The organism is Bacteroidales bacterium (genome assembly GCA_031275285.1).
Lineage (GTDB): Bacteria > Bacteroidota > Bacteroidia > Bacteroidales > UBA4181 > JAIRLS01.
In genome coordinates this window covers 1-57,671 of the sequence record JAISOY010000173.1, presented here as the reverse complement: position 1 = coordinate 57,671, position 57,671 = coordinate 1, and the positions used below count along the sequence as shown (strand labels likewise).

At 39.6% G+C, this 57,671-nt stretch carries 49 protein-coding genes (1 of these 49 running past the window's edge); 18 read left to right on the top strand and 31 right to left on the bottom strand.

The window, feature by feature from the left end; translation table 11 throughout:
* Together LBQ60_17425 and LBQ60_17420 are read right to left on the bottom strand one after the other, a co-directional pair.
* Positions 1 to 1,137 carry the 5' portion of a glycosyltransferase gene (locus LBQ60_17425; GenBank protein ID MDR2039704.1) on the bottom strand. The gene continues 150 nt to the left of window position 1, outside the view, so the window shows 1,137 of its 1,287 coding nt (coding positions 1-1,137); its start codon is at positions 1,135 to 1,137; the stop codon falls past the left edge of the window.
* Positions 1,137 to 1,832 (bottom strand): carboxypeptidase-like regulatory domain-containing protein, encoded by a 696-nt coding sequence (locus tag LBQ60_17420; GenBank protein MDR2039703.1) that lies wholly within the window; start codon positions 1,830 to 1,832, stop codon positions 1,137 to 1,139. The genes LBQ60_17425 and LBQ60_17420 overlap by 1 nt, the downstream gene beginning before the upstream one ends.
* A gap of 182 nt (positions 1,833 to 2,014) precedes the next feature.
* Here LBQ60_17420 and LBQ60_17415 point away from each other — a divergent pair, with 182 nt between their 5' ends.
* From LBQ60_17415 to LBQ60_17395, 5 genes are all read left to right on the top strand, one after another.
* Entirely contained in the window at positions 2,015 to 2,887 is an 873-nt protein-coding gene (locus LBQ60_17415) for a YicC family protein (GenBank protein MDR2039702.1), read from the top strand.
* A gap of 16 nt (positions 2,888 to 2,903) precedes the next feature.
* On the top strand, positions 2,904 to 3,497 hold the full coding sequence (gmk, locus tag LBQ60_17410; GenBank protein MDR2039701.1) for a guanylate kinase: 594 nt from the start codon (positions 2,904 to 2,906) through the stop codon (positions 3,495 to 3,497).
* Between the two features lie 194 nt (positions 3,498 to 3,691).
* Entirely contained in the window at positions 3,692 to 4,252 is a 561-nt protein-coding gene (locus LBQ60_17405) for a transposase (GenBank protein MDR2039700.1), read from the top strand.
* Between the two features lie 332 nt (positions 4,253 to 4,584).
* Positions 4,585 to 5,352: a hypothetical protein gene (locus tag LBQ60_17400; protein MDR2039699.1), complete on the top strand. Its 768-nt coding sequence runs from the start codon at positions 4,585 to 4,587 to the stop codon at positions 5,350 to 5,352.
* The gene (locus LBQ60_17395; protein ID MDR2039698.1) at positions 5,345 to 6,298 is read left to right on the top strand and encodes a nucleotidyl transferase AbiEii/AbiGii toxin family protein; all 954 of its coding nucleotides are present in this window, start codon (positions 5,345 to 5,347) and stop codon (positions 6,296 to 6,298) included. Before LBQ60_17400 ends, LBQ60_17395 begins: the two co-directional genes overlap by 8 nt.
* Before the next feature lie 273 nt (positions 6,299 to 6,571).
* On the opposite strand, the gene LBQ60_17390 is transcribed toward LBQ60_17395, so the two are convergent.
* The 8 genes from LBQ60_17390 to LBQ60_17355 form a co-directional block, all read right to left on the bottom strand.
* On the bottom strand, positions 6,572 to 8,209 hold the full coding sequence (locus tag LBQ60_17390) for a hypothetical protein (GenBank protein MDR2039697.1): 1,638 nt from the start codon (positions 8,207 to 8,209) through the stop codon (positions 6,572 to 6,574).
* 37 nt (positions 8,210 to 8,246) lie between these two features.
* Positions 8,247 to 9,482 carry a hypothetical protein gene (locus LBQ60_17385; GenBank protein MDR2039696.1) on the bottom strand — a complete coding sequence of 412 codons (1,236 nt, stop codon included), beginning with the start codon at positions 9,480 to 9,482 and terminating at the stop codon, positions 8,247 to 8,249.
* A gap of 1 nt (position 9,483) precedes the next feature.
* Entirely contained in the window at positions 9,484 to 11,706 is a 2,223-nt protein-coding gene (locus LBQ60_17380; protein MDR2039695.1) for an ATP-binding protein, read from the bottom strand.
* Between the two features lies 1 nt (position 11,707).
* Positions 11,708 to 12,979, bottom strand: coding sequence for a site-specific DNA-methyltransferase (locus LBQ60_17375; GenBank protein MDR2039694.1), 1,272 nt, complete (start codon positions 12,977 to 12,979; stop codon positions 11,708 to 11,710).
* Positions 12,980 to 12,985: 6 nt separating this feature from the next.
* Complete coding sequence (locus LBQ60_17370; GenBank protein MDR2039693.1) at positions 12,986 to 13,177, bottom strand: helix-turn-helix domain-containing protein; 192 nt, start codon at positions 13,175 to 13,177, stop codon at positions 12,986 to 12,988.
* 133 nt (positions 13,178 to 13,310) lie between these two features.
* A complete protein-coding gene (locus tag LBQ60_17365; GenBank protein ID MDR2039692.1) occupies positions 13,311 to 13,994 on the bottom strand; it encodes a hypothetical protein in 684 nt (227 codons plus the stop codon).
* A 7-nt stretch (positions 13,995 to 14,001) separates the two neighbouring features.
* The gene (locus tag LBQ60_17360; protein ID MDR2039691.1) at positions 14,002 to 14,787 is read right to left on the bottom strand and encodes a ParA family protein; all 786 of its coding nucleotides are present in this window, start codon (positions 14,785 to 14,787) and stop codon (positions 14,002 to 14,004) included.
* Positions 14,788 to 14,794: 7 nt separating this feature from the next.
* Positions 14,795 to 15,238: a DUF3408 domain-containing protein gene (locus LBQ60_17355; GenBank protein ID MDR2039690.1), complete on the bottom strand. Its 444-nt coding sequence runs from the start codon at positions 15,236 to 15,238 to the stop codon at positions 14,795 to 14,797.
* A gap of 303 nt (positions 15,239 to 15,541) precedes the next feature.
* Between LBQ60_17355 and LBQ60_17350 the strand changes: the two genes are divergently transcribed.
* A complete protein-coding gene (locus LBQ60_17350; GenBank protein ID MDR2039689.1) occupies positions 15,542 to 16,171 on the top strand; it encodes a hypothetical protein in 630 nt (209 codons plus the stop codon).
* On the top strand, positions 16,156 to 17,436 hold the full coding sequence (locus LBQ60_17345; GenBank protein ID MDR2039688.1) for a relaxase/mobilization nuclease domain-containing protein: 1,281 nt from the start codon (positions 16,156 to 16,158) through the stop codon (positions 17,434 to 17,436). Before LBQ60_17350 ends, LBQ60_17345 begins: the two co-directional genes overlap by 16 nt.
* A 21-nt stretch (positions 17,437 to 17,457) precedes the next feature.
* On the opposite strand, the gene LBQ60_17340 is transcribed toward LBQ60_17345, so the two are convergent.
* The 17 genes from LBQ60_17340 to LBQ60_17260 form a co-directional block, all read right to left on the bottom strand.
* A complete protein-coding gene (locus LBQ60_17340; protein MDR2039687.1) occupies positions 17,458 to 18,330 on the bottom strand; it encodes an aminoglycoside phosphotransferase family protein in 873 nt (290 codons plus the stop codon).
* A 404-nt stretch (positions 18,331 to 18,734) separates the two neighbouring features.
* Positions 18,735 to 19,049, bottom strand: coding sequence for a helix-turn-helix domain-containing protein (locus LBQ60_17335; protein MDR2039686.1), 315 nt, complete (start codon positions 19,047 to 19,049; stop codon positions 18,735 to 18,737).
* 150 nt (positions 19,050 to 19,199) lie between these two features.
* Positions 19,200 to 19,454 carry a hypothetical protein gene (locus LBQ60_17330; protein MDR2039685.1) on the bottom strand — a complete coding sequence of 85 codons (255 nt, stop codon included), beginning with the start codon at positions 19,452 to 19,454 and terminating at the stop codon, positions 19,200 to 19,202.
* A 546-nt stretch (positions 19,455 to 20,000) separates the two neighbouring features.
* Complete coding sequence (locus LBQ60_17325) at positions 20,001 to 20,870, bottom strand: lysophospholipid acyltransferase family protein (GenBank protein MDR2039684.1); 870 nt, start codon at positions 20,868 to 20,870, stop codon at positions 20,001 to 20,003.
* A 2-nt stretch (positions 20,871 to 20,872) separates the two neighbouring features.
* Positions 20,873 to 23,977 carry an efflux RND transporter permease subunit gene (locus LBQ60_17320; protein ID MDR2039683.1) on the bottom strand — a complete coding sequence of 1,035 codons (3,105 nt, stop codon included), beginning with the start codon at positions 23,975 to 23,977 and terminating at the stop codon, positions 20,873 to 20,875.
* A gap of 3 nt (positions 23,978 to 23,980) precedes the next feature.
* The gene (locus tag LBQ60_17315; protein ID MDR2039682.1) at positions 23,981 to 25,039 is read right to left on the bottom strand and encodes an efflux RND transporter periplasmic adaptor subunit; all 1,059 of its coding nucleotides are present in this window, start codon (positions 25,037 to 25,039) and stop codon (positions 23,981 to 23,983) included.
* Positions 25,040 to 25,041: 2 nt separating this feature from the next.
* Positions 25,042 to 26,379: a TolC family protein gene (locus LBQ60_17310; GenBank protein ID MDR2039681.1), complete on the bottom strand. Its 1,338-nt coding sequence runs from the start codon at positions 26,377 to 26,379 to the stop codon at positions 25,042 to 25,044.
* On the bottom strand, positions 26,376 to 27,302 hold the full coding sequence (locus LBQ60_17305; GenBank protein MDR2039680.1) for a DUF6268 family outer membrane beta-barrel protein: 927 nt from the start codon (positions 27,300 to 27,302) through the stop codon (positions 26,376 to 26,378). Before LBQ60_17305 ends, LBQ60_17310 begins: the two co-directional genes overlap by 4 nt.
* 209 nt (positions 27,303 to 27,511) lie before the next feature.
* A complete protein-coding gene (locus tag LBQ60_17300) occupies positions 27,512 to 27,847 on the bottom strand; it encodes a hypothetical protein (GenBank protein MDR2039679.1) in 336 nt (111 codons plus the stop codon).
* Positions 27,848 to 27,852: 5 nt separating this feature from the next.
* Positions 27,853 to 28,035 carry a 4Fe-4S binding protein gene (locus LBQ60_17295; protein MDR2039678.1) on the bottom strand — a complete coding sequence of 61 codons (183 nt, stop codon included), beginning with the start codon at positions 28,033 to 28,035 and terminating at the stop codon, positions 27,853 to 27,855.
* Between the two features lie 129 nt (positions 28,036 to 28,164).
* Positions 28,165 to 29,007 (bottom strand): helix-turn-helix transcriptional regulator, encoded by an 843-nt coding sequence (locus tag LBQ60_17290; GenBank protein MDR2039677.1) that lies wholly within the window; start codon positions 29,005 to 29,007, stop codon positions 28,165 to 28,167.
* A 42-nt stretch (positions 29,008 to 29,049) separates the two neighbouring features.
* The gene (locus LBQ60_17285; GenBank protein ID MDR2039676.1) at positions 29,050 to 29,802 is read right to left on the bottom strand and encodes a LytTR family DNA-binding domain-containing protein; all 753 of its coding nucleotides are present in this window, start codon (positions 29,800 to 29,802) and stop codon (positions 29,050 to 29,052) included.
* Entirely contained in the window at positions 29,799 to 30,824 is a 1,026-nt protein-coding gene (locus tag LBQ60_17280) for a sensor histidine kinase (protein ID MDR2039675.1), read from the bottom strand. Before LBQ60_17280 ends, LBQ60_17285 begins: the two co-directional genes overlap by 4 nt.
* Positions 30,825 to 30,921: 97 nt before the next feature.
* Positions 30,922 to 32,145 carry a site-specific integrase gene (locus tag LBQ60_17275; protein ID MDR2039674.1) on the bottom strand — a complete coding sequence of 408 codons (1,224 nt, stop codon included), beginning with the start codon at positions 32,143 to 32,145 and terminating at the stop codon, positions 30,922 to 30,924.
* Positions 32,146 to 32,556: 411 nt separating this feature from the next.
* Complete coding sequence (locus LBQ60_17270; protein ID MDR2039673.1) at positions 32,557 to 33,000, bottom strand: VOC family protein; 444 nt, start codon at positions 32,998 to 33,000, stop codon at positions 32,557 to 32,559.
* Between the two features lie 64 nt (positions 33,001 to 33,064).
* A complete protein-coding gene (locus LBQ60_17265) occupies positions 33,065 to 35,980 on the bottom strand; it encodes a PD-(D/E)XK nuclease family protein (protein MDR2039672.1) in 2,916 nt (971 codons plus the stop codon).
* A gap of 46 nt (positions 35,981 to 36,026) precedes the next feature.
* Positions 36,027 to 37,124: a DUF4185 domain-containing protein gene (locus LBQ60_17260; protein MDR2039671.1), complete on the bottom strand. Its 1,098-nt coding sequence runs from the start codon at positions 37,122 to 37,124 to the stop codon at positions 36,027 to 36,029.
* 471 nt (positions 37,125 to 37,595) lie between these two features.
* Between LBQ60_17260 and LBQ60_17255 the strand changes: the two genes are divergently transcribed.
* Both LBQ60_17255 and LBQ60_17250 read left to right on the top strand, forming a co-directional pair.
* Positions 37,596 to 39,035 (top strand): endo-polygalacturonase, encoded by a 1,440-nt coding sequence (locus LBQ60_17255; protein MDR2039670.1) that lies wholly within the window; start codon positions 37,596 to 37,598, stop codon positions 39,033 to 39,035.
* 45 nt (positions 39,036 to 39,080) lie between these two features.
* A complete protein-coding gene (locus LBQ60_17250; GenBank protein ID MDR2039669.1) occupies positions 39,081 to 39,533 on the top strand; it encodes a GNAT family N-acetyltransferase in 453 nt (150 codons plus the stop codon).
* 34 nt (positions 39,534 to 39,567) lie between these two features.
* On the opposite strand, the gene LBQ60_17245 is transcribed toward LBQ60_17250, so the two are convergent.
* Both LBQ60_17245 and gltB read right to left on the bottom strand, forming a co-directional pair.
* Entirely contained in the window at positions 39,568 to 40,989 is a 1,422-nt protein-coding gene (locus tag LBQ60_17245) for a glutamate synthase subunit beta (GenBank protein MDR2039668.1), read from the bottom strand.
* 112 nt (positions 40,990 to 41,101) lie between these two features.
* Positions 41,102 to 45,586 carry a glutamate synthase large subunit gene (gene gltB, locus LBQ60_17240; GenBank protein ID MDR2039667.1) on the bottom strand — a complete coding sequence of 1,495 codons (4,485 nt, stop codon included), beginning with the start codon at positions 45,584 to 45,586 and terminating at the stop codon, positions 41,102 to 41,104.
* A 481-nt stretch (positions 45,587 to 46,067) separates the two neighbouring features.
* Between gltB and LBQ60_17235 the strand changes: the two genes are divergently transcribed.
* From LBQ60_17235 to LBQ60_17195, 9 genes are all read left to right on the top strand, one after another.
* Positions 46,068 to 46,808 carry a DUF1080 domain-containing protein gene (locus LBQ60_17235; protein MDR2039666.1) on the top strand — a complete coding sequence of 247 codons (741 nt, stop codon included), beginning with the start codon at positions 46,068 to 46,070 and terminating at the stop codon, positions 46,806 to 46,808.
* Positions 46,809 to 46,859: 51 nt separating this feature from the next.
* Positions 46,860 to 48,032 carry a sigma-54 dependent transcriptional regulator gene (locus LBQ60_17230; GenBank protein ID MDR2039665.1) on the top strand — a complete coding sequence of 391 codons (1,173 nt, stop codon included), beginning with the start codon at positions 46,860 to 46,862 and terminating at the stop codon, positions 48,030 to 48,032.
* Positions 48,033 to 48,243: 211 nt separating this feature from the next.
* Positions 48,244 to 49,491 carry a putative DNA modification/repair radical SAM protein gene (locus tag LBQ60_17225; GenBank protein ID MDR2039664.1) on the top strand — a complete coding sequence of 416 codons (1,248 nt, stop codon included), beginning with the start codon at positions 48,244 to 48,246 and terminating at the stop codon, positions 49,489 to 49,491.
* A gap of 17 nt (positions 49,492 to 49,508) precedes the next feature.
* Positions 49,509 to 50,273, top strand: coding sequence for a TIGR03915 family putative DNA repair protein (locus LBQ60_17220; GenBank protein ID MDR2039663.1), 765 nt, complete (start codon positions 49,509 to 49,511; stop codon positions 50,271 to 50,273).
* Between the two features lie 153 nt (positions 50,274 to 50,426).
* Complete coding sequence (locus LBQ60_17215) at positions 50,427 to 50,885, top strand: (4Fe-4S)-binding protein (GenBank protein ID MDR2039662.1); 459 nt, start codon at positions 50,427 to 50,429, stop codon at positions 50,883 to 50,885.
* Positions 50,886 to 50,890: 5 nt separating this feature from the next.
* Entirely contained in the window at positions 50,891 to 51,094 is a 204-nt protein-coding gene (locus tag LBQ60_17210; GenBank protein MDR2039661.1) for a CDGSH iron-sulfur domain-containing protein, read from the top strand.
* A 157-nt stretch (positions 51,095 to 51,251) separates the two neighbouring features.
* Positions 51,252 to 52,229: a hypothetical protein gene (locus LBQ60_17205; protein MDR2039660.1), complete on the top strand. Its 978-nt coding sequence runs from the start codon at positions 51,252 to 51,254 to the stop codon at positions 52,227 to 52,229.
* A gap of 15 nt (positions 52,230 to 52,244) precedes the next feature.
* Positions 52,245 to 55,421, top strand: coding sequence for a SpoIIE family protein phosphatase (locus tag LBQ60_17200; GenBank protein MDR2039659.1), 3,177 nt, complete (start codon positions 52,245 to 52,247; stop codon positions 55,419 to 55,421).
* Positions 55,422 to 56,177 carry a M15 family metallopeptidase gene (locus tag LBQ60_17195; GenBank protein ID MDR2039658.1) on the top strand — a complete coding sequence of 252 codons (756 nt, stop codon included), beginning with the start codon at positions 55,422 to 55,424 and terminating at the stop codon, positions 56,175 to 56,177.
* 3 nt (positions 56,178 to 56,180) lie between these two features.
* Here the strand turns inward: LBQ60_17195 and LBQ60_17190 are convergent, their stop codons facing one another.
* Positions 56,181 to 56,882, bottom strand: a complete 702-nt coding sequence (locus tag LBQ60_17190; GenBank protein ID MDR2039657.1) for an RDD family protein — start codon at positions 56,880 to 56,882, stop codon at positions 56,181 to 56,183.
* Positions 56,883 to 56,939: 57 nt separating this feature from the next.
* Positions 56,940 to 57,671, bottom strand: a 732-nt coding sequence (locus tag LBQ60_17185; GenBank protein MDR2039656.1) for a prephenate dehydrogenase/arogenate dehydrogenase family protein, incomplete at its 5' end; no start/stop codon positions are given.

Here is a 57,671-nt window from a genome sequence, read left to right as displayed (position 1 = left end):
ATCAGCCAGATAGCCCGTCACACCTTCCTTTACCGTTTCCGGGAAATGCCCTACCCGTGTTGCGACAATAGGTAATTTGAAATTATATGCAATAGATTCCACTCCTGAGGATGTAGCTGTTTCATAGAATAAAGCTATGGCGTCACTCACCTGGTAATATTTATATACTTCTTCATTGGGAATAAACTCATTAACCACTGTAACACAATCCCGGATCCCCAATTGGTCGATCATATCCAAGGGCTGGTAATTGGTCTCATCTTCTCTTTTACTAACAAATAATGCACGTAAGTGCCGGCTAAAAAAACGTCTGAGCCGTTTTTTCTTTTTTTGCTTTTGCGCCTGCCATGATGATTCGCCGACGATCAACAATGATACATCGTCCCTTGTCCTGGCCAGTTCTGCAAATGCCAGAATCGCATTGTGCAGGCCTTTATACTTGATGATGAACCCGAAAAATAAAAATACATATTTCCGTAAATGTAACTGCTTTTTTTGTGCTTCCACATCAAATGTAGGATCTGGCGTAAACATATCATAGATGGGATGATACAGTTTCAGTATCGGTTTTCCTTTATTTTCCGGCCTGTCATCCAGTCCCTCGATCAAATCAAAAGTAATATCGGGAAATAATTCTTTGACCTCAAATGCTGTCTTATAAGAGTGTACCACATATGCATCTGCATACTTGATTGCATAGGTAGCCAGTCTCTTGACCATTTTGGTATATTCTTTATGGTTCCCGAAGTGTAAATCCGCAATGATCCGTATCTGCGTATTGGATTTGAGTTCGCGGATCAGGTAAGCGATCGGGAATGCCTGTATGGTACTGGACCATTGTATCACCACAAAATCAGGATCAATATCAACAATAGCCTGGTATGTTTTCTGCCAGGTAAAGAAATTATTGTAGTTCATGGTATATTGCACAGTCACCCCACTTTTTTCCAATAATTCTGTCTGGCTTTTGTCATCAATAAAATCACGCGGAATAAAGAATGGATATTGGTGTGTCCATGATACCATGTGTGTTTCAGTATCTTCAATTCCGGCAAAAGCTTTGGCCAAAGAAATGCTGAAATTAGCGATACCACCCTTAAAACCCGGACCGGGACCAAAAACAACAATTTTTTTCATCAATCTGGGTTATTATATTCTTCAATAACAGAAGGCCTGTTTTCGTTTCTGTTGTTGTCCTTCTTCTTGAATTCTCCATCACGTATTGCTTTGAAAAATCGTGCCCACGCAAGAGGATTGGTAATCGAATAGGTAGGATACATATGTCCATATGTCATCATACGGTTATGCCTTGTTGCCATCACATCACGAAAATTTGCCGCAGGAGACGCCGAACGCGAACTAATTGCATGGTAGATCTGGTCCTGCATTATGGCAATATTATGATACGCCCGCTGTAGGTCATCTTCCGGTAATTCCAACGCCATAAATGCATCTTTGAATTCTTTGTATGTTTTCCACGGAAATATCGTTACCTCCCCAAGCATAATGGTATCCGGTTCCATAATAATGTCCTTAATATAATGCTTGGAATCTTCCAGTGAAATATCCGGAACCGGTATTCTCATAGGCTTATAGCCCATACTTGAAATCAAAAGGGTATCATTGGGATAAGTAATGATCGTAAATCTTCCCTCCGGATCACTGACTGTTCCCCTGAAATCTTTTTTCACAATAATATGGGTAAAAGGAATGGGTTGCAATAAATCATCACGAACCACCCCAGTCCATTGAATCAAAATTTCCTGAGCACGTAATTGTTGTAACCCGATCCCAACAAATACCAGAATGGTACAAATCAAATACTTTTTCAACACAAACATGACAACAAGCAAAGGGTATAAAGGTACAAAAAAATGGATACCACCACCAATTATAGGGTTATTTTATATATTTTTACGAATTCTTATATTTCATTGATTATATACGAAATAATAAGGCGTGAAGTTATATGTTTTTTGCAAAATACTTATTAGTAGACATTTAAATAAACACCATGAAGTCAATGACCGGTTTCGGTAAAGCCGAATGCTCCAATGATAAAAGAAAAGTAATCGTTGAGATTAAAACATTAAACAGCAAACAGGCTGACCTGATAGTAAAGATTCCCAACGTATATAAAGAAAAGGAACTGGAGGTTCGGAATGAATTAGCCAACAGCCTCCTGCGTGGAAAAATCGAATTGTATGTTTCAATTGAAGAGAACATTGGGGAAGAAATGGCCCAGTTCAATGAAACCATTATCAATCAATATTACCGGCAGCTAGCCAAAATATCCGAAAAAAACGGCATATCGTTACCTCCTGATATTCTGAACTCTATCATCCGTCTACCTGATGTATTAAAGACCGACAGACAAGAGCCGGATGAAAAGGAATGGACTGCATTACTCAATTGTATCCGGAAAGGGCTGGAACAGGTGAATGAGTTCCGGCAACAGGAAGGCAAAGCATTGGCTGATGATATCCAGGCCCGCATTAAAAGCATTGAAACAAGTATTGTTGAAGTGGAAAAATTTGAAATTCAGCGTATTGAAGCCATAAAAACACGTTTGCGCCAAAATCTGGTTGAATATGTAGGTGAAAATACGATAGACCAGAACCGGTTCGAACAGGAACTGATCTATTATCTGGAAAAAATAGATATCAATGAAGAAAAAGTACGCCTGAGGAACCATTGCAGTTATTTTATGGCAACCATGCAAGAAGATGGTAGTATAGGGAAAAAACTGGGATTCATCGCCCAGGAGATCGGACGCGAGATCAACACCATAGGCTCTAAAGCCAATCATGCAGACATGCAGCAGGTAGTGATCCAGATGAAGGATGAGCTCGAAAAAGTGAAGGAACAAATATCCAACATATTGTAAGTAATCCGGTCCGACAATGGGAAAATTAATCATTTTTTCAGCTCCATCAGGAGCCGGCAAAACGACACTGGTCAAACATGTTCTGGAGCATCGATTGCCGTTGGCATTTTCTATTTCTGCCTGTACCAGATCCATGCGGCCTGGTGAAGTCAACGGACGTGATTATTATTTCATGACTGTACCGGAATTCCAGAAACATATTGAGAACGACGATTTTGTAGAATGGGAAGAGGTATATGAAGGCAGTTATTATGGGACGCTGAACAGCGAAGTCAATCGTATTTGGTCTGAAGGAAAACATGTATTGTTCGATGTGGATGTGAAAGGTGGGCTGGCTTTAAAAAAGAAATTCGGGGAAAAAGCGCTGGCAATATTTGTTGAGCCTCCATCGGTTGAAGAATTGGAACGGAGGCTGGTAGCACGTTCTACAGACAGTGAGGAAAAAATACGGCAACGGGTAGCGAAAGCCGAATATGAGCTGACCTTCGCACCTCAGTTTGATTGCATCATTATCAATGATGATCTGAAAAAAGCCCAGGAAGAAGCAGTGGCAGCCATACAAAAATTCATAGAAGTATCACCCAGCTCGCGCGCCAGCAAAGGTTGTTGACGGATCCAAATTCGATATACCTGAAAACAGTATTTTGCCAATAAAGCGAGGAATCTCATAATATCATAGATTTCCCGCTTTATTGTAAATACTACCAATGTAAACCCTGTTTACTCGTATCTTTTATTTTCTTCTATTAGCTCTTCACTACCAACTAGCGCGCGTTTGTAACGCGTGCCACTAAAAACAATAACATGTCAGACAAATATAAAATAAAGGATACAGACAAAGCATATTTCATCACACTGACAGTAGTAGTAGGATGGATAGATGTGTTTACCCGGAAAAACCACAAACTATTACTTGTGGATACACTGAAATATTGCCAACTGAATAAAGGACTGGTGATATTTGGCTGGTGCCTGATGTCCAAACATCTGCACGCTATTGTAAAGACAGAAGAAATCAATACTTTATCCGGAATACTGCGTGATTTTAAAAAATATACATCCAAAGCACTGGTCAGACAGATTATGGAAGAACCTGAAAGCCGGCGTGCATGGATGCTGGAATTGTTTTATAAAGCAGGTAAGGATTTAAAACGGATTAAGGAATATAAACTCTGGCAGGATGGCAATCATGCGGAAGAAATAAACACACCGGAATTTTTACAGGTAAAACTGGATTACATCCATCGCAATCCCGTAGAAGAAATGATCGTCTCTTATCCTGAGGATTATTTATTCAGTTCGGCAAGAAACTATGCTGAAATGGATTATTTATTGGATGTTTGTCTGGTAACTGGAAAATGGTAAACAACATGATAGAAAATGGTTTTGATAATGCGGCTATTGCACGCGTTACAAACGCGCGCCAGCGAAGCAAATCTTTACTTTTATTGTTGACGGATTTTGAGTGTCCTATCTAACCCGTATGCTGTCAGTCGTTTAACTATCGAAGATTGTATTCTACTCACTCGTTACTCACTCCGTTTTTAGGGTGAAATTTAAGAGAACTTTTCCTCTTTAAGTGATGGGGCAAAGATAGGGATAAATTTATGACTTTCCAAATATTTGTTTTAGTTTACGCGCAATAGTGTGAATTTATATGTATCTTTGCGCGGAAAACAAAGCAAAGTAAGAAGAATATGAACAAATATATCGAAGAATTTCATAAACTCAAAATCTTCCACAAAAAGGACATTGTTGCATTGACCAATAACGAAAATGCAGCAAAAGAACTTTTGCGGAGGTATAAGAAACAACGATTCATATCACAAGTAAGGCGAGACCTCTATGTTGCAACGGATTTGGCTACAAAAACCAGTTCTGCTTCAAAGTACGAAATCGGTAGTCAAATCAATTCTTCTTCTTATCTATCCTATCACGCTGCGTTGGAATATCATGGTCTGGCTCATCAGATTTTTTATGAAATGCAGGTTTCATCCAAAGAGAGGTTCAATAACTTTGAGTATGATGGAATTAGTTATATCTATTCGGAATCAAAATCGGATGCCGGAGTTATTACTCCTCCTGCCGATACGTTAATCAGAGTAACCGATTTGGAACGTACTGTTTTAGATTGTATCAATCAGATAGACCGAAGCGGAGGACTGGAAGAAATAATAGAATGCTTTGCCCTTATCACTTATATCAATGAAAATAAGCTGCGCGACTATTTGACACTACTCAATAAACAGGTTCTTTATCAAAAGACAGGATTTATCCTTAACTATTTTCAAAAGGAAATGAAGCTAAGCGATGCTTTCTTTGATTTTTGTAAATCCAAGATAGGGAAAAGCATTCGTTACCTGACTGATAAACAGGAATCCAACGTTTATTTTAGCAAATGGAGACTTTATGCTCCCCAAAATATTCTTTCATTTTTAGAACAAGGAGGAAGTGTAAATGTATAATTATAGCAAAACTGACTTAGAGAGAATAGCTTCCGGTACAGATTTCATTCGGGATAATCTGGAAAAAGTGTTCCGGCTTTGTGATATTTTGAAGCACTTAAATGAAAATCCTTTATTTGCAGAACATTTGGCATTGAAAGGAGGAACCGCAATTAACCTGACCGTTTTTAATCTTCCTCGACTATCGGTTGATATCGACTTGGATTTTACGAAAGAATGTTCCCGAGATGAAATGACGATAATTCGGGATAGCATCAATCAGGATTTTCTGAGCTATATGTTTACACAAGGATATGCGTTAAGCCCTAACACAAAAAGTCCACATTCACTTGATTCATGGGTATTTTATTTCCAGAATGCAGGAGGGAATAAAGATAACCTGAAAGTAGAAATAAACTATTCTTTGCGAAATCATGTCTTGCCAATAATAGAAAAGAAAGTGAATATAGATTTTCTGCAATTTGATTCCGAAGTAAAAACCCTTTCCACCCTTGAACTGTTTGGAAGCAAAATTAAGGCTCTTATTGAGCGAACGGCTCCCCGGGACTTGTATGATATTCACAACATGTTGAAATATAACATCATTCATCCTGATGAGATGGATAAACTCCGTAAAATTATATTATTCTATCTTGCTGTAGGAGGAAATGATAAACCTTTAAACAGCTATAGTTTTGAAAGTATTAATAACCTAAAATTTGCACAAATCAGAAGTTCTTTGCTTCCTGTCCTTAAGAAAAGTGAACGATTTGACTTTGAATCAGCAAAAGTAGAAGTGAAAGCATTTCTTCTAAAATTGATGATATTTACCGAAGAAGAAAAGTCGTTTATCGAAAACTTCAACAATAATGTCTATCGACCGGAATTATTGTTTGAAGATACTGAAATTGTAGAGCGAATCAAAAATCATCCAATGGCAATTTGGAAGATAAGAAATAACAAATAAATGGATTTATATGTCCGAATTATATGTGATTTTTCGGACAAACTACGTGATATACTAAACATTCTTTTGTCTAATCCGAAAATATTGCCATTTTTCTGGATTGTAATCCATATTTATTGCTAAAATTCACATCCATTTTCTTTTCGGAACACATTTTCTGACTAGTGATCCAATATTCTGTAGCTCTTTTCCTAATAAATCATCCTTTTTGCAAGGAGCAGTCAGTCTTTTTCTAATCCTAATGCAAATAACACTTGGCAAATACTACAATATTCATTCAAATGAAAGAAAAAATTGTTCGCGAATTATTTTCCAATCAGTCACATTTACTTCTGATTCGATTTTCGAAAATTCTTTTTTTATTTCTTTATGGTTAGGATAATCATAGAAATCTATCCAAAAGTTTCTCAAACTTATATTTTGAGCTAATTTAGATATAAAAGAATCCATATCTGCAATACCGATATTAATATTGTTTTTAATTGGAATCGGTAGAGGACGATGAGTTAATAATAATCCACAAATCTCATAATTATTTATATCATCTTTTCCTAAATGACCTTTTTTTGACAGTACAATTTTATAGTTTTCTATTTGTCGAATACCTTTTTCCAGTTCATTCATTCTAAATTGCACTTCTGATGCTGTTATAGGTACAATAAAATGTTTATAGTCAACAATACATATGAATTTTTCAGTTTTATCTATAAGTATTAGGTCTGGATTTATTTGTTTATTATTGAACTTAATGGTTCTTTCTTGGTAATTATTCCATTTTTCAGTTTGAGAAAGAGCATCAAATATTTTTTTCAAGTTTACCTTTTCTATCTTATTGATCAATCGATCATATACTTTTTTCTTCTCCGGGCTTTTATTCATCGCACCTAAAATTACTCTTTGAGGATCCAGTTGGGTAAAAAGATTTGGCAATATGTAATAAATATTGGTGCTAGAGAGGATAAAAGGTTGGATAGAAATGCTGGTATGAAAACTATCAGGATTGAATGTTAAGTCTTTAATTATAGCTTGTGATACAGGATATGGGAGTCCGGTTATTTCTGATATAAATTCGTCTATTTCAGATTTCTTTATGTTTAGAGGATTTGAACCAAAGGAATTCTGGACTCCATACTTTGAATCAATCAACGACTCGACACAAGTAATATAATAAAAGTTCAGAAACATTAATGCAAAAAACCTTCTGAGTTGTGAGAGATTGTACCCTCCTAAATCAGTATCGTCAATTAATTCAGGAAAGACTATGCTTTCCATTGTAGAATATAAAAGTGGAAAAGATTTGGATATTTGTCCTCTTGACCATTTTATCTGATTTGCTATAGGTGGTTTTGAAAAATCTATTTCTTTGACCCATTCAGAAAACTCATCTTCCATTATACTATGTGGATAATTCTCAAATACTCCTTGTAATTGTTCTCCATATAAAAGCTGTTTCGTATAGATGTCAGAATAATTATAGTTATTGGAGTTGATGAACTTTATAGTCTTCTCTTTCTCATTCAATTGTGCAGATTTCAGCCCTCTTGACCATATAACAAACTCCTGTGCAATCAGATGATAACTCACGCCCCAATTCAAAAAGTCCATTATCTGATTATGAAATACTGATATGTTTAAATTATCAGGAATCTCATCGTGATTAGATTTTGCCTGTTTCTTTATCCATCTAATACAGTGACTGATTCCATGTGTCATATTAGTTAAATAGCCTTGAAAGTTAAATTCGCTAATATTATTTTTTAAAATTATATCCCTGTATCGTCCAATATCTCCATAGGATTGTAGTAAATACGGTATGACAATATCTTCTGAGTAAGAATATAATTCAAAGCTCAGATGATGTTTATCCAGAATTTCGGATTCAAATTTCCTTATTTTTAGAGAATCATACATTCAATCTGTTCTCGGTTATAAGAAATATGCTAAAGTGTTATTTCAAATTGTAAAGTCGTAAACTTTGAGGAATCGCAGGAACTCCAACTCGTCCAATATATGCAATATAACGCTGACGTAATTGATAAATATATGGAGAATTCAATTTATATTGGCTTCTTTTATCCTTAAAAAAATCAGTATCCTTGACAACAAAAGCAGATTCAAAGTCAATAAAAGCAGACATATTATATGAAGTCTCATCAAAAGGAAAGGATGGAAGAATATGGAATGCCATATTTCCATTATTGAACTGGGATGTTAAATCTTTTGATTGTTTTTGTTTATTAATCATTTGTGAATACTGATCCTTTGAGTATTGCTTCTTATCGGATAAAAAATCATTAAAATTATTTTTTCTGAAAACTAAAAATTCGAGAGCTTTATCTTGCTTAGAAGAAACATCACATTCTGGAGTAAATAATATTGCAAAATCTTCCTCAGAAAATTTAAAAATATCCCCTGTCATGAATGGAGCAGTATCAAGCAATTTTGTATAATAAATTCTATTATATAATTTAGCTAAAGATAGTTCACTAGTTGGATTTCTCACATTTGAAGATTCAGTATACTCAGACAAAACTCTTGACAGAATATCATTCTGAACAATTGATTCATTCAATAAATTGTGAAATACATTTATAACTTCAATACTAGGCTCTGCCCCATCTGTTTGCGCAGTTTGATATATTTCTCTGATCCAGTTCGGATCAGCTTTTTCCAATTCAGAGAATATAACTTGAGCTGATTGGTTTATAGCTTGACTCCACACAAAAGGAACTTCTAAGTGTGTATTTTCTTCCTGAAACTTATTAATTCCAGCGATAATTTTGTTATATTCTTTTTCTGTTTCATTCGTAGCATTTTTTTTCTCAAAGAATATTTTATTAGGATATAAAGCATTCAGCTCATCTTGTATATCTTGAGGAATTAAATCTTGAGAATATATATAGATTAATGAATATAATTTGTTTTTTCTTAAAAATTCTAATGGTGTTTCATCTTCCACTTCTATATCTTCAAAATCCTCATCATCAACAAATCTCTTAAAATTCCAATCTAGAATCAACGCTTTATAAGTAGATATGGATGAAACTGTTTTTTCAAGAATAGTTAAATTATTAATTGGTAATATAGAAAAATAGCCATTTGAATTGAACTTATGAAATAATTTGTTCTCAAGTCGATCAGAATCAAAAACATTGTCATCTGCAAATAAAATAATACCTTCCATATTATTGCTCTTGATTAAATTTAATGATAAAGTTTGCTCCATGAAGAAGCTTACGATCTTCATCTTGAATAACTGAAATTTCCCCATTAATTCTAAGAAGAATTTCTTTAACGATATAAAGTCCCAATCCACGTCCATCTGATTTTAGTGAAAAAAATTCATTATATATAAGAGGTATGGTATCTTCACGTATACCAGGCCCATTATCAGCAATGACAAGAGTGTCATTTTTAGAATTTATTTTGATCGTTATTTCTTTTGGTGATGTTTCATTTTTATTAACCCAATAAATTGCATTATCAAGCAAATTGATTAATATTTGAAGAATAAGCCCTGCGTTGGTTTTTACTGTAATATCACCATCATTTTGTATTGAAACATTAATTTTTCCGTCAATATCTCTTCTGAAATACTTTACTACCTTATTAGCTGTTTCATAAATGCTAATATTTTTTATGGCTTTACGTTGATTTTTAAATAAAGGTTGAATAACTTGCATTTCATCATAAACAAAATTTAAGCTTTCATCAAGTTCATCAAGTAATGCCAAAATATCTTTGTCCTTATAATCTTTTTTTTTCACCTTTATTTTAAAGTCTTTAACATTTACTCTCATTTTAGCCAGCAATGTTAGAGAATCGTGTGAAGATCTCTCTACAGCCATTCCAAGACCGGCTAAATCCTCAACTGTTTCCATACGTTCTTTCATGATAGTTGTATGATTATTAACAGCTTTAAGAAACTTATTTGCTTTTTCTAATACATCTTTATTATCTACATTTTGAAGACTTGACTTAAAGAGGTTAAAAGAATTTAATACTAAATTATTGGAGTCTTTATAAGTTTGGTTTTTATTTATCTCTAGTTTGTTTTCATCAATTTTCTTTTCCGTATTTAGTATTTGAGTGGTTTCTGTTAACAATCTCTTAAAATCTTCAAAAGCACCATCAACATCCATAATCCCTTGTCTATTGGTTGAGTCTTTTAACCTAGGATTATTTTCTTGACTTATATAGACAAAACCAATTAAATCATTATAACTAATATAATCACCTGCTTTAATAGTAGCCCTTAATTTATCTAGTTCTAGCCAGTCATAACCCTTTTCTCCATATGGATATACACGTACCCCATCTCTTAGTAAGTAAACAAAATTTTGTTTAATGAATTGGTCAATTTCAGCTGTAATAATAGTTTTATCTCTTTTCTTTAAATTAAAAGCATAAAACGTAAATTTAAAACTACCACAGCTAGGCACTCTTCCAAATTTAATAAACCAGTCTTCAATTGTTTTTGTTGGGTATTGAAACTGTGACAAATTATCTTTATCCAAAAGATTAATGCTTCTATGGAAATTTCTTTTGGGAGATGTCGAATTATATTCAAATTTTAACACACCATCACCAGAAACTTCACCGATCATTGAGAACTGAGCTCTTTCTACGACATCTTTAAAAGTTGTAACCTCGCTAGAAATATATAGCTTATCATTTAAGAATAATTCTATTGAAAAGTCTTGTATAAAATTAACTCCTAACTTTATAGCATTTTCATCAATCGGAGGGATAAGACGTAAAATAGACTTATATAAATCTTCAAAATCTTTTGAAGTCCATTTCTCCCTCAGATTATGAATTCTTATAAGAGTACCTTTTTCTTTCTTTATTTCTACAGGAGGATCATTCACATACCAAGTATTATGAACTTCATTTAGCAATTTATATTGGGAAGAAGGTTGATTGAATAAGTCTATATCTTCTGGATTATATTCGGTAAAATCCATCTCTAGCCTAACCTCTTCTCCTTCTAACGTTTTAGTGTATAAATCTATTCTCTCTCCCAATTTGTGTATTGCGAAACGCCCAACACCTTTCTCTCCTTGAATAATTCGCCCTTTCTTAGTATGATTTTCTTTTCTTTTTTTCTTATCTAATTTATTAGGAGTGGCAGGCCTAAGCCATACGTTTTGGATTGTTTCGAGAGTCATACCATCTCCATCATCTTCTATTTCGATATATGGTAACTCATCATCTTCTAAGTATTTTTTTCCATAATTTTCTAAATTAAAGAAACGGACTTTAACATCATCTGCATCCGCATCATAACTATTCTTTAGGATTTCTATTACAGCGACCTTTTTGTCTGTAATAAGCTGATCTCCAAGAATATTCATCAATCGTGCATATGGCTGAAATGGTTGACTATCTTTTTTTATAATTGCCATATCATATTTTCTTTACTATTAATATGTATTCTTCAGGATAAACAAGTTTACTATTTGCATTTTCTAGTTTAGAAAATTTGCCTGTAACTTCATCTCTTATTGTCGGTATTAACTTATTAGGAATACTTCTTTTTATTACTTCAACAATTTCAAATCCTAATAAGATAAGTAAATCCGCAATAACCTCGGCTGATTTTATTTTTATGTTTTTAAATGTTGTATTTCCTATTACAAGACAAGCATGACCACCTTTTCTAAGTATTCTATGCATTTCTTTTCCTACATCAGACATGTCTTTAAAATAATTCGCTACCTCTTTTGCTGTTCGAGGGTCTTTCTTTAATAGCTGGCTGACAATATCCTGAGCTAGTCTTGACTCACATTCTAAATTTTGATTTAATGAATAAAATGTACCAATAAAATTTCTTCTAAAGTCTGCTAAATTTTCTATGTATTCATACCAATATCCTGTCAGTTGATGAATATCTGCATATTCATAAGAGGTTACATATGGTGGTGATGTGACAATAGCTGCAACTGAATTAGATTTTATTGATGTTTTTCTAGCATCTTCTAACTTTATATCACATCTAACATTTAAAAAATCATTAGTTACTAGCTGTGAATAAAAATCTGAATTTTTGTTCATCATCTGTCTTGAATGTAACTGAAATGCGTCAAAAGGGTCAGAAGGTTTCTTTTTAGGATCAATTTGAGGTTTAGTGCTTGATTGTAACCATTTTGAGCAATTTTTGAGAATGTGAGAAAGCGAAACGAGGAAAAACTCTTTTTCTTTTGTATTCTTAATTGATGTAATTTCATTATATAAAAACGCTATTTTCGCTTTATGCTCAGGAAAAAACCAGTAATCAATTTTTTCATGAACAGATAGATTCATATAATCTGTTTGAGAAAACTGATCTAATCTTTTAATTATTTTATTATATCTTTTAGTTAGCTTCTCTGGATTTATTGGATTTATTTTAGCTCGTGTTATTAACTCTGCTACAGGATTAATATCAACTCCAACAGATTTTCGGCCATGTATTTTCGCTTCAACAAGAGTTGTTCCACATCCCGCAAACATATCTGCCACTAAATCATCTTCTTGAGTATATTCTTCTATTAACTTTTTCACTAAATTGGGTAAGAATTTAGCAGGATATCTATGGTATCCATGTGTCCATTGTTCTGTAGAACGCACATTCTTAAAGCACCAGTCAGGATTAACAGGTACATTATCGAAATGTATATATTGTATGTATTGTTCCATTTCAGGTTATTTTGTTGAAATTATAAGCTCTTTAACATCAATATCTAACAAATTCGCTATTTTATGCATTGTATCCATAGGAGGCTGGCTTTTATTTGAACACCATCTAGATACCGTGGATTGATCTCTTCCTAGGGTTTCTGCAAGCCATTTACCTGTACGACGCTGCTCGGCTAATACCGCTTTAAGTCTGTTCATCTCTTCTTTCTTACTAATTAGTTGGTATATTTTGCAAATATATTGATTTTTTTCGATACTACCCAAAGTACTTCAATTAGTTGATAAAAGAGGGAAGTTCTTGAATAATATCCATAAATAATTTATTTTTTACTTACTCCCTAACATACTTCCTATAATCAAACTCCTCATCTCCATTACCAGACAAAGTTCTATTATCCTCAATCCGATTCAGGATTGCCATCGCTCGTTCCTCCGCACCATGAATCTGTTTGGTGAATTGATTGTAAATATCTGTCCCGTCAATTTTGGAGATGATTTGCCCGCCTTGCGTTTCTTCTTCTTTCGTAATCGGATTGCCTTTCAGTGTCTTGACCACTAACTCAAATTCATCAAGGGTTGTTCCTGTGCTGAATTGCGACCGTTCCTTTTCCGTCAGGAGTGGAATACTTTCATCATCTATAGTGTCCAAATCAATGTTGGAAGGTTCTTTTTTCTCCAACGGGATAGACATGAAAGGCTTGTTTTCTTCTATCATCTTGGATTGTTGCAGTACCAGTTCTTTCAACTCGGCTATTTCCTTTTTCAATGGATCATCTTGTTTTACTGGCTCTTCCTGCTTGGGCTTCCTTTCATCGGATAGTTTGAACTTCGTTTTTCCAATAATATCCGGTATCGGCTCTTTGACTGGCGACCGCTCCTTACTATCCTTATCTTTTTGTCTGGATTGGTATTTTTCATCAAACCAATCCTTGAAAATATTCCAGAGGTTCAGGCACGCCATAAAGAAACATGCTGTCGCCAGTAGAATTACTTTTATCTTTTCAGCTTCCATCATATATATGTTACAGATTGGTCGCTTTGATAACTTCCTCTACCAACAAATCCAAATTACTGTCTTTCAGAAGTGGCTTATCAGGAGGAAAGATTGTAGATAAGAACAGATAGTCGTTGCCCTCTATGGATTGTTCCCTGTCGTAACGGACACTTTGCGGAATACGGCTTTCCATAATGGAAATGCCCAATCCTAAGATGGCTTCTTCGTAATAATTGAACAGTTCCCGTCTTTCACGGTTGGTTACTCTGTTCCAAAAAGGATAGATACCTTTTAACCTAACCTGCGGATTCATGGTTATCATCTCGTTAATAGAAATAATAAACGGCAAGGTGCTTTCCATATTGATACGCGAAGTAGTTATCGGAACAAACAGGTAATCCATCTGAAAAAATATCTGAACGACATTTTCGTTGTTCACCGTTCCCGGCAAGTCGAACAGGACTACATCATATTCCTCGGATTCGTTCTCCAAAAATGCTTTTGCTCTTGTCAGAGCTTGCTCCGGTTCGGTCGGAACGATGGGATAAGTCGGTTTACCCAATTTCGTGAACAGGGCTTCCGCTTTCCTCTGATAAAAAGCATTGGTTTGTAGTTGCTCCGCTTCCCGTTTCCGCATCTTCTGGATACTCCATTGCGGATAATCACAATCTATTACAGCCACATTATAGTTTTTCAAATAATGCAGGTAGCTGGCGACTAAAGTTGTAAATACGGATTTGCCCGCTCCGCCTTTTTGGGTGCAAAAAGAAAGATACACAGGTCTTGCTTGTTTTTGATTCTCTGAATTGTTCATGTTCTTATTATTTAATGGGTTTACTGAATTTCGATTCATACAGGTTGTTGATCTCGTCTTTATATAGCTCGAAGTGATGTTTTAATACATTCTCGATAAATCCGCTAACAGTCAGTCGTTCGCCGCCAATATTATGGACTATGCGCTTGATCGTTTCATTGGTTTCCTTTTCGATATAAATTCCTTGTCGCGTTTTTAATTCGTATCGGGACAGAAAAACCGCCGGATAGTCGATATTCGTTTGATACTTCTTTCGTCTGACTGATTGTTTTTCAGGTTCGTTGGGTGGTTGAACGGCTTCCGGTTCATTCGCCTGTTCGTTTTCGTCCGATACCGGTTGCACGGTTGGCGGAATGTCAGTTGTTGTGCCTGCAACCGATACTTGGCGGATGAAGGCACTCGTGTCTATTCCCGTACTTTGCTTCTTGTCTGTTTTACTATCTTCTTTCATATAATGCTATTTACTTGGTTTCTATCTTGTTTTACTGCCTACATGGTGACACACTAACAGATAGGCAGTCGATATATCATTACCGGCATAAACCCGACATATAAGTAAGGTTGTATAAATCCCTGTTTGTTTGCCGACACAAATAAAGTGATAAAAGAAAGCTGATTCTGAAATCGGGTATATGTGGCACCAACTGGCTCTTTCTGTCCGCTTATCTTATTGTGTACAAGCGGAGTTCATCACCTATCTTTGTCGGGCGGGAATGAAAGTCGGGAGTTGTTTTTGATTTTATACTCCCGATTAATGAGTAACCGCCCGCGCTTACTGCTAACGTCCGCCACGAGTGGCGGATTTTATTGTCGCCGGACAATAGCAAGAAGTGTTTTTGTCAGCGAAAAATTCCATTTTCCTTCTTCCAAAAACATTTCTTGCCCAAACCGGTGGTTTGGGGGCGATTCTCCCAAGTCGAACCTTTTAATGATGCAATTAAGTATGAAGCATGATGAGCATGAAGCTGGACGGCTCAAAAAGAAAAGAGGGCGTAAGCCCAAGGCGGATAAACAAATGCACCGCCATATGATACGCCTCAATAACAAGGATAACGAACGGTTTCTATCCTTGTATCATAAGTCGGGACACAAAAGTAAGTCCCGTTTCATGGTGAATTGTATCCTGAATAATCCGCTAAAGATTATTCCGATAGATAAACCGGCAATGGATTTTGCCATACTGTTATCCCAGTTCTTTGCTCAATTCCGAGCGATAAAGACGAATTATAATCAGGTTTTCGCCTCATTAGTGCGGCATGTGGGAGAGGGAAAAGCCCGTTCGATGTTGAAAATAATCGAGAAGCCGACATTGGATTTTATACTATTGAAAGGTCAGATAGAAGATTTATACACTCAAATCAGGGAACGATGCTCGCCAAAATAAGTTCCGGTAAATCGGTATTCGGGGTATTAGCCTATAATAAAATCAAGGTGGAAGATAATCAGGCGGAAATTTTGTACAGTCAGAGGATGTTCGATTCTCCTGACGGTAAATTCTCTATCCATGATTGTATGGATTCGTTTGCTCCCTATCTGGCGATGAACAACAGGACGGAAAAAGTCGTATTCCATGCTTCTCTTAATCCTGATCCGAAAGATAAACTATCGGATGAACGCTTGTCGGAGATTGCCCGACAATACATGGAAAAACTCGGCTACGGAAATCAGCCTTATATCGTATTCAAACATTCGGACATAGACCGGACGCACGCACATATTGTATCACTGCGGGTCGATGAAACCGGCAAGAAGATAAACGATAGCTTTGAAGTAGCCCGTTCGATGAAGATATGCAAGGAACTGGAACAGGAATTCAATCTTATCCCGTTGGAGAAAGGAAGACGGGAAAGCGAAGCCCCTACAAAAAAGATAGATTACAAAGCCGGAGACATAAAACATCAGGTCGGCAATATTACCAAGTCGGTTATGAACCATTTCTATTTCCAGTCATTCGGGGAGTACCGGACATTGCTGGAACAATTCAATGTTACGGTCGAAGAAGTGAAAGGCGAACACCGGGGAAAACCCTATCAGGGATTAATCTATTCTGTAATAAACGACAAGGGTGAGAAAGTAGGTGTTCCTCTGAAATCGTCATTGTTCGGCAAACCGGTTGGTTACGATGCCATGCAAAAGCATTTTGAGTTATCCAAATCAGCGATTGAGAAAAACAGGATAAGGGAGAATCTTCGTCCGATTGTAGCCAAAGCCATGAAAGACACAAATAACATACATGATTTCAAGCTTCTGTTGAAAGGAAAAAATATCGGAGCTATTTTCCGGCAAAACGAGCAAGGGCGGATATACGGAGTAACATTTATAGATCATCAAAATCAGGCAATACTTAACGGTTCTCGCTTAGGCAAAGAGTTTTCGGCTAATCAGTTCCAAAATCTGTTCAATGATGTTCCGGTGAAAAAAGAAAGACCGGAAACACAAGTCAGCTATACACCTCAACCGGAAAAGCCCTCTTCGCCATCGCTTAATATGTCAGGTATCACAGATGCGGCTTCAAGCCTGTTCAGTCTTTTTGACGTTGAGCCACAGGGCGAAAATTATGAAGATGTCGCCTTTGCCAGAGAAAAAGAACGGGAAGAAAAACAACGACAACTAAAAGCAAAGAAGCGGAAACGAGGACGGCAGTTATAACTTGGCTGAATTATATCAGCATTAGGAAATTACATTAACGCGCATTTTGTCTGCACATATTTTTACTTCGTCCCATTCTTTTCGGTCAATCAGAAATAACATTTCCATCAGCGGAAGCAATTGTCGTCTTACGGCGACTTTTTCCCTTAAAACGTCGTTATCGCCATACATTAATATTGCTGCATCCAAAATAGTATCGTCTTCAATTCCAATAAAATCATACGATTTATCAAGATTTCCGGCATCGCCAAAATCTATTATGCCAACCTCAAAATCATCGGTTAACAGAATATTATTATAACCTAAATCTCCATGACAAAAAACTTCTTCTATACCAAGCTTTGCCGATTTTTGTGGTAGACTTGTTACAAGCTCTTCAATGGAATTGAGTTCTTTTTCATTAAAATATTTTTCCAATGTGCGCTTTCCCTTACTGAAAGATGCTTGAAACCATTCGATTATACTGTTTTCATCATTCGGGCTTTCACCTTTGTAATCAATAGCATGAAGTTTTTTTAAGAACAAGCCTATTTGAGTGCCGATTTTTCTTTTTTGCTCTTCGTTCAGTTTACGAACGATTTCTGTTGTCATAGACTTTCCTGCCACACCACGAAAACCAATGTAAGCGGTATCTTCACCGATATGATTGATTAAAGGAATATTTACATTAAACTCGTATTCCCTTATTCGTTTCAATATGTTTATCTCATGTTCGAGTTCCTCTTTATACTCCCTGTTTTTCAGGAATTTAAATACAAACAACCCATTATCTACGATATAAACACGGCTTGTCCATCCAATGTCATTTACGGCAATGCGACTGTCATCATTTACGTTTGTAAGTTCTTTAACTATTGATAATTCTTTGCTTTTTTCCATTGTATAATCATGCATCTAAATCATCTTTTGTAGTATGATTATTTGGCAGCCGCAAAGTTATAGGTTGCAGGGATAATTCCCAAGTAATAGAGAAGGAATAGAATGAAAAAACAACGGCAACACAAAGCCAAAAGACGCAAACGAGGAAAACAGATATAGTTCATGGGAGAGCTTATTGAAAGACAGAATAACTTTTTTAACGCTACGCTAAAAGTTATTTCCATCTTTCAACAAGCCATCATCATCATTATTGAATTTACTTGAAAAAACTCATAATCTAAATTCTACTAACAACCGCTTGCAATAACGGTTACAACAACATATAAAAGAAATATTTCTCTTTTCAAAGTCCCCAAAGGGGTTGGTGAGGGGACGTTCGAAAAGAAAAATATTTGTTGGAGAGAGGCGGATACATGCGGTTACGTTTGCTTGTCCAGTTCAGACATCATACCGCTGTTGCCATGATTCCGTATAAATTCCCTGACATCGGAAGCCCGGTAATAGGTTTTGTGTCCGATCATAAAATACGGAAGCTTGCCGCTTGTCCTGTGCCGTTGGAGTGTACGATAGGAGGTTTTGAGCAGAAATGCCAAGTCCTGATTGTCCAATAGCTTTTCATCCTTATCGAATATTTCCGTTGTATTTACCAGTGACTTTAAGTCCTGACCAATCTCATTCAGTTTTTTGGATAGCTTCTCCATCCATTTGTCAAAATCATCATTATTGATATACATAATTCTACTTGTTTTGAAATTAATAACTCGATTAATTCCAATGCATTGGTACGACAAAGGTCATACGAATGAAGGTATAAAAATAGAGGTATCTGGTACAGACCCTCTATTTCGTATTTGTAAGAAATAGTATATCAACCGGTTATAAAATCATCTTTTTTCATCTTTTTCTTTTTGGGCTTTTCGTTTATTGTATTCTTTGATGAGAGCAGATTTCAACGCATCAAGCGTTTTAGTCAGATTATAAGGCTTTCGTTTGAAAAGCTCTCTTTGGCAATCATAAATATCATTGAAACTGAATCCAAAACTCTGTTCAAAAACATTGGCAAATGCTATTTTTGAAGGATTTTTACCTGCATCATCAATACCACCTAACAATTCTATAGAAGTGAGTAATTCTGTCATGCCCATTATTCCCAGATTCGGAAATTTAGGTATGAGTGATAAAGTAGATTTAAATGTCTGCTCAATTGATTGTTGGAGTGATTGCGGGGAGTGAATTTTGAGTTTTAATAACTCAATTTCAGATTCAAGGAACCATATTGCTTTTTGGATATAGAGATTTTTGAGCGCATTTTTTTTCCTGCTCGTATAAGATTTGTGTTTGTAATGTTTTAAGCTCTATACGAGAATAAGTCAATAATCGAAAGATTTTCGAGAAATCAGTTTCGAATTGACCAATAGATTCTATTTGTTCCATAAAGTGCCCATAGGCATTCTGTATTTCACGGTTTGTTACTGTTGAAGCTTCAGACAATAGACTGAATAACTTCGTGTCGAATAATTCTTTCATATACAATTGTTTTTTAAGATGTAATCAAAAGAAAGTTCATACGATATCATAAGTCAATTGCTAAGTCTATCCTTGATTTTTTAGTGGCTTTCGTTTTAATTTTTAAGAACTGTCCATAATTATATTTTTTTGAGATTATTAATTGTCAGATCATTGTTTTATCTTTTCCACCGTTTATGCGTCCATAGCCAACCGTATGGTTCTTCTTTGATATTTTCAGTCAGTAAATCAACATATTTTTGGCTTATTTCTCCTTCATTCGTAGATTCTGCTTTGGAGCATACAGGGATACACGTTACTTTATAATTTCCTTTTGATAGCTGTGTAATATGCAGGTAGATAACTGCCGACCGACTTATACGCGCCAGCTTCTCCATGCCCGAAAAGAAATAGGTTTCCTGATTCAACAACTCGAATTTATATTTATCATCTTTTATCCGGGGGCATTGGTCGGACAAAAACAGATAAACCGCAGGGGATGATTTTTGTGTCAGAATATGACGTATAACCGATTTGTCAGGTATTAACTTCATTCCGAACCGTGACCGGAGTTTAATCATTAATCTGTTCATTATACCTGACCGCAGAGGCTTATAAACGGCATACATATCGTGGTAAAGTTTATAAGGCATAAAGTTCAACATTTCCCAATTTCCGCAATGACCCAAACAAGCAATGATATTCCGTCCAGCGTTCATATGCCTGTCTATAAGTTCCAAGTTTTCAAACGTTATCTTCTTATCAAGAACCTTTGCCGGAGCGGATATACTTTTAAGTATTTCGGCAAAGTAGGCGGTAAAGCAGGTGTAGAATTTCTTTACCACACAGCGGATTTCTGCATATTTCATATCGGGAAAAGAACGTGAAATATTCTGAATCACGACCGCTTTCCTATATTCAATAACATGATAGGCAAGGAAAAAAGTAAATGAAGCCATTGCATACAAGAAGGTCATAGGTAGTAGGCTTATGGCATAAACAACACCATAAATACTTTTGTATGCAATGGTTTGTAAAATTTGTTTCATTGTTATTCTTTTATTTCAATAACTTTTTTCTTACCCAATCCCACTTTTGCCAACATTTTATCCATCACGTAATAAACCACCGGCACGACAATAAGCGTTAGAAACATTGAACTAACCAATCCCCCGATCATAACCCAAGCCAGACCGTTTTTCCATTCGGCTCCTGCTCCGGTTGCCAATGCAATAGGAAGCATACCTATTACCGTTGCAGCCGTTGTCATTAGGATTGGGCGAAAGCGTTGGCGGGTGGCTTCGATGAGAGCGGCTTTCAGTTCCATGCCTTTTTCTTTCGACTGGTTAGTGAAATCGACTAAGATGATGGCGTTTTTGGCGACAAGCCCTATGAGTGCAAGTAAGCCCAACAGGGTAAACAGGTTTAGGGTATCCATCGTCAGAGCCAAAGCGAGCAGTGCGCCGATTATAGCAAGAGGAATAGAGATTAATACGACAAAGGGATAGACGTAGTTATTGTATAATAATACCATGATGAGATAAACCAACAGAATGGAAATGATGAGCGCCACGCCCATTGTACCAAAACTTTCGTCCTGCATTTCAAGTTCGCCACCGGGAATTATCGTGATGTTTTCCGGCAAATCGAGGGAGTTTATTATTTGGCTAATGTCCTGCCCGATGTCGCCGATGGGACGAGTGCCGACCTGACAATTCAGCGTTATGCAAGCACTACGGTTACGGCGTTCCAAAATACCCGGCGCATTGCTTTCTTCTATTCGTGCAAACTGTTTCAGTTTGATGGCTTCGCCGAAGGTATTTATGAATGTAAGGTTTTCAACGTCTGCCATACTCCTGCGGTCGAAATTATCAAGGCGTATATTGATGTCGTATTCATATTCGTTTTGCCTGAATTTTGCATCGTTGTTTCCGGCAAATGCGTTACCCAACGCCATGCCTAACATTTCAAAAGGGATTCCTAAAGCCGCCATCTTTTCACGGTCGGGAATGATACTGATTTCGGGACTGCTTTCTTCGGCTGATAATTTGGGATCGATTATCCCTTTTACGGATTTTATATTATGGAGAAGACGATCGGCTGCCATCCGCACGGAATCAATATGATGTCCGATAATGTAATACTGTATCGGAGCTTCATCTATATTCCCCATCAGGTCGGTTGTTGCCACCCATATTTGCGCTCCGGGTATGTGCTGTTGTAGAAAAAGTTTAGCTTCCCGTGAGAAATCGGAAGTTGAAATATTGCGCCGGTTATGTGGAATCATCTTTACCCGCAGGTCTGCTAAACGGGCTTGTGGTTGTCCGTTTTCTTCTGCGCCTACGGTGGTAAATACGGTTTCGACTAAGGGGCTACTTCTCAAAATATTTTCAGCTTGGTAAGTGATCTGGTTGGATTGTTCGATTGTAACATCGCGGGGCAGTTCCAGCTTCATCACAAATTGTCCCTGATCGCCCATCGGCGCGAAGTTGCTTCCGATAAAACCGAATGCTATCAGGCTTACAGAGCCTGTCAGAGCCATAAGAGTAACCAGCAACGTAATCAGCTTATGCGACAAAGACCAAGCTAAAAGACTTGAAAACCATTTGGCTATCCTCTCTATTCGGTTCTCGAGAGCCTGAATGCCTCGTCCGATAAAGCCCTCACGGTTGAACTCGTTTATCTTTCCAAATCGGGAGTAAAGCAACGGTACTACGGTAAATGAAACCAACAGGCTGAACAGTACGGCGATGGCGATAGTAACGGCAAATTGGCGGAATACATTGGCAATAATGCCTTGTGTCAGAGAAATAGGGATAAATACGACCACCAGCACCAGCGTAATGGAAACGATTGTACCGCCTATCTCCCGAAGCCCGTCGTATGCCGCCTGCATTCTGTTTTTCCCCATTTCCATGTGGCGGTGGATATTCTCAATAACGACAATGGCATCATCAACCAAAATACCAACTACAAGTGTTATAGCTAACAGCGACATCAGGTTAAGGCTGAAACCAAATAGATACATGACGATGAACGTGGAAACGAGCGATAGCGGAATGGCTATGGAAACAATAATGGAGTTTCGCACACTGCATAAAAAGAGTAGCATTGTAAAGGCTACCAGAATGATGGCTATTACAAGGTCGATCATTACAGAGTTGGAGGCTTCCAATGTAAATTCGGCATTATCAGCCGCTATCGTGAAGTGTAACCCGGAGGCTTCATATTCTGATTCTAAGGCATCCAGTATCCTCCGTGTTGTTTCGGATATTTCTACGGTATTGGCATCAGCAGAACGTTGTATTGTGATACCGATAGATGGTATTCCATTTATCCGGCTAAGGGTTTCGACTTCCTTGCTCCCATCGTGTACATCCGCAACATTCTTCACTTTTACGGCTGTTCCATCGGGCAAATACTTCAATATCACATTCTCAATATCGGCAAGGCTGTTATATTTCCCCTGTAAACGGATTTGCGTTTGTTTATTGTTGCTTTTTATTTTTCCGGTAGGGAAGTCAAGGTTAGAGTTAATCAATACATTACTAATGTCGAGAATGGAAAGCCCGTATGCCGCCATTCTTTCCTCATTGATATTTACCTGTATTTCACGTTCATTCCCACCGATAAGTGTAACTTGTGCCACACCAGGTATTCTCTCCAAAGCGGGTTTTATTTCGTGGTCGATAAGGTCATAAAATCCGGTTTCGCCCATATTGGCGACTGTTCCGATTGTCATAATGGGAATATCTGCGAGGCTGAAATCATTGATAGACGGTTCTTTCACGCTCTCTGGCAGATCGGAACGTATGGCATTTACCTTTCGCTGTGCATTTTGAATGGCTTTATCCAAATTACTTTCGGCCTTTAACCGGATAGTTACCAAAGAGAAGTTTTCTATTGAGGTAGAAGTAATCTCTTCAATTCCTTCGATAGAAGAGACGGCATCTTCTATCTTTTTGGTTACGGAATTTTCTACTTCGCAGGCTCCTGCTCCCGGATATAGGGTGCTGATGGAAATAACGTCAAACTCCATGCGGGGCATTAATTCCCTATTAAGCTGTGTCAAAGAATAAACGCCGAAAAAAGCGAGTATGACAAACATCACGACAACGGTAGTCGGACGAGTGATTGACATTTTTATGATGTTCATGTTTTATAAGTTTAGAATGGATACCTCTGTACCATCAATCAAATTGATTTGTCCGCTTTTCACAATGGTATCACCAGACGATATACCATCGGCTATTTCAATATATTCTCCGTCCGAAATGCCAACCTGTACGGCTACTTTATAGGCTTTAGAATCTCGTATCACAAACACATGAGGGGCTTTTAGTCCGCCGACAATAGCCTCCCGGCTTACTACGGGAGTATTGCAGTTATTCCCGTCCACATTAAAAATAGCGGTGGCGAACATACCGGGTTTGAGTTGATGGTCGTTCAATGACAATTCTACTGAATAATAGTATCTGTCGTTGCTTTTAGGAGAAATAGCCTCGATTGTGCCTGTAAATGTGTTGCCGGGATATAGGTCTGTCGTAATGACCGCTTCCATGCCTACTTTTAGCTTTAATACTTCCTTTTCGGTTACATTGGCAACCATTTTCAATATTTTATTATCCACAATATCCACAACACTACTACCAACAGAAAGCAATGTCCCTTCTTCGAAATAATCTTTGTTAATGATGCCGGAGGTGGGGGACGTAATGGTCGTATGGCGAAGTTGGTCTTGTAGGTCTGTTATCCTACTCTCAATACTGCGTAAGGTAATTTGGGATTCTTCCAGTTCCCGTACCGTTACCGCGCCAATGGATACAAGGTTTTGAAAACGCTCTACATCTTTTTGCGCTTTCGCTAAATCCAGTTCGGAGAGCCGCAGGTTTTCCCGTATTACGTTATTTTCAAGTTGAGCGATTACCGTCCCCCGGCTGACAACATCGCCTACCTTATTGTATTTCTTTATGACAATACCCTGTGTCTTTGAATAAACAGCTACCTCGTTTTCCGAATCAATACGACCGTTTACGCTGATTTTTTCACTCAACTCCACATATCGGGGTTTCTCAACCATAACGGGAACGACTGTGTTTACGGTCAATGATAATTCAGCATTCCGGTCAATGGCCTGTTTATTATCGACCAGCTTCCATGCGATAAGACCGACAATGGAAACGGTTACTATAATTGGGGTTACTATTTTGGATTTCATTTTTAATTGTTGCTTAATAAGTATTTAAGTGTGCCGCTTGCTTTCAACAAATCTATTTCTGTCTTTTTGTAGCGGATAAGTTCTGTGGTATAGGCTATTTTTACTTCATGCAGAGAGGTTTCCGTTTCAAGGAGGTCTGTTATACTCGCCAAACCTTCGGTATATAATGCCATTGTTTGGGTATATACTTTCTCTGCCAGTTTCAGGTTCTCGGATTGCACTTGCACCAACTCATAGGTCATCTCCAGTCCGTTTCTCGCATTCAGGTAATCGGCGGACAGGCTTTGGCGGGTTTCCCGAATATCCCAATCCAAACTTTGCAGTTGTGTTTGTTTCCGTCTTATCCGGCTTCGTTTGCCCAAACCGTCGAAGATTGGAATGGTTAAACGAACGCCGACAATGGCAGAGCTATACCACGGATCTCTCGTCAGATTCAGCCGGTTCGACTGAAATTGATACCCGGCGGTGGCGATAGCCGATAACGTCGGCAGATACTCCATTTTATGGCTACGGATTTCGAGTTCTAACATTTCTTTTTGCTTATTCAGCACATCAAGTTCTATTCTGTTTTGTGGCTGTGAGTAGCCTCGGAGTTCGGATAGACCAATGCTTTGAACTTCCGAATCGTCCACCTCAAAAGCATCTTCAATGGGAATACCGATCAGGATTTGCAGATAACGTTTCTGCTGCAATATAGTATTATTCATATTTTTGCCTCTTGCCCGTAAATTGGTCAGGTTTACTTTGATACGGTTCAAATCGACTTCCCGCGTTACGTTTTCTTCCACCCGTTTTTCCATTAGCTGATAAAGCGAATCCTGCATGGATACCATATAATGGATGTTTTCCAATTCCTGCATGCTATTAAGAATGTCATAGAAGGCATTGCTTACATCGAAAATCACTTCTTCTCTTGTCATAGCTGCTCGAAGCCTTTGAAGTTCCTGATTGTTCTTGGCTATCTTAATTCCTGTGAATAAGGTTGGCGAAAAGATTACTTGTTCAACGGAAACGTCAAAATCCAATTCGTTCTTTGAACCCATCTGAACAGGGATTTGCGTTCCGCTTTCGCCGATAAGTTCGCCGGGCAACATCGTTGTGGGCAAAACCAAGCTATGGTCGAAACCGCCCGAAGCGTTTATATGCGGCAATACGTTCGACCGGGCTTCGTTTATCTGATAACCTGCCTCACTGACATCGAGATTTGCCCTATGCGCGGCATAGCTGTTATTGACGGCAAAGTCGAGGCATTGTTGCAAAGAGAACTTCTGCGGGTATTCCTGCGCCATGACTGTATTGCCTGTTATCAATAGGGCAAACAAAACCTGAATCGTCCTCATTTTCCGAAATTGTATTTGATTCCGAAAGACACGTATGGCGAAACAGAGAAATAATAATCATTATCGGTCGCAAACACTCCCTTCAGCGTTCGGTCGCTGTAAGAAGCCGGACGATACAGGTTCAACCCTGCCATAGCAGTCATGGATAATCCGGTTTTGCCAACCTTTATTTCGGGACGAAACCCCGTTACGATATATTGGTGGGAGAATATGACATCTTTGCCGTCCTTTTCCAACAAAGCTGCCTGTCCGTTCATTTCTAAAGCATACGATAGCTTAAACCAATCGTTGAAACTATAACCTGCCGACACGTCCAACCCTTCGACCAGCTCCACGTTTACATCGAACTTCCCGTCAAGTTCCCAATTCAGATACACCGCAGGGAATATCATCGGATAACCCAACGAACTGTTTATAGCCACACCGCCGCCAATAGATAGATTGGGTTTCAGGTGGCGGATGAAGATAATTCCTCCGCTTCCAAGTACGTGCTTGAACCTGATTTTAGAAAGATCGGCGGAAGGAGCGAGTACCGCCACGCCCGCACTTGCCCGCATCGACCATTTGTCGTTTAACGGTCGTAAGTGGTAAAGCCCTACCTGTAAATTCATGATTTCGGAAACCATGTGATCCGTGAAATTTTTGTTGTTCAATGATGTGTATGACCCGCCAAGACCAATACCCCAAGCAGTCGGACGATTGTTCTCATTCAGTTTCACGGATAGGGGCATGTTGAACGCTCCCTGATAAACTACGACAGAACCTTTGGCATCGCCTATTTTCTCTCTTGGCTTTTCGCCGGGAGGCAAGAAATAATAACCGGAATTTCCAAGATATTCGGTTTTGAACGATAATTGTTGTGCTTTCCCTTCCAGACATAGAAGGGTTCCCAATACCACTAAGAACAATGATGCTAACTTCATGATTTTAAAATTTTTGCGTTTATAATCTCCGCAAAAGAACAATGAATGAAGCAATACCGAAAGCCAATAACTATGGAGTTCAGAATTGGCAAAATGAAATGCAGAAAACAGGGCATGGAATTTCCATACCCTGTACAAAAAGAAAATTTTTATTTGAGGATTAGTCCAAACTCCCGTCTATCCATTTCAGGAAGTCGGATACACCACAATTAAAGATGATGATATTCAACAATAAACCCAATGAAAATAATTAAGATAGCTACCACAATCGCCGCTATGGTTTCTTTGCCAATACTTACATTCTTTGTCTTGATATAACTTTTTAATGCCCGCCAGTTGATTATGATATGAAGTATTGATATAACCGAAAAGAAAATCCCCGTAAGAACATGAACGCCGACAAAGAAATGTATAGCAAAACCCTCATCGAAGTGCTCATAAATCTGAATCAGAATCCCCGTTATAACTAATATCGCCAGCGATAAAAATAGCCCGACAGATACGAATTTGCGTTGGCTAAATGCTTTCTTATTTGTTTTTTCCATAATATTTATTGATGATTGAATACCCCATGCGGACAAATCTTGATACACTTTTGACATCCCGAACAGTTATCGGAATCTTTGAATACGATATGTTTATGCCATAGGAATCCAACTTTGCCGATTACTTGTTTCGGACAAACAGTTATACATTCCCAACAGGCTTTGCATTTATGAGGATTAATACTCATATACAGAGTCTGTATCTTTTTTAATCGTTCCGCTCCCTTTTCCATCTTTACTTGTATTGATTGTTACAGAGTGCAAAGAAACGGAAATGGAAAGGATACGGAAATGGAGAGAAAAAGGTATAAGTTGGACTATTTAAGGTATTTCTTTCGGAATTGTGTCGGGGATAGTTTTGATGTCTTAGTAAACAGACGTGTAAAGTAGGCATAATCTTCATATCCCAACTCCAAAGCAATCTCCTTAACGCTTCTATCGGTATAGAACAGCAAGCGTTTGGCTTGAATGACAATTTCGTTGTGGATATAATTACTCACACTCTGTCCGGTGGTCTGTTTAACAGCTTCATATAGATATATCGGAGAAATATTCATTTTAGCCGCATATTGAGATGGCTGTTTCATTGAGCGATAATTGACGGACAGCAAAGTCTTGAACTCGTAAGTAATGATAGCAAAACGTTTATTGGCTGATGGGGATAACCCTTCTTGATAAACTTCTGCTATCATCCCAATATAGGCTGAAAGTAAATCATGCAGAATTTGTTGTCCGCTATTTTGTTTATCGGATTGAAGTCGTTTATGAACAAGAACAGCACAACTTCTTAATGTATTGATCGTACCTTCGTCTGGTTTGGGTGTGTATCCGGCAATGATAGCTTTCTCAAATATTTCCTTATGTTCACTTTTTACAAGCATGCTATCAACCGCTAAAAACCAACCACTGGCATTGACTTTATTACCAGAGTGATGAACTTGCCCCGGCAGAATACAATAAATATTATTTCCGGCTATTTTGCGTTCCTCAAAATCAATTAATACAGTGCCCTTGCCTTTCTCTATTAAAAGGAAAATATAATAATCGTCTCTATGTACATGAGCATTGACAGGCGATTTTTCTTCTCCCGAAATATACCGCATTTGGGCGACTTCTCCCTGAAAGAGTTCGGATGTTTTATGAATGGGAATAGAATCCATTTTGCAAAAATAGGACTTTTCAATGTGATTACGCCTTTCTTCTTAAAGAATCCCGTCCATCCATTTCAGAAAGTCGGGTACACGCACCCTGCTGACCAGCACTTCGTGAGGACAGGCAGGTTGGAAAGAGAGCTTTAAACGGCTATTGAAGTATTTAGCCACATTTTCGATTGCCTTCACATTACTGATGCAATTACGTGATACTCGAAAAAACAGGCGGCTATCAAGCTGCTGTTCCAGTTGGTCTAACGTGTAATTGATGATATATCGTTTGTTTTGAAACGTATGCAGGAATACAACCCCTTCTTCACTGTAAAAATGAGCAATATCCGCCGTTTCTATATAATGATAATTGTCTCCTTTCGATATCAAGAAACGGTTCTTGTTTTTGGCTGCCAATATCTGCTCGAAGTTCTTCGGATCGGTTTTATGAGAATTATCGTGGAAGATATTCTCAAACTTGATTAATGCCGCCTCCAGTTCCTTTTCATCAAAAGGTTTTAACAGGTAATCAATGCTGTTCAACTTGAATGCCTTGATAGCGTGTTCATCGTAAGCAGTGGTAAATATGACAGGCGTACTGACCTCTACATGGTTGAATATCTCGAAGCAGTTGCCATCGGCAAGCCGTATATCCAACAAAATCAGATCGACAGCAGAAGTTTTCAAAAACGCAATGGTGTCTACGACTGTTTTCGTCCGCTTCTCCAACGAATAATCGGGACGTAACTCCGTCATCATGCGTTTCAGTTCTTCGTATGCAAACCGCTCATCTTCTACTATCAGGTACTTCATGGTTGTATATAGGGGATTTTTACAATAAACACTTGGGGAGTATGCTCAACGACTACCTCTTTGGCATACAGTTTATATTGCTTTGTGAGATATTTCAGTCCGATTCCTCCTTTATCCACATCATTCGAGGGCTGGATATTGTTCTCAACTGTAATGTATTCACTCCCGATAGTAATTTTTATATCCAATGGCATTTCTTCGGTTGCTACATTATGCTTGAATACGTTCTCTATCAGTAATTGCAGGGTAAGGGGAATAATCATCTTCTTTTCACAGGCGCACGTTTTGTTTACCGTAAAAGTAAAAGAGTTTTCAAATCTCATTTCCATTAGGAAGATATATGATTCCAGTGCGTCCAAATCTTCTTCAACAGAAACCATTGGTCGGCGGTTTAAAGAAAGCACATAGCGATAAGTTTTTGAGAGGGCTTTGGTGAACTTATTCGCATTGTCCGGATTCATATAGATTAATGACGATAATACATTCAGCGAGTTAAACAGAAAATGCGGGTTTATCTGCGACCTCAGCGTTTCATGTTCGAACAGCAATGCTTCACGTTTTGCTTTCTCGGAATCAGCGATGGCTTTTTGTTCGGATTGGAAGTAGTGGATCAGCTCAAATGCCAACAGGATAGGGATATTGTTTGTCATCCCAAATGCAAATTTGACAAGGAAAGAAGGCAGCCCGTCTTTTGAAATAAGAAGTACATCATATATCAGGTAATTGAACATACCCAATACAATCAGGCATATTACGATTACCCCAACAAAGTCTGCTATGACACGGAGTAATATGTTTTTGGAATAGGGTATATACTTATTCAGGAATAGTAATAACAGGTAATCTGCGATACACATGGTAAAGATTACGACATAGTGGGATAGTAGCTGAATCAGAAATTTATCCCCTAAATCTTCTTTCATCAGAATAGCACTGAAAAGCATTTGACACAAAGCATAAAGCAGTGTGGCAAACAGAAAAATAAGGATATGTTTTATATTTATCTTTTTAATCTGTATCATGGTTCAAAAGTAGATTTTTCGCCGGAAATTCAGGGTAAATCTTCTGATTTTTCTGATGAACTTCATTATTTGGGGAATGAATTTAAGTTTTTAGGAATTATTTCCTCTGTCTATAATACTTTGCCAACCCATCCAATTCTCCTCTGACCTTATTCACTTCCGTGAATATTTTCTGATTAAGAACTTTCGCGTAAATCTGTGTTGTAGTGATATTTGTATGACCTAACATCTTAGAAACACTTTCGATTGAAACCCCTTTGGTCAGCATAATCGTTCCGAACGAATGCCTACCGCAATGCGTTGTCAATCTTTTATTTATGCCACATAAAGAAGCAATTTCTTTCAAATATTCGTTCATTTTTTGGTTGGTATGAATGGGTAACAGTTTACCGTTTTTCAATCCTTTATATTTTTTGAGAATAGATAAAGGAACATCCAATAGTGGAATATTAGCCTGAACAGAAGATTTCTGACGGGTCAGTTGTATCCATTTCTGTCCGTAACCGTCTTCTATAATATTATTCTCTGTTAGATTGGCGGCATCTATGTAGGCTAACCCAGTGAAAATTTGAAACAAAAATACATCTCGTACTTCCGCTAGTCGTTTTGACTCGAATTTCTTATTCATTAGCTTCTTGATTTCAGGCTCAATCAGAAATTCCTTTTTTACAGGCTTGTATCCTAATGTATAATCATCGAAAGGGTCAACGGCAATATATCTGTTTTTAAGCGCATTGGTAACTACTTGCTTCAAGTAACGTAAATGTTTGACGGTAGAGTTATGTCCACATTTGCAGATTGATTTCAGATAAACCTCATAGTCCGTCACAAATTGAAAATCTACATCGCGGATTGGCATATCTTCTTTCTTATATTTGTACACCATGAAATCGGCAACACGCTTTCGGGTAGCCAAATATTTAGAAAGAGTGGTACAACGGATTGTTTTTCCGACAAGATTTCGCTTTTGCTCTACCTTAATATTATATAGGGATAAGACGGTATGTTTACGAATAATCTTACCCAGATAGGTGTCTCGGAGTTTATCCGGTGTAACATAGCCATCTTTTTCAAGAATTTCTTTGTATTGCTTATCCAAAGCAATCTTTATTTTATCCAGCGAATCATTTATTTGTTGGGCTTCCTTTGTTCTTCCCATGACTTTGCCCAATGAGTTCCACATTTCAGGCTTGACAAATTCTTTGGAACTGAATTCTGCTTTTTCTCCGCTAATTGTTATTCTAACCATGATATTGGCGAGTCCATCCTTGTTTAAGTCTCTCTTTCTGATTAAGAAAAGGATTCGATACGTACTTTTCATTGCTCATTCTTTTTAATAATTCGACAAAATTACTCACTGAACCTTAAAGAATGAAGCTCTCAAAAAAGCCAAGTTAGGTCATTATAAGTCATTAGCTACCAGCTAATAATCCGCTTAAAAGTGAGTAAAATTCAGCAAGTGGTTTTACTCACTTTTTACTCACTCGACTGCTGTCCTAAACTGTCTTTTCTTGTCCGAGGGTAGAATAAAAAAAAGTCTGTTAATCTACTGACTAACAGACTTTTTGTCTTTTGTTGGCTTCTCCTGTCTTTTTAGGATTTTACCGTTCCGTGGGCGTTGACGGGTCCTATTCCAATACACCTGAAAACCTTATTTTATCAATAAAGCGGGAAATCTCATAATATCTTAGATTTCCCGCTTTATTGTAAATACTACCAATGTAAACCCTGTTTACTCGTATCTTTTATTTTCTTCTATTAGCTCTTCACTCCATTGGTCCGAAGCCAATGGTGAAAAAAGTTCTATTAAATTATCTTCAGGATCGCGCAAATGTACCGTGCGCATCCCCCAATCAGCCATATCGGTAGGTTCATTAACAAATATCACACCCTTTGCTTTCAAAGCTACATAAGTGTCATCAACATTATCCACACTGAATGACACAAGTGACTTCTCCCGGAATCCTACAGGCAATTCTTTATTCGCATTACCTACAGACGGTGCCATCCAATCGGATACAAAAAGAGCGAAACCTTCTATCCCGTCTGCTACCTTAAAACTGGCATATCCACTGCTCTCATCACCCCAGGCCGGTTCCAATCCAAGTTTTTCAGAGTAGAACTTAAAACATTTAGCAAAATCCTTTACTAATAATCTTACGTTACTGAATTTCATTGTTGTCAAATTTTTATGGTTATTCTTATACATATATTTATTTCTCCATCGCAGCTTCATGTATTTATCCCCGTTTCCTGTGGCAAATATCCGCATACAGACAATTCAGGCATTTCTTTTCATCCGGGGTTTGTGTAAAAGGAACATCACTGAGAAACATTTCCGCCAGTAATTCATTCAACAGGTATTCGAACTCTTTGGACACATCAAAGTAATTATCCAAAGGATCCTGTCTTATGATAGAGATCCTCGGATCATAATCCGGTTCCCGGAACAGATCCTTGACCACATACAATCCTGAATTGATCTTCCGGTATCCGGGATAAACCAGCTTCGCCATACAGGCATATACCAGTGTCTGCATCACAGCGTGATTTCCGTTCTTATTGCGGTCAAACAGATCGGGAACGGACCTGAATTTCCGGCTGGCATTCCCTGTTTTATAGTCAATAATATACAATGCCTCATTCCTGCATTCGATACGATCAATGATGCCGTACATGTTCACGGTAGCAGAAGAAGAAATACTGCTGACCGGAACAGGAATATTCAGTTTTTCTTCCAATCCCAGCAGTGTGAACGGAGCCGCAGCTTTATCCACCTCTATTACCCGATGGATATATTTCAGCAACACTTCCCGGATAATGATATTCCGTCCGGTAATATCGCTTTCATCGACATGCCGGGAATGAAAATAATGTTCTGCAAAGGCTTTCAACAGGGTCTCATCGATCAGGGATGTATTCTTTTGTATCTGCGTGAGCAATTCTACAGACATCACTTCGTTCAGGTACGGACGGTAAAGATCTTCCATGGTTTTATGCAACAACAACCCGAATACAGAAGGGTCGATCTCATCGATGACCTGTTCCTGTTCCTCCAATCCCTCGATATAACGGAAGTAAAAACGCAGGCGGCAATCCAGGTAAGTATTCAAAGCGCTGGGAGACAACATTCTTTTTCCCTCACCCTGAGAACAATATAAAGCCAGTAATTTCCTAATATCTGCTGTCCTTTCGTGAATGATCTCCCTGTCGTCCTGGGTACGAACATGAAAAGTAATATCCCGTTTCCGTACTTCAAATGCAGGTTCATAGATCAACTGGCTGATAAAGCGGCTCATCTCACCCGTATTCCGGTCGGTTGCCGCCGAATTGTAGATCAAATGGATATTTGACGCCCTCTGGATCAAACGATAAAAATGATAAGCGCTGATGGCATCGTAACGTTCGGAGGTCGTCAACCCAAAACCCTTACGAAGATTATAGGGAATAAAAGACTGGCGGGGATTGGGCTTCGGGATAATACCCTCGTTCATCGACAGGATGATGACATGTTCAAAATCGAGCACCCGTGTCTCGAGCATTCCCATCACCTGAAGCCCTTTAAGCGGTTCCCCGCTGAAAGGAATTTTGAGCGAGGCAAAAACTTTACGCATCAAACGGCAAAATACATGGACCTCCATATCGATCTGTTCCGAAGAAAATATGTCCCCGATCCTTTGCAGTGAGGTATAAAATGTATACAGGTATTCCAACTGGTATTGTTCGTTGGCGGAGATATGCGCCTCTGTATCTTCATTTTTTTTGATCCATCCGATGATTTCCGAAGCGGCTTCCAGCAAATAAGCGATAAAATCCCCTGCACCCGAACACTTCCGGAATAACATACGGAATAACGGATGATCGGTCATTTCCTCCACGGATACATAGATCCGGTTATGTTCCACGGTATCCCGAATGGCCTCATCAGCCTCTTTTGATGCAATATTCTGAATATATGGATGGTGTAAAACCATATTTACATCATGATGGTAAAATTTGACCACCCCGGAATAAATACGTACTCTTTGTTGTAACAGGGCCAGCCGCTCGAAAAGGCTGTTGGCCGGAGAAAAAACAAAAGGATACCCCATGGTAATATTGATATCCCTTATTTCCTGTGGAATAGACGAAAGTACCGGCAACAATAAATGCTCGTCGGGCAGCACCACGGCCGTACGGTCCCAATCGATACCTGCAGGCATCCCGTTCAGTATCTGCCCGGCCATTCCTGCCTGCCCCGTTTCGGAAGGAACTGAAATAACCTCCATCTCTTTGGCCTTGTCCGTCAGGTTCTGTGAATCAATGTGCCATTCAGAAGGGAACTGACGGATATTTTCCCGCATAAATATTCCGGCTTCATGCCATTTGTGGTTCAGGTAATAGTCGTCATAATCCCAGAAGAACATGGCTTTATCCTGTTTCTGCAGCGATTTGAAAAAATATTTTTCACAGGGATTCAACGCATTGAAGCCGATAAATACATATCGTTCATATCCGGTATTTCCGGCTTTATTACTACGGATCAACCTTACCGCTTCCCGTTGTATCATGCCTTCATAACCCAACGACTTATCCTGCAACCGTTTCTTAAAAGAATGATAGATCAGGTGAAGTGAAGGCCATACGGTTGCAAAGTCCGCTTTCAGGGCACCTGTCTTCCCTCCATTGAAATCCTGCCAGAAAATACGGATAGCGTTCTTTTGGTCTTCCGACAAATAATCGAATAACTGATCTATCTCTTTGAGGTCGGAAACGTTCCGGAACAGGTCCCGGGCATCTACCAGATGTTTATCGATATCGTCAAAATCATCCAGCAACATTTCACCCCAGAAATAAAATTCATCGAAACTTTCAGCAGTTGGTTTATGTTCCCGGTAAGCCTGATACAAATCGAATACCATCCCGACCCGGTCGGATTCCGTCCAGCCGGCTATTTCTTCCATCAATGAATTCATGGAACGGAACGCAGGGCTCCACACCGGCCTGTCAGACAGAGCGGCAAGATACTTCCTGAAAAACAACCCGGCCCGGATATTCGGAAAAACGATACAAAACCGGTGCAATTGTTCGCCATATGCCCGATGCAAATAAGCCGCCACCTGCCGGAGGAATCCGGTACATTCCCCGGATGGTTGAACAAGTTGATCTTTTTCCACACTCAGGCCCATATTTTAATTCTATCTTTTTGGAATGGTAACAATATCATTTAACTTCCGACTTCATCAGAAAAACATTGTACGGAGCCCAGCGCGACATCAGAAAATAAAGATGATCGCCATCGGCAGACAAAGGATGGATGAATGATCCGTATAACTGGGGGAATTCACTACCATGCGCCAGTTCCTGCGGCTCGCTCCATGGGCCTGTAATGTTATCGGCATACCGGACAGTGATATTGTAACGTTGTCCGCAGAAATAAGTGACGATCCATTTTCTGCTTTTTTTATGGTAGATAACAGATAATTCGCCAACCGTATCCTCGAACAAATCGGTCGCCCTTAATTCATCGCCTTTTATCCATTTTTTTTCAATTTCATTCCAATACTCATACTGATCCTGTTCCTCTATATCACCTTCCCTGAAGCGGGCTACCCGGGCTGTTGATTTCCTGCCGGTCTCAGTACCCATCATATAAACATAACCGTCTTTTTTCCAATAGCCTACCTGTCCAAAATTACTGCCGGAATCCCAATACATATTTTCACATTTCTCCCAGTTCCGGCCACTATCTCTCGAACGGTACAAACCGGAATAATTACTGATCCAGTCATTATCCTTGAGCCAATTTTTCACATTCATATAATGGACATAATCTATCCCGTTGGCGCAGATCGCCCCTGTGGGTATAGAGGTCCAGTCACCGGTACCCGACTGGTCTTTGGCTCCATATATAATTTCACGTGCTGATCCGGTCGGATCCATTGCCGCCCCATCGAACGTCAACCCGTCTTCCAGGTTCCGGTCATTGGAAAAGACAAGCACATTACATCTCCAATCACTATAATTGGGTACTTTTCCATCACCCATATCTTTAAAATGATCCCTTCCATATGTATCACCGAAAAAAATACCATATTCGCCGTTTTTCATTTCCCAAATGATCCCGAGATCAGTAGCTCCTATATTAAAATCTTCACCGGTTCTGTTGGAATTCGGAAACTCCTCCATCTCTCCGGCAAGTACATCACCTGTTACACGTGCGACATAAGTAGCTTTGGAAAAAGTAAGTTCTCGTTTACTGTTGCAGGCAATAGTAAAAAACAAGATCAAAAGGCTTGTCACAGCAATAAGTTGTTTCATAAACATGTGCATATATTATCCGAATATCTATTGGAGATTTGTACAATTGTTAAGGATGTAGCAAATATAAAACTTTAACTCAAGAATTTGATCCGTCTATAACATATATTGGAAGAAAGAGCGTATTCATACCAAAACAAAAACATGATAAGAATTTTATTGGTGACTGGTTAAAAGTTGGTAAAAAGGGTCTTATCTTTGACAGAATTAAGTAATACCAATAAATTAATTTCATATTAATAATCATAATCAATGCGACTTAAGAAAACAATTAATGGCACTGAGTGCTTAAAAGTTAGTTTTTGGGATTACCTTTAAATAGTTTTTCAGAAATCATCCGGTAGCTTTTGTAACAAGACCGGCACTTAAATTCTTTCCACTATGAAATAGCCATGAACATTACTGTTCACCCACCGTAATGATTATCTATGGCGTATTGCATCTGACCTTAAAAAAATAAAATATAAACAGATGAAAAATAAAATTTGGCTATTGATCCTTATTGCATGTATATCCTGTTCCTGTGCGAATAAAGATAACCATATAAAGATATACCCTGCCCCTGAAGGTGAAGAATTAAGCACAGCGTATGAAGTTAAAGTGGAAGGCGAAAAAATTCCTGTATATCAGGCAAGAATAGCTCCGGAAGACGACAGGTCAAGATGGCTGGCCATGGATGACAAAGCCAATTCTGCTCTTTACCATGATACGGCCTCATTTGCTTATTTTGACATGAATGGCCCGGTTAAGATCAGTGTTTCAGTGGATTCAAAGATCCGTTCCGCGAAAATATTACCTTCTTCATTAGGTATGGTTCCCGATATCAATGGAAATACGATCTCTTTTAATCTGGACCAGCCCCGTAAGTTAACCATTGAGATCAACGATGACTGGATCCATTGCCTCCACATTTTCGCCAACCCGTTTGAAACCGACATACCAGAAAAAGACGATCCGGATGTCATCTATTTTGGTCCGGGCATACACGAGATCAGTCATCTGAGAGTGAGCGATAATAAAACCGTATATATTGCCGGAGGAGCCGTAGTCAGGGCCATTATCGATCCCGAAGAAAAATATTGGATCAGTAGTTACAGCGGATTACGCGGCTATACGCCTACCCTGGAATTAAGGGGGAAAAATATCAAAGTCCGTGGACGCGGGATACTGGATGCTACCGGCTGTACTACCCATGCCAGAAATATGATCAATATAAAAGGTGAAAACATCGAAGTGGAGGGTATCATCTTACGGGATCCCAGTACCTGGACCATCCCCATCTTCAGCGCTGAAAATGTAACGGTAAACAATATAAAGATACTGGGATACCGCGCCAATTCAGACGGAATAGATATCTGCAGCAGTCATGATATTACTGTAAACGATTGCTTTATACGTACACTTGATGACCTTGTCGTTGTAAAGACACTGAACCATGAGGGGCCGGCAGGCCGTATCCTCGTACAGGATTGCGTATTATGGAACGAAGTAGCACACGCCCTGAGTATCGGTGCCGAATTAACCAACAATGTGGATCAGGTTACATTCAGGAATTGTGATGTGATCCATGACCAGGGGAGAGAATGGGCGTTACGTATTTTTCATTCGGATGCAGCCACCATCAGCAACATACGTTTTGAAGACATTCGTATCGAAGAGAGCCGGAGGTTTATCTCATTGTGGTTAGGCGAAGCAGTGTGGTCAAAAGACCAGGAAAGAGGAAACATACACGATGTAGTGTTCAAAAATATACATGCTTCCGGAAGATCCCCAGACATCGAACTGAAAGGACATGACCGGGAACACAAGATAAGCCGGGTATTGTTTGAAAATGTCTCGTTTAACGGGAATCCTGTTTCTCAGGACAATATGATTATACAAGGATTTGTCGAGGATATAGAGATGAAATGATCGTCATTCACCGGCTAAGTAATATATTTATAATAGATAAAATAAATGGAAGTTATTTATAGGATAGCAACGCATGCTGATGTAAAGGAGCTTGTAGTCTTGCGTATGGAGCAACTTTTAGCTGAAGGCTCGGCTTTGGATATCGATATAAGCAAAGATCTGTCTGGCTATTATACATCTGCAATCGCTGATGGTTCTTTTATTGCGTGGGTTGCCGAAGTAAACGGTAAGATAGTTTCGACTTGTGGAATTGCCTTTAGCAAAAAACCGCCGTATTATCAAAATACAAGCGGTTTAATCGGAGAAGTTTGTAATGTGTTTACAGAAGAGGGACACAGAAGAAAGGGCTTTGCAAGTCATCTGCTGAAAATCATTGTCGACGAAGCAAAAGCACGCAGAATCGGGATTTTGAGAGTCAGCGCTTCAAAAGCGGGAGAATACCTGTATAAAGATTTTGGTTTTATAAAAGCCGAAAATTTTTACACCTTCAAACTATAAAAATAGCATATAGGTTCATAATAAACCGGACTCTTTAACTATTTTCCAGGAACCGTCCGATGGCTTCGGCGGCTTCCCTACCCGATTGAATTGCCCGCACAACAAGACTGGCTCCCAGCGTGGCGTCTCCTGCAACAAAAATTTTATCCACTGATGTCCGGCCGGGTATAACCGACTGAACATTACCCCGTCCGTCATACTTAACTCCCAGGCTATCCAGTAAGCCTTCATGGACCGGGTGGATAAAACCCATGGACAATAATACCAGGTCGGCTTTGATGATCTCTGTTTTTCCTGTTTCCTTCATTAGCATACGTCCGGTTTTGTCTTTACTCCATACAACTTCGGCTACTTCCACACCGGTTACTTTTCCTTTTTCCCCGATAAACCGTTTTGTAGCCAGGTTCCAACGGCGCAAGCATCCCTCTTTATGGGAACTGGATGTTCTCAACACATTCGGATAGAGTGGCCACGGTGTTTCCGGATTATATGATCCGGGTGGCTGGGACATGATCTCTATTTGTGTGACTTGAGCCGCCTTATGGCGTACGGAAGTACCCACACAATCGGAACCGGTATCTCCCCCGCCAATCACCACAACATGCTTTCCTTTTGCAGAGATCAGGTGTTCTTTCGAAATGACCTCCCCCGCCACAACCCGGTTCTGTTGTTGCAACAGTTCCAAAGCGAAATGTATTCCTTTTAGTTTCTTCCCCTCTACCGGAAGATCGCGGGGATGTCCCGCACCGACTGCCAGGCAGATGGCATCGTATTTTTTCAGGAGTTGCTCATGGCTGATGTCCTTTCCGATGTTTATGCCGGTTTTGAATTCAATCCCTTCTTCACGGAGTATTCCCAGCCTCCGGTCGATAATTTCCTTATTCAGTTTAAAATCAGGAATACCAAAACGCAATAATCCTCCCAGAGCTTCGTCTTTTTCAAAAACCGTAATACAATGTCCCTGCCGGTTAAGCATATCCGCCACAGAGAGGCCGGCAGGCCCGGATCCGATCACAGCCACTTTTTTTCCGGTTCTTTTTTGTGGGATACGTGGTTTTACATACCCTTCATGGAAGGCATGTTCGGCAATGGCTGCTTCGTTTTCCCGTATAGTGACAGCCTGGTCTGTCATAGCCAGTACGCAACTTTTCTCACACAGTGCCGGACATACGCGTCCTGTAAATTCGGGAAAATTATTGGTAGCTGCCAGCCGTTCATATGCCTCCTGCCATTTTCCTTTAGTCAAGGAATCCTGCCATTCGGGCATACAGTTACCAATCGGACAGGCCCAGTGGCAAAACGGAACACCACACTCCATACACCGTGACCCCTGCAGGATACGGTCATCGCTATTCAGGGTCTGTTCCACTTCACCAAAATCCGTGATGCGTTCCAATATAGGCCTATATCCCGCCTCTTTGCGGGGAATGGTTAAAAATGCTTTCGGGTTACCCATTTTTAGAATTGAAAATTGAGAATTAAAAATTGAGAATAATGGATAGTGGAAATTTGAAGAGGAAAACCAGGAATGAACATTTTTGTTCGTTCCCAACATTTTCCATTCTCCATTAATAATCGTATTCCACTTGTGCGATCTTTTTCCTGATGGCTTCCATGGCTTCATCATGAAGTACTTTTTTATATTCGATCGGCATCACTTTCAGGAAATGTTTCAGGTGGTTCTCCCAGTCACCCACCATACGAAGTGCCAGCGGGCTCTTTGTATGGTGTGCATGTGCCGAGATCAGCCTGAACAGTTCCTGGTCATCTGTTTTGTCTTCAATCAGCGATAACTCTACCATTTCCATATTACAGAAATAATCGAAGGTTCCATCGGGATCATACACATAGGCAACGCCTCCGCTCATACCGGCAGCAAAATTCTTCCCGGTACTTCCCAACACTACCGTCCTTCCTCCTGTCATATATTCGCAACAGTGATCACCTACGCCTTCCACCACTGCTATTGCGCCACTGTTCCTGACACAGAAACGCTCACCGACACGTCCGTTGATGTATACTTCGCCTAAAGTAGCTCCATATAACAGTGTATTCCCTGCGATAATGTTGTTTTCAGGGGCAAAAATGCTGCCTTTGGGTGGTAGCACAACAATACGTCCTCCGGATAATCCCTTGCCGAGATAATCATTGGCTTCCCCTTCCAGCCGGAAAGTGATGCCGGCAGCAAGAAAAGCGCCGAAACTCTGTCCGGCAGATCCCTTGAAGGCAACAGTGATCGTACTGTCCGGCAAGCCCATACTCCCGTATCGTTTGGCCACCTTTCCGGAAAGCATGGCACCTACCGACCGGTCGATATTGGAAATCAGACTATCCATCTCCGCCGGAAGTGATTTTTCCAGCGCAGGACGTGCTTTCCTGATCAGCTGCAGGTCAAGTACCTCATCTATTTTGTGGTCCTGTTCCTTTTCCCAGCGGAGCGCATGGGACGTTTCTTCGGGGAAATACAAAAGCTTGGAGAAATCCAGCTTCTGTGCTTTGGGATGCTCTTCGAACTTCCTTAGTTCCAGCAGATCACTGCGCCCGATTATCTCATCGATGCTCCGGAAACCCATTTCAGCCAAATACTCACGGACTTCCTGCGCCAGGAAAGTCATAAAGTTCACCACATATTCATATTCACCCTTGAATCGCTGCCGCAATCGCTCATCCTGTGTGGCAATACCTACCGGACAAGTGTTCAAGTGGCATTTACGCATCATTACACAACCGAGCACGATCAGGGCGCTGGTAGCAAAACCGTATTCTTCGGCTCCCAGTAAAGTTGCGATAATGATGTCTTTTCCGGTTTTGAGCTGCCCGTCGGTCTGCAATACTACATTTCCGCGCAGATTGTTCATCACCAACGTCTGTTGTGTTTCAGCCAACCCTAATTCCCAAGGCATTCCGGCATGGCGGATAGAACTTACCGGACTGGCGCCGGTTCCGCCTTCCGCACCACTGATCACGATCAGGTCGGCTTTGGCTTTAGCTACTCCGGCAGCAACCGTACCCACACCACTTTCAGATACCAGCTTGACACTGATCTTTGCCTGTGGATTCACGTTTTTCAGGTCAAAAATCAGTTGTGCCAGATCTTCTATGGAATAAATATCATGATGCGGCGGTGGTGAGATCAGTGTGATCCCGGGGAGGGAATGACGGGTCGCCGCAATAATTTTATCCACTTTAAAGCCGGGCAGCTGGCCGCCTTCTCCCGGTTTAGCACCCTGTGCAATTTTAATCTGCAGTTCATCGGCATTGACCAGATATTCCGCCGTCACGCCAAAACGGCCCGAAGCGATCTGTTTGATCGCACTGCGACGGTTCAATCCGTCTGCACCGATATTAAAACGATCGGCATTTTCGCCTCCTTCGCCCGTATTACTCCGGCCATTCAGTGTGTTTAAGGCAATAGCCAAAGCCTCATGTGCCTCCTTACTAATAGACCCATAAGACATGGCGCCTGTCACAAAACGGCGTGTAATGGCCTCAACAGGTTCCACTTCAGATATGTCGATCGGATTACGTTTAAAATCCAGGAAATCCCTTAAAAATACAGGTGTCGACTTCCCATCAACAATCGAACTATATTCTTTAAAGCGATCATAGTCACCCAAGCGGGTAGCAATTTGCAGCTTTGAAATAGTTTCGGGATTCCATGCATGGTATTCGCCGTCACGACGGTAAGCATACAAGCCGATGTTTTTCAACTTATCCAACTTCTGTTTATCCGAAAATCCTTCGTAATGGTGAATAAGTGTATCGATAGTGATATCTTTCAGGTCAATACCACCGATACGCGATATCATACCGCGAAAATACCGGTCAAGTAATTTCTGGCCGATACCAACGGCCTCAAAAATTTGCGACCCACGATAACTACGTAAGGTAGAGATACCCATTTTTGACAGCACTTTCAACAATCCTTTATTAACGGACCTGATATAGTTCTTTTCGGCAGTGGCATAATCCAGATGTATCTCATGCCGTTTCACCAGGTCATCCAACACAGCAAAAGCCATATACGGGTTCACACCGCTGGCGCCGAAGCCAAACAACAACGCAAAATGCATCACTTCGCGCGGTTCGGCACTTTCCACCATAATGGCGATCTGCATCCGCTTACGCTTATCGATCAGGTAATGATGAACAGCCGAAACAGCCAGCAATGATGGGATTGCTGCTTGCCGTTCATTTACGCCACGGTCACTGAGGATCACATAATTATAACCGTCATCCACTGCTTTTTCGGCTTGCCGACAGATCCTGGCCAACGCCTGTTCCATCCCCTTTGCCTGTTCGGATGCATCAAACAGCATCGGAAGCGTCAAGGTGCGGAAACCTTTATAGCCCAGATGCCGCAAAATATCCAGATCACGGTTATTGATGACCGGGCTTTTGAATTTCACCATTTTACATAAGTCCGGCGATGGCTCCAGGATATTGGTTTCCTGGCACCCGATATACATAGACAAAGACATTACCAACTCTTCACGGATAGGATCAATTGGTGGATTGGTTACCTGTGCAAATAATTGCCGGAAATAAGCAAACAATCGCTGAGGCTTACCGGACAATACAGCCAGCGGGGTATCATTTCCCATGGAACCTACCGGTTCTTTACCATCCACTGCCATCGGCAACATGATCTTTTCGATATCTTCCTGTGTATACCCGAATGCCTTCAGTAGCCCGGGAAATTGCTCCACATGCTGTTTGACAGTACGGCCGGATGAAATGTCGGACAAAACAATACGGTTTTTCGATAACCATTCCCCGTACGGATAAGCTTTTGCCAGTTCTTCTTTTAGCTCGGCATCATAATGTACCGTCCCTTCCTGCGTATCGATCATCAGCATTTTACCGGGTTGTAAACGCCCTTTCTCTTTAATATCGGATGCCTCGAAAGGCAATACCCCGGCTTCGGAAGCCACCACGATCACCCCGCTCCTGGTAATCAGGTAACGTGCAGGTCGTAATCCGTTCCTGTCGAGCATTCCACCGGCATAACGCCCATCGGTGAAAAGCAGTGTGGCCGGCCCGTCCCAAGGCTCCATCAGGATACTGTGGTATTCATAAAATGCTTTCAGGTCGTCGGAGATCGGATTTTTTGCATTCCAGCTTTCCGGAACCAACATAGCCAAAGCATGAGGCAGGCTCTTACCCGACATTACCAGGAATTCCAGCACATTGTCCAGTGAAGCGCTATCACTCATCCCGGCCTGTACAATAGGAAAAATATCCTCTACATTTCCCAGTGATCCGGATTGCAGAATGCTTTCCCGGGCTTCCATCCAGTAACGGTTGCCCCGTATGGTATTGATTTCGCCGTTATGCCCGATCAGACGGAAAGGTTGGGCCAGATCCCATGAAGGAAAGGTATTGGTACTGAAGCGTGAATGTACCAAAGCCAGACCGCTTGTAAAATACGGATCAGACAGATCCGGAAAATAATCACGCAACTGTACGGAGGTCAGCATTCCTTTGTAAACGATCCGCCGGGTCGACAGGCTGACTACATAAAAACTACGTTTGTGTGCCAGTGTCGATTTCAACACTTTTTTTTCCAGTTTACGACGGACAATATATAATTTCCGTTCGAGTATTTCAGATCGGTCCTCTCCTACTACAAATATCTGTTTGATGGACGGTTCATTATCGCGCGACATTTCACCCAGGATACCGCTATTGACAGGGACATCACGTACTGCCAGTAATCTTAGTTCTTCCTTTTCCACAGTTTCACGCAACACTGTAAGACACAATTCTGCCTGCTCCTCTTCCTTAGGAAGAAATATCAGTCCGGTGCCATACTTCCCACGTTCGGGTACTGGTATTCCCTGCAAAAGAATAAACTCATGAGGAATCTGCAGCATGATACCTGCACCATCGCCGGTTTTGTTATCGGCATTTTCGGCTCCGCGGTGTAACATATGCTCCAGCACCTGCAAACCCTTATCGACGATCTCATGGGATTTGTCGCCATTAATATTTGCCAGTAAACCTACACCACAGGCATCGTGTTCAAATTCCGGTTGATAAAGTGTGTTCATATATATGATTGACTATTTGTGATATATATTTCATACTGATTACAGCAAAATATTATAAATTTACTGAATGAAATTATTATATCGCAAAATTAGATAAAACGATGTTTTTTATGTAATAATTATGATATTTTATTACCACAAATCATCTTATAGTTTCAATTTAAAACTAAATCAATTGTTAAATTATTTTATTTTTAACAAAAAACACATTTATTTCATTTTTTATAACAAATCATCACTCAATATCAAAATTAAAGCACACATTTACACAAGATACAGAATTATATGAACAAAAATTAAAATAAAACAATATACTGTTGTTTTATTTCAGTCAATTATTTTCCGGATCTTCAAAATAATGAAGGATGAATTAACATTTCCACCGGATAAGATATACTCATGATCTTTAATTTAAAAACCTACATTCCGTCGTATTTGAAAAATACGTACCTTTATCCGCTAAATTCAAAAAACATCAACCATGAAAAAATACATTGCTTTATTGACTGTTTCTTTTTTTGTAGGACAAATTTTTGCGCAGGATCTCAAATGGAAACCTGAACACACCGAATACTGGAACAATCAACCTGAGATCATTACTCCGGGCGAAGGAACCAAACCGCCATCAGATGCTATTGTCCTTTTCAATGGTAAAGATTTATCGGAATGGGTCTGCCAGGATGGTACGGAACCCAAATGGAAAATTGAAAAAGATATCATGACTGTTGTCGGTGGCGCTAAGGCGATTCAAACGAAAAAAGTCTTTGGTAGCTGCCAGTTACATATCGAATGGAGAACACCTGCAGAAGTCAATCCGAAAAAAACCGGCCAGGGACGTGGTAACAGTGGTATCTTTCTACAAAGCCGTTATGAGCTCCAGGTTCTTGATAATTACGACAATAAGACCTATTCTAACGGACAGGCAGGAAGCATATACAAGCAAACCGCTCCTCTGGTAAATGTATGCCGTAAACCGGGAGAATGGCAGGTATATGATATCATATATACAGCCCCTGAATTCAATGGAAAAGGAGAAGTAGTCACTCCGGCATATATAACAGTGATACAAAACGGCGTGGTCGTACAAAATCATACAGAGATAAAGGGAAATACCGAATACATCGGACTCCCTGCTTATAAGCCACACGGAAAATTACCCATTATCCTTCAGGATCATGGAGATGCGGTTAGCTTTAGGAATATTTGGATTCGTGATTTATAATGAATATTGACAATAGTAAGAAGAGACTAACACTATAATAATTTTGTACAGATGGCAAAAATATTAGTCATTGATGATGAACGCAGCATTCGCAATACCCTAAAAGAAGTATTGGAATATGAAAACCATGAAGTAGATACAGCTGTCGATGGTATCGAAGGAATTGAAATGTTCGGTAAAGGCAAATACGAACTGGTTTTATGCGATATCAAGATGCCGAATATGGATGGGATGGAAGTACTGGAAAAAATCCTGGACATGCCCGGCGATGCTCCTGTAGTAATGATATCCGGACATGGCAACATAGATACAGCTGTGGAAGCCATAAAAAAAGGCGCCTTTGACTTTATTGAAAAGCCGCTGGACCTTAACCGGTTATTGATCACTATCCGTAATGCCATAGAAAAGAAGGAATTGGTTACGGAAACAAAAGTGCTGAAACGCCGTGTTAATAAAACATATGAAATCATCGGCGAATCTTCTGCCATTAAAAATGTTATTGAAATTATTGAGCGCGTAGCACCCACCGATGCCCGTGTCCTGATCACAGGAAGCAATGGGACGGGTAAGGAACTTGTCGCCAGGTGGCTGCATGAAAAAAGTTCCAGGGCAGGCGGACCGTTCGTGGAGGTCAATTGTGCCGCGATACCTTCTGAATTGATAGAAAGTGAGTTATTCGGACACGAAAAAGGTTCGTTTACATCCGCCTACAAAGACAGAAAAGGGAAATTCGAGGCGGCCAACAAAGGAACTATTTTCCTTGATGAGATCGGCGATATGAGCCTATCAGCCCAAGCTAAAGTATTAAGGGCATTGCAGGAAAATAAAATTTCCCGCGTAGGAAGTGATAAGGAGATAAAAGTGGATGTGCGAATTATCGCAGCTACGAATAAAGACCTCAAGGTAGCCATAGAAAAAAGCCAGTTTCGCGAGGATTTGTACCATCGGTTAAGTGTTATATTGATCCGTGTTCCGACTTTAAATGAAAGAATAGAGGACATTCCTTTATTAGCCGATCATTTCATCAAGCAAATCTGCGCAGAATATGGTATGCCTCCTAAAGAGATCACCCAGGAAGCCATTGCCGAATTACAAAAGATCAACTGGACCGGGAATATCCGTGAATTCAGGAATGTTATAGAACGATTGATCATCCTTTGCGATAAAGTCATCACGGACAAGGATGTAGTTGCCTTTGCACAGCCAATTTCCAAAGAGGGATAAATCAAAAAAACAACAGAACGGAAAGTTTAAAAAATAAGAAATAAATTTAACATTCCGTTCTGTTTGTGTTATAAGCCCCGAAGAATATTTTCATTTTCTGTTATGCTAATTACTGAAATTTGGACGCATTATTTTTGTATATTTGAAAATGTACAAAAGACTTCTTAATGCTTATTTGCAATAAGTTGTCTTTTTGGCGAAATATAATTATATGAATGACAAAACCCTAAATAAATTACATATTTTAGCTGATTCGGCAAAATATGATGTTTCCTGTTCATCGAGCGGAAGTAACCGCCCGAATGATGGGAAAGGATTGGGTAATGCCGCACCAATGGGAATTTGTCATTCTTTCTCAGAAGATGGACGTTGCATCTCCTTGCTTAAAGTGTTGTTGACCAATGTCTGTATTTATGATTGCGCATACTGCATTAACCGGCGTAGTAATGACATCCGCAGAGCCACACTGAAAGTAACCGAGCTGGTTGAGCTCACCATTAATTTTTACCGGCGTAATTATATCGAGGGATTGTTTCTCAGTTCGGGCGTGATCCGGAACCCGGATTACACAATGGAAGCATTACTCCGTGTTGCTAAATCGTTGAGACAGGAACATCGTTTTGGCGGTTATATACACTTGAAAGCCATCCCGGGCGCCAGTCCCGGGTTGGTTCATGAAGCAGGGCTTTATGCCGACAGGATGAGCGTAAACATAGAAATACCTTCTGAAAACAACCTCAAGTTACTGGCTCCTGAAAAAAATTTCCCCAGTGTGTATCATCCGATGAACCAGATCAAGGAATCGATCATCGACCATAAAGAAGCCAGAAGAAAATTCCGGAAAGCTCCCCATTTTGTCCCTGCAGGACAAAGCACCCAATTGATCATTGGCGCTACCTCTGATAATGATAAGCAGATTTTAACCCTCGCTTCAGGATTCTACAATGACCAGCATCTAAAGCGGGTTTACTATTCAGGATTTATTCCTGTTAATGCCTCAGATGAAAGGTTGCCCATGCTGAAACAGGCACCTCTGCTGCGGGAACATCGTCTGTACCAGGCAGACTGGCTGATGCGTTTCTATGAATTCCAATGTAATGAAATTGTTAATGACGAACACCCTCAGCTCGATACGGATATTGATCCTAAATTGGCTTATGCATTGCGTCATCCGTATCTCTTCCCAATAGATCTGAATACCGCCGATTATGAGATGATCCTGAGGGTTCCCGGCATCGGTGTGCGTTCAGCCAAATTAATCGTTCATAACCGACGATTCGGACATATTACTTTGGCGCATCTCAAGAAGATGCGGGTAGCCCTGAACCGTGCAAAATTTTTTATCACTACCAAAGAATTACCTTCACAACTTGCCGGACTGTCTCCTTCCCTCATCCGCAGAAAGCTTCATGTACCTGAACAGGTCCAGCAACAGTATGTGCAGTTATCTTTATTTTAATCTTTGCTCTACAGGCTATGGTGTATATGTATGACGGCAGCTTTGACGGACTTTTATCTGTGGTATTTGAGTCATATGTGTCAAAGGAAAGACCTGTACAGATCGTGAAAGAACAGAAGTGGCATCCGACCTTCTTCGATACTACCAAACAGATCATCACGGATGAAATAAAGAGCGAAAGAGTATGGCAAAGCATCATTACCCGGTCCGGCACAAGCGTATCGCAGATGTTATATACCGCCTTTGCCTCCGAATTACCGGATATTGAGCTCAAAATATTTTATTACCTCGAAAAACTATTTGCTGATACTTCCGGAAACTATTCCAGAAACCTGCTCGATGAACATGCCTTTGATTTATTCAATATCGCCAGAAAGGTCAGGTATGAAGCGCATCGTTTCAAGGGTTTTGTCCGTTTCCAGGAAACATCCGACGGGTTATTTTTTTCTGCCATCGATCCTGTTTTTAATATTCTTTCATTATTAGCCCCTCATTTTGCAAGCCGATATGCTGATCAAAAATGGGTGATCTATGATACCAAGAGGGATAAAGGTATCTATTTTGATCCATCCGGGATCCGGGAAATTGTCCTTACAGAAAAACAATTCAACCAGCTTAACGGAAGAATAAGCCACCACATCAGATCGGAAGATGAGGACCTTTATCAAAAACTCTGGAAAACCTATTATAAAGCGATCAATATCCCGGAAAGAAAGAACACCCGTTTAATGATGCATTTTCTTCCCCGCCGCTATTGGAAATATTTACCGGAAAAGCATTAAGCAACCAGTGCTACTTATTGTTTTCTTGAGTCACATCGATCAAATTGATTACATTTATTAAATATGACTTTAATTGTTTGGTATTATTTTGTATTTCTAAAAATAATTATATTTGCTGCAGGAATAATCATTTCCTTTTTTATAATGACAATTATGGCCAATCCTAACAACAGAGAATACACCAATAATGAAATAACCGTATTTTGGCGACCTTCCGAATGTATACATTCTACCATTTGTTTTATGAGACTAAGGACTGTTTTCAATCCGTCGAAACGTCCGTGGGTAAATATGGAGGGTGCTTCTACAGAAGAAATCATCAAAGTGGTTGACCAATGCCCCACCAATGCGCTGACTTACAAATGGAACAAAGATTTAGATAATGAAAATACCGGGCACGAAACATCATCAGAGAAGCCTGATAATTTTCTCGATATTACGATTGCTAAAAATGGCCCACTGATCTGTAAAGGATCCTATTCAATTTCTGACAATGAAGGGAGAAAATTCCGTTCATCAGGAATTACTGCATTATGCCGTTGTGCTCATTCAAAACATCAGCCATACTGTGACGGGGCACATGCACAAACCGGATTTTCGGAAAAACGTTAAAAATGATGACAAATACTCCCAAGACACCGAATATTATAATTATCAAAAAAGGACCTATAAAAATAGAAGGACCACACAAACTGAATGGGATAACAAAAGATGTATCCGATGAAGAAATATATCTATGCAGATGTGGACATTCAAACAATCAACCATATTGTGACGGCTCACATTCTCAACAGGAGTGGCCGGATAATGAAGGTTTTTAGTCTGGCATCATCTTTGTCTGGTATTCTGGGATTTTATCATTTTGTATGTAACATTTCCTGAAAATATTACGTATAATAATGATAGGGTATTATCTGATTTTATTAGGGATATCCGGTGTTCATGTTTTTTGGGGTTTTTGAATTTAATTGATTGAGGGTGAAGAAGTTTTTTATTTTTTTTATTATATTTTTTATCGGGTTGGATATATACGCCCAGGGAGTTCCTTCTGATGAGGAAAATATTCCATTCCTGATGACATTCGGGAATAAAGCTGAAATTAGCTGGGGAGATGATGATTACTCGCAAACATTCTTTTTTATTGTTCCCGAATCATATAAAGGATTGGTATTTATCCGGGTATTCGATCCCGATGTAGGAGGAATGCACGATGAAATAAACGGTACTTTTGATACCAAAATGCAATATTCCGTATACGGTGGAAAAGAAGCTTATACGAACCCTAAGGCACAAGATATTCACCCGGAGGGAGATGTGAAAAGTGGGAATCTGTTGGCCACCAAAACATTCGGGATTGACCCCAAATATGACAATAACTGGTTCACCTTTGGGCCGTTCAATCCTACACAGGGAGAGCTTGTCCCTGATTTCGGCGGTTATATTTTTAAAGTAGTCTGTGAAGGAATCGATGGTGATGACGGAAATCTTTATCGTTATTTCCTCAGTACCTCTCCCGGTGAAAATATCGCCATCGAAGGAGGTAATGCCTTTGCATACGAATACTCTTTCCGTATGCATGATAACCCGGAAGAGGTATCGCACATTTATCCATATGTAGATCCTAAAACAACCAAAATAATGCAATCGAATTTTGATTGGGATAATGATGGTCATATCCGTGTTACATCAGAAGTCAGGCGGGAAAAAAATTGCGATGTTTCCGGTGATGCGGTATGGGCAAAAAGCGAGTTCATCATTATGGACGGAGAAAAAGGAAAATCCCTTGATTTCCAATTCATCAAAAGAAAAACCAATGTAATAAAGAACAATAATGTGGTCATCAATATACAGAACCAATATGGTGAACAAATGATATTCTTCTCGGTTCCTATTGGTGGCGTTCCCAAATATAAACCCACTATCGGAGGACGGAAAATAAGCAGTCCTAATAATTAATATAATTACATGGCAATGAGAAGCAGGCTCACCCGGAATGTTCTCCTTATCACATTTTTCGTGTCATTCTGTTATGTAAGTGATGCCCAGGTATACAAGTTCAGGCATTACGGTATAAATCAGGGACTTTGCCATTATACCATTAATTCAATTGTTCAGGATAAATATGGCTTCATCTGGTTCGCTTCCGGGTTGGGATTATGTCGTTATGACGGAATTGAATTTACAACACCTGAGCAGGAATTACCAACTCTTAATGTAACTGCTTCATTTAAAGACAAATCCGGGAATCTCTGGTTTGGATATGACGACGGACTCATTCTTAAATATGATGGCTTAAATTTCTCATTAGAAGATACATCAAAAAACTCTGAAATCACCCAGATCATCCAATCCCCTAAAGGAGATATCCTGGCTACAACCCTGAATGGTTCTATCGTCCGTATTTCAGAAAAAAAGGTGACTTATCTTACCCTGGATACGACTAATAAGATTATTTATTCCATATGTTTTATTGATGAAAACCGTCTGTTTATCGGATGTCTCGATGGTTTATTCATTTACAGATATGACGATGAAAAAGATAACTTATCCCTTATAAAAAGGGTAGATGTTCCGAATTCACTGATCCGGTCTGTCATTCCAGGCTCACAGGATAATTTTTGGGTAGCAACAGAAGAAGACGGAATTTACAGCATAAAATCTGTTAGAGATGACTTGATCATCAAAAAGATGGACATCCCTGTGATTGAAGACGCCAGTGTACAGTCTGTCAATGAGGATGATCGAAATGACCTATGGATCTCTACGTTTGGGAAAGGGCTTTTCCGTGTACAGTACACCCACGAACTGGTCACTGAGAACCTGTACAATTATAACTATGAAAACGGATTAGGAAGTGATTTCGTCAAGCAGGTTTTTTTCGATAATCAGCAAAATCTGTGGGTAGGTACTATGCAAGGGGTCTCTTCTCTAACTAATCGTTCCATTTCCTTTTTGGAAAAAATCCCATATGTGTGGAACAACGCTTCAGCAATATATTCCAAGGACAATACGGCATATTGGGCGGCAGGTATAGGCGCTATAGTAAAATTTGCTCCGAACCCGGACGAATCACATATTATCCTGAACCAGGCCAATGGTGTTCCAAATGATCGTATTACGGCACTTCATATGGATAAACACGAAAATTTATGGATTGGTACGGAAAAAAGCGGTCTTTTCAGGTTACCAAAGGATTCCCGGGAAGTTCTTCCGTATTATCGCTCCGAAAATTCCTTATCCAATACCATACAAGCCATCACATCCGTCAACGACAGTATTGTCTATGCCTCGCGTAACGGGGTAGTCATTATTAATACCCAAACCGGCGGATCAAAAGTAATCAATACCTTTAATGGTTTGCCTCATAACAACATCAAGGATATTTACAAAGACTCAAAAGGTATTGTCTGGATTGCCACCAGCAGTAATTCTGTGATAAGCATCAATAAACTTCTTGGCCATCAAAACAATCTGTCTGTTATCGGGAAAGAAGACAGGCTTACCGTTGAAGGAGATGCAAAAGTTGAATTTACATCCATTACCGAAGGCCGCCTTGGAAATATATGGGCCGGAACAGACGGCAACGGGGTATACATGTTCGACAGGAAAAATGATACCGTATATCATTTTACCTCACTTGACGGTTTAAAATCCGACTATTGTTATGCGATATCATCAGACAAAAATAACCATGTATGGATTGGACATCGCCAGGGATTAAGCCGCATAAATATCCAGCAACTTACCATTACCACTTATGGAAAAGAAGATGGAATTACAGGTGATGTTAATCCGAATACCATGTTGGTGAACGAAAGCAATGAATTGATGGTAGGCCTTACTGATGGTGTATTGTTATACGATATCAATGCTGATGAGAGCATCAATCAGGCACCGATCCTTAATCTGATCAACGTTACTATTGGAGACCAGACATTTAACCCAAACGAGCCTTTGGTACTTCCGTATGACCAGGATAAATATAAAGTTCATTTCAATTTTGTAGGATTGCATTACCGCAATCCTGAAGCAGTAACCTATCAATATATTTTGGAGGGATTCGAAAAAGAATGGTCGCATCTTTCAAGTTTTAACTTTGCCATCTATCCCAGTTTAGCGGATGGAGAATATAAGTTCTGGGTAAAATCCTGTAATGGTGACGATTGTACTGATCCCACTTTGTTGTTCACATTAAAAATCAATAAACCTTTCTGGAAAACCTGGTGGTTTATTCTTTTGGTAATAGGGATCTTAGTGGGTATCGTCTATATCATCATTACCATTCGCGAACGCAACCACAGGATTCAACAGGAATATCTGGAACGGGAGCTGGATGCACGTACCAAGGAAGTTTTAGAACAAAAAGAAGAAATTGAAGAAAAGAACAGGGATATCACGGATAGTATCAATTATGCGCAACGTATCCAATTCAGTGTGCTTCCTTCTACTAAAACTTTGTTGGAGAATTGTTCCGGTGCTTTTATTTTTTACCGGCCACGCGACATTGTCAGTGGTGATTTTTACTGGTTCGAATATTTTCCGGAAACAGAATGCCTGTTGATCGTTTGTGCCGATTCAACCGGCCATGGGGTTCCAGGAGCATTTATGTCTCTTATCGGAACCACACTGATCAAAGACATTGTAATGCGCCCTGAAATTCAAACCCCTAAAGAGATCCTTTACCGTCTGGATGAAAATATACAATCAACCCTTAACCAGAATCAGGAATCTGAACAGGCTAATGATGGTATGGATATTGTCGTCTGCGAAATCAATACCCGGACATATTTTACCCGGATTTCTTCCGCAATGCGTCCTTTTGTGGTTTATCACGATGGAGTTCCTACTACATATAAGGGTAGCCATTCTTCAATAGGTGGTCAGCAGCTAAGGAATAAAACATTTGAACAGGTTGAGTTACAACTCTCTAAAGGAGATATCATTTATATGTTCACGGATGGTTATCCGGACCAGTTTGGCGGACCGGCAGGAAAAAAATTCAAGATGAACCGCCTTCAAAGTGTTTTTGAAGACATACACAATCGTGATATGGATGAACAATACAGGGTAATCAAAGAAAACTTTGATCTTTGGAAAGGCAATATCGAACAACTGGATGACGTATTGATGATCGGTGTTAAGATCTAAATGAAAAGATATTATATCATTTTTATTTTGGGGGGAATACTCTTATTTGTTCTATTGGGAAAAAGAACGAATAATCATACAGAAGATATTGTTTCCACTAAAAGCGAAGATACATTACTGACCGATATAATCACTGAATCAAGGACACCACCCGTGAATTATTTGTTGGACAGTCTGGGATTGGTAAATATACAAGATATGGACAGCACCATCGGTGTACAGCTAAAATACGCAACAACGGATAATTTTACAGGAAAAATTCTTTATAAGGATTTTAGCCAGGCGTATTTACAGACAGATGTTGCTGTCATGTTGAGTAAAGCACAACAATACTTACAAAGGAATTATCCCGGCTTAAGCCTGTTGGTTTATGATGCTGCCCGCCCATTAGCTACACAAAAAGAGATGTGGGATCAGGTAAAAGACACCCGTCATCACAAATATGTTGCAACTCCTGAAAGAACCAGCCTCCATAATTACGGTGCTGCGGTGGACCTCACTATTAGTGATAGCCTGTTTATTCCGATAGATATGGGAACAGAATTTGATTTCTTCGGCAAAGCAGCAAGTGTCGCTAATGAACCTGAATTGTTAGAACAAGGTATTTTAACGGAACAACAGGTCCAAAACAGGAAATTACTCAGAGAAGTGATGTATCATGCGGGATTTCGCAGTATCAGCGGGGAATGGTGGCATTTTAATGCCTGCTCATTAACCGAAGCACGGCAAAGGTATCCGTTAATTGAACATTTCTGATTACTATAGCTTTCCTGCTAAATAATTATAATCGGATAATATCCTTCTCAGATAAACCAGATCATGGGATTCTGATTGAGTTTGTGTGATATCTTTTACCTTATCGGCCAATTGCTTTAACCCTTTCTTGTTTTGTACAATGGCAGGGTTTGTAATGATTTGGGAAATCAAAGATACATCCTTATCACTAAGAAGGGTCGCCGATGGAAAGAAGACTTCATGGTTAGAGTCCACTACAGGTAATTCTGTTAACTTCGCCTTTTGCCTGGTCCGGATTACACATGTTTTAGCGGCTAAATCCCCTAAACGTTGACATTTGGCAGTACACATCATGCTGACAATAGCAATAGCTGCAGTAGCGGTATTTTCTAACAACCTGAATATCCATCGGAGAAAGTAATCACCGAAAGAAGGAGAGGTACCATCCACTTTTGCCACCCGGATAGACATGATCCTTTTGCCTACACTTTGCCCGTTAAACAATAATTCGCAACACAAATAATAGAAAAGAACAGGGGCAGCAATCAGAATGACCAGGAATAAGGAACTCTTCAAATTCAAACCATCAATAATAAAATACCAGAGGAGAAACCAGAAAAACCATAGTATCCGGTCCAGTGCAGCCGCAATGAAACGTTCGCCTACACTTGCCGTCTCATATTCCAGATGAATATTCTGAGTGGTTTGTATTTCAATATAAGACATGATTCTTTTCCCGCATATATAAGATTACCCCGATAAAAAGTTGTGCAAAGACAACAATTATTTTTCTTTAATATTCTCCCGTAAACTTCCTACAAATCCGTGTAAAGCTTCGGTATCTTTTTTCGTGATCATCCCGACCAGTTCCGATAACTTTTCCTGTATCTTTTCTAATTGTGGCAAGGTATATGGATTAAATAACACCTCGCTTAACAGATAATCATCTTCTGAAAGCAATCCCTGGGCAATATCAAGATGCTTTTTGAATGTAGTCCCGGGAGCTTCCTGATGTTTCATACAGGCAGCAAACACCATCGAGGATGCAAACGGGACGGACAATGAATATGCCATGGTCTTGTCGTGTTGGGCAAATGAATATTCGTAAATGTTCAAGTGCAACGAACGATAAAAATCGTAAAAAAACTGCTTCCCTTCATCGTCTCCTTCGGCAATGATTACCGCATTTTGTGTACTCAGTTCTTTCAAACTGGCAAAAGTAGGTCCAAACATAGGGTGTGTGGACACAAAACGGCGGCCTGTACTTAAATAATAATCATATAAACCGTTTTTTACAGAAGTAATATCGGAAATGATACAGTTTTCAGGCAAATAGGGCAAAACATCATTGAAAGCCGGGATAGTATATTGCAAACTTACGGCGTTGATCACCAAATCGGGTAAAAATGCCCCGATCTGTTCAAAAGAAACAAATCGATGTGTGTTGAAAAAGTACCGTAACTTTCGTTTGTCGGTATCATATACGGCAACATCATGTTCCAGGCAAAGTGATTC

What these genes read in the sequence shown, in the direction of transcription:
- LBQ60_17415 (MDR2039702.1), top strand. Translation starts at nt 2,015, where the DNA reads ATGAAGTCAATGACCGGTTTCGGTAAAGCCGAATGCTCCAATGATAAA.
- gmk (MDR2039701.1), top strand. Translation starts at nt 2,904, where the DNA reads ATGGGAAAATTAATCATTTTTTCAGCTCCATCAGGAGCCGGCAAAACG.
- LBQ60_17405 (MDR2039700.1), top strand. Translation starts at nt 3,692, where the DNA reads ATGTCAGACAAATATAAAATAAAGGATACAGACAAAGCATATTTCATC.
- LBQ60_17400 (MDR2039699.1), top strand. Translation starts at nt 4,585, where the DNA reads ATGAACAAATATATCGAAGAATTTCATAAACTCAAAATCTTCCACAAA.
- LBQ60_17395 (MDR2039698.1), top strand. Translation starts at nt 5,345, where the DNA reads ATGTATAATTATAGCAAAACTGACTTAGAGAGAATAGCTTCCGGTACA.
- LBQ60_17390 (MDR2039697.1), bottom strand. Translation starts at nt 8,209, where the DNA reads ATGTATGATTCTCTAAAAATAAGGAAATTTGAATCCGAAATTCTGGAT.
- LBQ60_17385 (MDR2039696.1), bottom strand. Translation starts at nt 9,482, where the DNA reads ATGGAAGGTATTATTTTATTTGCAGATGACAATGTTTTTGATTCTGAT.
- LBQ60_17380 (MDR2039695.1), bottom strand. Translation starts at nt 11,706, where the DNA reads ATGGCAATTATAAAAAAAGATAGTCAACCATTTCAGCCATATGCACGA.
- LBQ60_17375 (MDR2039694.1), bottom strand. Translation starts at nt 12,979, where the DNA reads ATGGAACAATACATACAATATATACATTTCGATAATGTACCTGTTAAT.
- LBQ60_17370 (MDR2039693.1), bottom strand. Translation starts at nt 13,177, where the DNA reads ATGAACAGACTTAAAGCGGTATTAGCCGAGCAGCGTCGTACAGGTAAA.
- LBQ60_17365 (MDR2039692.1), bottom strand. Translation starts at nt 13,994, where the DNA reads ATGATGGAAGCTGAAAAGATAAAAGTAATTCTACTGGCGACAGCATGT.
- LBQ60_17360 (MDR2039691.1), bottom strand. Translation starts at nt 14,787, where the DNA reads ATGAACAATTCAGAGAATCAAAAACAAGCAAGACCTGTGTATCTTTCT.
- LBQ60_17355 (MDR2039690.1), bottom strand. Translation starts at nt 15,238, where the DNA reads ATGAAAGAAGATAGTAAAACAGACAAGAAGCAAAGTACGGGAATAGAC.
- LBQ60_17350 (MDR2039689.1), top strand. Translation starts at nt 15,542, where the DNA reads ATGAGTAACCGCCCGCGCTTACTGCTAACGTCCGCCACGAGTGGCGGA.
- LBQ60_17345 (MDR2039688.1), top strand. Translation starts at nt 16,156, where the DNA reads ATGCTCGCCAAAATAAGTTCCGGTAAATCGGTATTCGGGGTATTAGCC.
- LBQ60_17340 (MDR2039687.1), bottom strand. Translation starts at nt 18,330, where the DNA reads ATGCATGATTATACAATGGAAAAAAGCAAAGAATTATCAATAGTTAAA.
- LBQ60_17335 (MDR2039686.1), bottom strand. Translation starts at nt 19,049, where the DNA reads ATGTATATCAATAATGATGATTTTGACAAATGGATGGAGAAGCTATCC.
- LBQ60_17330 (MDR2039685.1), bottom strand. Translation starts at nt 19,454, where the DNA reads ATGACAGAATTACTCACTTCTATAGAATTGTTAGGTGGTATTGATGAT.
- LBQ60_17325 (MDR2039684.1), bottom strand. Translation starts at nt 20,870, where the DNA reads ATGAAACAAATTTTACAAACCATTGCATACAAAAGTATTTATGGTGTT.
- LBQ60_17320 (MDR2039683.1), bottom strand. Translation starts at nt 23,977, where the DNA reads ATGAACATCATAAAAATGTCAATCACTCGTCCGACTACCGTTGTCGTG.
- LBQ60_17315 (MDR2039682.1), bottom strand. Translation starts at nt 25,039, where the DNA reads ATGAAATCCAAAATAGTAACCCCAATTATAGTAACCGTTTCCATTGTC.
- LBQ60_17310 (MDR2039681.1), bottom strand. Translation starts at nt 26,379, where the DNA reads ATGAGGACGATTCAGGTTTTGTTTGCCCTATTGATAACAGGCAATACA.
- LBQ60_17305 (MDR2039680.1), bottom strand. Translation starts at nt 27,302, where the DNA reads ATGAAGTTAGCATCATTGTTCTTAGTGGTATTGGGAACCCTTCTATGT.
- LBQ60_17300 (MDR2039679.1), bottom strand. Translation starts at nt 27,847, where the DNA reads ATGGAAAAAACAAATAAGAAAGCATTTAGCCAACGCAAATTCGTATCT.
- LBQ60_17295 (MDR2039678.1), bottom strand. Translation starts at nt 28,035, where the DNA reads ATGAGTATTAATCCTCATAAATGCAAAGCCTGTTGGGAATGTATAACT.
- LBQ60_17290 (MDR2039677.1), bottom strand. Translation starts at nt 29,007, where the DNA reads ATGGATTCTATTCCCATTCATAAAACATCCGAACTCTTTCAGGGAGAA.
- LBQ60_17285 (MDR2039676.1), bottom strand. Translation starts at nt 29,802, where the DNA reads ATGAAGTACCTGATAGTAGAAGATGAGCGGTTTGCATACGAAGAACTG.
- LBQ60_17280 (MDR2039675.1), bottom strand. Translation starts at nt 30,824, where the DNA reads ATGATACAGATTAAAAAGATAAATATAAAACATATCCTTATTTTTCTG.
- LBQ60_17275 (MDR2039674.1), bottom strand. Translation starts at nt 32,145, where the DNA reads ATGAAAAGTACGTATCGAATCCTTTTCTTAATCAGAAAGAGAGACTTA.
- LBQ60_17270 (MDR2039673.1), bottom strand. Translation starts at nt 33,000, where the DNA reads ATGAAATTCAGTAACGTAAGATTATTAGTAAAGGATTTTGCTAAATGT.
- LBQ60_17260 (MDR2039671.1), bottom strand. Translation starts at nt 37,124, where the DNA reads ATGAAACAACTTATTGCTGTGACAAGCCTTTTGATCTTGTTTTTTACT.
- LBQ60_17255 (MDR2039670.1), top strand. Translation starts at nt 37,596, where the DNA reads ATGAAAAATAAAATTTGGCTATTGATCCTTATTGCATGTATATCCTGT.
- LBQ60_17250 (MDR2039669.1), top strand. Translation starts at nt 39,081, where the DNA reads ATGGAAGTTATTTATAGGATAGCAACGCATGCTGATGTAAAGGAGCTT.
- LBQ60_17245 (MDR2039668.1), bottom strand. Translation starts at nt 40,989, where the DNA reads ATGGGTAACCCGAAAGCATTTTTAACCATTCCCCGCAAAGAGGCGGGA.
- gltB (MDR2039667.1), bottom strand. Translation starts at nt 45,586, where the DNA reads ATGAACACACTTTATCAACCGGAATTTGAACACGATGCCTGTGGTGTA.
- LBQ60_17235 (MDR2039666.1), top strand. Translation starts at nt 46,068, where the DNA reads ATGAAAAAATACATTGCTTTATTGACTGTTTCTTTTTTTGTAGGACAA.
- LBQ60_17230 (MDR2039665.1), top strand. Translation starts at nt 46,860, where the DNA reads ATGGCAAAAATATTAGTCATTGATGATGAACGCAGCATTCGCAATACC.
- LBQ60_17225 (MDR2039664.1), top strand. Translation starts at nt 48,244, where the DNA reads ATGAATGACAAAACCCTAAATAAATTACATATTTTAGCTGATTCGGCA.
- LBQ60_17220 (MDR2039663.1), top strand. Translation starts at nt 49,509, where the DNA reads ATGGTGTATATGTATGACGGCAGCTTTGACGGACTTTTATCTGTGGTA.
- LBQ60_17215 (MDR2039662.1), top strand. Translation starts at nt 50,427, where the DNA reads ATGGCCAATCCTAACAACAGAGAATACACCAATAATGAAATAACCGTA.
- LBQ60_17210 (MDR2039661.1), top strand. Translation starts at nt 50,891, where the DNA reads ATGACAAATACTCCCAAGACACCGAATATTATAATTATCAAAAAAGGA.
- LBQ60_17200 (MDR2039659.1), top strand. Translation starts at nt 52,245, where the DNA reads ATGAGAAGCAGGCTCACCCGGAATGTTCTCCTTATCACATTTTTCGTG.
- LBQ60_17195 (MDR2039658.1), top strand. Translation starts at nt 55,422, where the DNA reads ATGAAAAGATATTATATCATTTTTATTTTGGGGGGAATACTCTTATTT.
- LBQ60_17190 (MDR2039657.1), bottom strand. Translation starts at nt 56,882, where the DNA reads ATGTCTTATATTGAAATACAAACCACTCAGAATATTCATCTGGAATAT.